The organism is Streptomyces albofaciens JCM 4342 (assembly GCF_008634025.1).
Taxonomy (GTDB): domain Bacteria; phylum Actinomycetota; class Actinomycetes; order Streptomycetales; family Streptomycetaceae; genus Streptomyces; species Streptomyces albofaciens.
In genome coordinates this window covers 2,937,345-2,993,925 of the sequence record NZ_PDCM01000001.1, presented here as the reverse complement: position 1 = coordinate 2,993,925, position 56,581 = coordinate 2,937,345, and the positions used below count along the sequence as shown (strand labels likewise).

Genomic DNA, 56,581 nt, shown 5'->3' with positions numbered 1-56,581 from the left:
CGCTGCGGGCGGCGGCCCTCCTCGGCGTCGCCGACCACCTGGCCGACGGCCCCCGCACCGCCGGGGAACTCGCCGCCGCCACCGGCGCCGACGCCGGGTACCTGCGCCGCGTCCTGCGCCTGCTGGCGACGCGCGAGGTCTTCCGCGAGGACGCCGCCACAGGCGCGTTCCACCTCACCCCCGCGGCCGACCCGCTGCGCTCCGACGCCCCGTCCTCCATGCGAGACGCCGTGATCATGCTCACCGACGACCCGTTCTGGCGTCCGGCCGGCCGCCTCGCCGACACCGTCCGGTCCGGCCGCACCGTCTTCGACGAGATCTTCGGCGTGCCCTACTTCGCCCACCTGGAGCGCGTACCGGAAGCGGGCGGCGTCTTCGACACCGGCATGGCCGGCCTCGCCGAGAGCGAGAACGACCCCATCGCCGCCGCGTACGACTTCCCCGCCACCGGTACGGTCGTGGACGTCGGCGGCGGACGCGGCGGCCTGCTGCGCCAGGTCCTACGGCGCAACCCCGGCCTGACCGGCGTCCTCTACGACCAGGAATCCGTCCTCCGCCACCACACCCTGGACCTCCCCGACCTCACCGGCCGCTGGCAGACCGCCGCCGGGGACTTCTTCACCGCCGTGCCGCCCGGCGCCGACGTCTACCTCCTCAAGCGCATCCTGCACGACTGGAACGACGCCGACTGCCTCCGCATCCTCCGCGCCTGCCGCACCGCCATGACCCGCCCCGGCAGCCGCCTCCTGGCCATCGACGCGGTCCTCCCCCCGGGCAACTCCCCGCACCCCGGCAAAACGATGGACGTCCTGATGATGACCTCCCTCAACGGCCGCGAACGCGACGAACCCGCCTTCCACCAGCTCCTCACCGAAGCGGGCCTGAAACCGGGCCGGACGATCCCGACGGAGTCGACGCTGTCGGTCGTGGAGGCGGTGGCGGGGTGACGGAGGGCGGGGACGGTGGGGGGGTGACGAAGGGATGACGGCGGGCGCTTCGGGGCAGCCGTCAGGACGCCCTCCGGAAGTCGATCCCCAGCGCCGAGTCCGCGGACACCGGTACGTGGAGGCCGTCCCGCGCCCCGTCACCGTCGACCACCAGCTCGATGGTCGCGCCCTTTCCCGGCCCCGTGCCCACCTCGACCTGAATGTACTGTTCCGCCAGGGAGTTCGTCGCTCTCCGCAGCGTCCACGTGCCCTCGCCGCTGAAGGTGTCGACCGGGTCGTAGCCACTGTGGTCGCTCGGCATTTCCGTCGCGGTCGCCGAACCGTCCGCACGCAACGCCACCCGCGCGCCGTGCGGCCCTGCCCAGGTACCGACGACATCGCCGGGCTTCGCCCTTCCCGGCAGCCACCCGACGTACAGACTGATGTAGACCACGCCGGCCAGCATCAGCACGACGACCACCACCGAGGCCGCGATGGCCACCCGAGCCGCGATCTTCATCAGGCCGGCGCCTTCCCCGTGAACATGCCCATGTCCCGCTCTCTGCGCAAAATCGTACTCATCAGGAAAACCGGCACACGGCCGCCCCTGCCGGCCGGCCGCCCCCGCCCCCGGTCTCAGTGGCCAAGACACCGCATCCCACCTATTGACTGTCCCGACCATCGCGCGTGACAGTGCGGCTCGTGCACAGTGACGCGACATCAGCAGCCGATCCGGCGGAGCCGTTCCCGGTCGCAACGGTTTCGGGCCCGGGCGGGGACACCGCCGCCCCCGAACGCCTCCGCCGCGTGGCCGTGGCCTCGTTCATCGGGACGGCCATCGAGTTCTACGACTTCTACATCTATGGGACCGCCGCGGCTCTCGTTCTCAACCAGGCGTTCTTTCCGACCCTCGACCCGGTCAACGCGACCCTCGCGTCGTTCTCCACCTATGCGGTGGCGTTCGCGGCGCGGCCTCTCGGGTCGGTGGTGTTCGGGCACTTCGGGGATCGGGTGGGGCGGAAGTCCGTGCTGGTGGCCTCGTTGCTGCTGATGGGGCTGTCGACCGCGTTGGTGGGGCTGTTGCCGGGGTACGGGACGCTGGGCGTATGGGCGCCGCTGCTGCTGGTCCTGCTGCGGTTCCTCCAGGGGATCGGGCTCGGTGGCGAGTGGGGCGGGGCCGCGCTGCTGGCGGTGGAGCACGCGCCGAAGCGGCGGCGCGGGCTGTACGCGGCGTTCCCGCAGCTGGGGCCGTCGGTGGGGTTCTTCGCGGCGACGGGTGTGTTCTGGCTGCTGTCGGCGGTGCTGGAGGACGGCGCGTTCCGGTCGTGGGGATGGCGGGTGCCGTTCCTGCTGTCGTTCCTGCTGGTGGCGGTGGGGCTGTTCGTACGGCTGAAGATCAGCGAGACGCCGGTCTTCGCGAAGGTGATGGATGCGCGGGAGGCGAGCAAAGTGCCCGCGCTGGAGGTGCTGCGGCGGTATCCGCGGGAGCTGCTGCTCGGGGCGGGCGGCATGGTCGTGGCGTACGGGCTCTTCTACACGGCGACCACGTACTGCCTGGCGTACGCCACCGGCACGCTCGGCGTCCCGCGCGACACCATGCTCGCGCTCTCGCTGGTCGCCTGTCTGTTCCTGGCGGCCGGCACCTGGCTCGCCGCCACCCGCTCGGACGGCGCGGGGCGGCGCAAGCTGGTGCTGGCCGGGACGGCCGCCTCGGCCGTCTGGGGGCTCATCCTCTTTCCGCTGCTGGACACCGGCCGGCCGGTGCTGATCGCGGTGGCGATCGGCGGTGCGCTGTTCTGCATGGGTGTGGTGTACGGGCCGATGGGCGCGTACCTGCCGGAGCTGTTCGGCACCACTGTGCGGTATTCGGGCGCCTCGCTGGCGTACAACCTGGGCGGGGTGCTGGGCGGCGCGGTCTCGCCGCTGGTGTCGACCCGCCTGCAGGCGGCCTTCGGGTCGGGCTCCGTGGGGTGGTATGTGACGGCCATGGCGGTGGTGTCGCTGGTGTGCGTACTGGGGCTGCCGGAGACGCGGGAGCGGGAGTTGCCGGGCTGAGGGGCCGCGCCCGGTCACGGGCCCCGGCTTTCGGCCCCGCGCCTCGGCACGGCGCGTCAATCGGCCCCACCTGACGTATGGCCGGATCCGCCCCTTCGCAGGACGATGCGCTGCACAACGCGGCGCGGCCCGGAATTCCGGCCCGGCAGCGTGGCCCGGCGCGCCGCTCAGGGGGACGTCATGATGGGTGGTTCGGGCAGCTCCGGCGCGGCGGCCGGGGGCATCGGTGTGGAGCCGTACTGGGAGCTGACGTTCGACGCCGACGGCGATCCGGACGCCGGGCAGCGGGACCGGCTGCTGGCCGGGGCCGCGCGGCAAGGCCTCACCGACCTGCTGGTCTTCGCGCACGGCTGGAACAACGACCGGTCGATGGCCACACGCCTGTACGGGCGGTTCTTCGCGCCGTTCCCCGCGATGGCGGGGGCGGGGGTGCGCCTCGGGTACGCCGGGGTGATCTGGCCGGCGATGCGGTTCACGGACGAGCCGATCCCGGACTTCGACCCGGTGGCGGCCGGCGCGCCCGCCGCGCCGGCCGGTCCGCCGCTGCTGGAGGACGCGACGCTGCGCGCCCTGGCGCGGTGCTTCCCCGGCCGGGACCTGACGCTGCGGCGCGTCCAGGAACTGCTCGCCGGGCGGCCCGCGGCACGGTCCGCCTTCGACGAGTACGCGCGCCTCGTACGCGACCTGGTGTCCGTACGCGCGAACAGCCCGGCGGAACGGCTGGCCGAGGACATGGGCACCGGCACGCCCGCGATGCTCACCGACGACCCGCTCGGGGTGTGCGAGATCTTCACGGCGGCGCTGGAGAAGTGCGGGCAGCAGGAGCTGTTCGGGGACGGCCTGAAGCGGCTGTGGAACGGGGCGAGGGAGTTCCTGCGGCAGTCGAGCTATTACGGGATGAAGCGGCGGTCGGGCGTGGTGGGCCAGCTGGGGCTGGGCCCGGTGCTCGGCGCGCTGGTGCGGGTCGTGCCGGGCCTGCGCGTCCATCTGGTCGGGCACAGCTTCGGCGCCCGGCTGGTGTCGTACGCGCTGCGCGGCATGCCCCCCGGCGCCACCGGGGTGAAGTCAGTGACCCTGCTGCAAGGCGCCTTCTCGCACTACGCCTTCGCCGCCCGGCTGCCGCACGACCCGGACCACGGCGGGGCGCTGCGAGGGGTGCAGCAGCGGGTGGACGGGCCGATGGTGGCCTGCTACTCGCGGCACGACTCGGCGCTGAGCATGCTCTATCCGCTGGCCTCCAAGCTCTCCGGCGACTCGGCGAGCTTCCTGGGCCTGTTCGACCGCTGGGGCGCGATCGGCCACGACGGCATCCAGGCGGTGGACGGTGCCCGGAACGCGCGGTTGGGCGGCGCGGTTCCGGACGCCGGCTGCGTGAGCATCGACGCGTCGCCGGTGGTCCGCACCGGCCCGCCGCCCGCGGGCGCGCACAGCGACATCTGCCACCGGGAGCTGGCCCGGGTGGTGCTGGGGGCGGGGCGGGTGGTCGAGCGGGGCGCCGGGAGCTAGGCCGCCGCCCCGGCGCGGGCACGGGCTCGTACGGGCTCGTACGGGGACGGGCCGTACGAATCCGGCTCGCACTGCTGAACGGGCCGTACGAAGCCCGTCCGCACACGACCGGCCGGATGCCGCCAAGTCCGGCGCCCCGCGGATCGATCGCCCCGCGTGTGGGTACCAGCAGTCACCGGTGCCCCTCGCATCGAGGGCGCCGGTATCGCGCCGCAGTCGGAAGGTGGGCAACCTTAACTTTCTCAAATCCCCACAGATGTACGGTGGATGACGCACACGAGGCGCGCCGGGCGCCGCGGGGGCATCGGGAGCGAGGGCCGCGACCGGTGCGGCGCGAGTGCCGCCACCAGACACCCGCAAGACAGTTCGATGGATCCGGTGGGCGGTCCGCTACGTCCATTCTCTGTCCAGTCGGGTCCTCCCCACGGAGGTGGGATGAATTGGCCGGTTTCAGAGCTCTCGCAGAACAGGTGCGCAACCCCCGTCTCGTCGCCACCCAGCGGCGTACGGCCCTGCGCAAGTGCCTCGAACGCTTCGCCCCGTACGGGCATCGCGCGACCTGGCACCATCTGTGCACCAGGGCGGGCATCGCGACCGAGGACCGCGAACCCGACCCGGCGCGGCTGGTGGCCGCGCTGGAGGAACTGGAGGAGGCCCGCGCCGTCTGGCTCGGGTACGAGCAGGAGTTCGCGGCCCGCAGGCGCCGCGAGAAGCACGACGGCATCCGGCAGCCCAGCGCGCTCGACGACTGGCACCGGCGCACCTGGGGCGGCTGTGACATCGTGCCGTGCGAAGCGCCCCACCGGCATCCCGCGGCGCCGCTGCCCGCGGTGCTGCGCAGCATGATCCGCGCGATGGAGGCGGGCACGCCGCGGGCGGACTGCCCGGTCTGCGAAACGCGGCGGTTCGTCTGGCGCACGGATCTCGAACGCTTCCCGATGGCGGGACCGGTGTGCCAGGAGTGCGGGATCGTGGCGCCGCTTTCGGTGCTGACCAGGGAGACGCTGGCGCAGGCGCGGCAGTCGTCCCGCGAGCGGCGGCTGTTCGTGGCGGCCTGAGGGACGGCCGGGACGCGCGCCGCCGGGGCGGCGGGAGCGATCCGGGCGCGGCGCGGACGCGGTGCGGGCGTACTTCCCGGAAGTAGGTGAACGCTGTACGTTCCGCCTCATGCGTGCGTCCGGCCGTACCCGTACCGTCGTCGCGCCGCCGGGCTGGAGCCGCCTGCTCGTGCCGCCCGCGGCGCTGTCGATCCACCTCGCCATCGGGCAGGCGTACGCGTGGAGCGTGTTCAAGCCGCCTCTGGAGGCCGCGCTGGGCCTGTCCGGGACGGCCTCCGCGCTCCCCTTCCAGCTGGCCATCGTCATGCTGGGGCTGTCCGCCGCGTTCGGCGGCACCCTCGTCGAACGCAACGGCCCCCGCTGGGCGATGGCCGTCTCGGCGGTCTGCTTCTCGTCGGGCTTCCTGGTGGCGGCGCTCGGTGCGGCCACCCGGCAGTACTGGCTGATCGTCCTCGGCTACGGACTGATCGGCGGCATCGGCCTGGGCATCGGCTACATCTCCCCCGTCTCCACGCTCATCAAGTGGTTCCCGGACCGTCCGGGCACGGCCACCGGCATCGCCATCATGGGCTTCGGCGGCGGCGCCCTGATCGCCTCGCCCTGGTCGGCCTGGCTGCTGGGCGCGCTGGGCACGGACCCGGCCGGGATCGCCCGCACCTTCCTGGTGATGGGGCTGGCGTACGCGGTCTTCATGACGCTCGGCGTACTGCTCGTACGGGTGCCGCCCGCCGAAGCGGGAGTCCGCGACGGTGCGGTTTCCGATGCGGAAGCCCCCGATGTTGAAGTCCCCGGTGCGGAAGCCCCCGACGCGGAAGTTCCCGTTGCGGAAGTCCCTGACGCCGGGGCCCCGGCCGCGGCCCGGCCGCCGGTCACCGCCGCGCGGGTGTCCGCCCGTAACGCCCTGCGCACCCCGCAGTTCTGGTGTCTGTGGGTGGTGCTGTGCACGAACGTCACGGCGGGCATCGGCATCCTGGAGAAGGCGGCGCCGATGGTCACCGACTTCTTCGCGCGCGGCCCGGCGCCGGTGAGCGCGTCGGCCGCCGCGGGCTTCGTCGGCCTGCTGTCGCTGGCCAACATGCTCGGCCGGATCGTCTGGTCGGCCACCTCCGACCTGGTCGGACGGAAGCACGTCTACCGCCTCTACCTGGGCGTGGGCGCGCTGATGTACCTGCTGATCGCACTGGCGGGCGACGCGTCCAAGCCCTTGTTCATCGGATGCGCCGCGGTGCTGCTCTCGTTCTACGGGGGCGGGTTCGCCACCGTGCCCGCCTATCTGAAGGACCTGTTCGGTGCGTACCAGGTGGGCGCGATCCACGGCCGGCTGCTCACCGCGTGGTCCACCGCGGGCGTCCTCGGGCCGCTGATCGTCAACGCCGTCGCCGACGCCCGCAGGTCCGCCGGGCACACCGGCCCCGAGCTGTACACGACCTCCTTCTTCCTCATGATCGGCCTGCTCGTCGCCGGGTTCGCCGCCAACGAGCTGGTGCGGCCCGTGCATCCCCGGTACCACGAACCACCGCCGGACGGGGCCCGGGCCGCCTCCCGCACCGCCCCGAAAGGAGCCGCCTCATGACCGCCCGCCGCACCGCCCTGCTCGTCGTGGCCTGGCTGTGGGTCGGCCTCCCGTTCGGGTACGGCCTTTACGAACTGGCCCTGAAGCTGAGACAACTCTTCACGGGCTGACCCAGCACCGCCGGTCCGCCCGGACCGGCCCCCACAGCGCACCGAAGGCGGACCCGCATGGCCGAACTGCACGATCTGACCGCCCTGGAACAGGCCGCCGGAGTACGGACCGGCGAACTGTCCCCCGTCGAGATCACCGAGCACTACCTCGCCCGCGCCGAGGACCTGGACAGCAGGCTCGGCGCGTATCTCACCCGTACCCCCGGCATCGCCCGCAAGCAGGCGGCCGCGGCGGAGGACGAGGCCACCGCGGCGCGCCGCGAGGGCCGGGAACTTCCGCCGCTGTTCGGGGTCCCGGTGCCGGTCAAGGACCTGACCCAGGTCGCCGGGGTGCGCTGCACGATGGGCTCGCGGGCGTTCGCCGACCTGGTGCCGGAGCGGGACGACCATGTCGTCACCAAGCTGCGCCGGGCGGGCACGATCCTGCTCGGCAAGACCAACACCCCCGAATTCGGCCTGCCCTGCTACACGGAGAACCTCCTCGCGCCGCCCGCCCGCACCCCCTGGGACCTGGAGCGTACGGCGGGCGGTTCGAGCGGCGGGGCCGCCGCGGCGGTGGCCGGCGGGCTGGCTCCCGTGGCGCACGGCAGCGACGGCGGCGGCTCGATCCGTATCCCCGCCGCGCTCTGCGGCCTGTACGGCATCAAGCCGAGCCGCGGCCTGATCAGCTCGGGACCGCTGCTCCACGACGTCTCCGGCCTGGGTACGGCGGGCCCGCTCGCCCGTACGGTCGCGGACGCCGCCGCGCTGCTGGACGCGATGGCCGGCCCGATGCCCGGCGACCCGTTCGCGGCGCCCGCACTGCCGCCCGGCGAGACGTACGCGGCCTGCGCCCTGCGCGACCCGGGGCGGCTGCGCGTGGGCTGGCTGACCGACGTGCCCTTCCCCGGCGTCGAGGTGCACCCGGACTGCCGGGCCGCCGTCACGGAGACGGCCGCGCTCCTCGCGGACCTCGGACACGAGGTCGACGCGCTGGCCCTGCCCGCCGACGACAGCTACCGCCTCGCCTTCACCCGCGTCTGGTCGGTGATCGCCGCCGGCCGCCCGGTGCCGCCGGAGCGCGAGGCGGAGCTGCTGCCGCTGACCCGCTATCTGCGCGGGCGCGGCGCGGAGATCCCGGGAGTCGAATACGCCCGCGCGCTGTACGCGTTCCGGATGCTGGGGCAGCTGATCGCCGACGGGGTGATGGCGCGGGACGGCGGGTTCGACGTGGTGCTGACGCCGACGGTCGCGACGCCGCCGCCGCGCGTGGGCGAGCTGCGCAACGACGCGGACCCGAAGGCCGAGTTCGCCGCGGTCGGCGCCTTCACCCCGTTCACGCCGCTCTACAACGCCACCGGCCAGCCCGCGGTGAGCGTGCCGCTGCACTGGAACGCGGCCGGTCTGCCGATCGGCGTCATGCTGGGCGGGCGGTACGGGGAGGACGCGACGCTGGTCGCGCTCTCGGCGCAGTTGGAGCGGGCCCGGCCGTGGGCGCACCGCAAGCCGGAGGTCTGGTAAGGCTCGGCCGGCCACCCGAGCCGGAAGTTCGGTGAGGCGCAGCCGTCCGCCCGAGCCGGAGGCAGGGTGAGCCCTAGCAGTCCGCGCCGCACTCGTCCGACGCGTCGGTACCGGTGCCGGTGCGGGTAGCGGTACCGGGCGCGGCCGCGCCCGTCCGGGCCGGCCCGCCGCCCCGGTCCACGCGCAGCCGCCGCGCGCCCGGCCCCTGCGCGCCGAGTTCGTCGTAGGGGTTGGACAGCGCGCACTTCTGGAGGGAGAGGCAGCCGCAGCCGATGCAGTCGGTCAGCCGGTCGCGCAGCTCGACGAGCTGGCTGATGCGCTCGTCCAGCTCGCCGCGCCAGACCTCGGAGAGCCGGGCCCAGTCCTCCCGGTTGGGGGTGCGCCCGTCGGGCAGTTCGGCGAGCGCGTCGCGGATCACCGCGAGCGGGATGCCGACCCGCTGGGCGGCGCGTACGAAGGCGACCCGGCGCAGCGCGTCACGGGTGTAGCGGCGCTGGTTGCCGGCCGTACGGGTGCTGCTGATCAGCCCCTTGGACTCGTAGAAGTGCAGGGCGGACACCGCCGCGCCGCTCCGCGCGGAAAGCTGGCCGACGGTGAGTTCGTGGACCTTGAAAGGAAGCTGGGGCACGGCACAACCCTATCCGTGGGCACGCGCGGTGGGCTGCGGGGATGTGCCGTGGGCGAGGCCGCGCACGGCGCTCCGTCACAGGAGGAAGCGGCTGAGCGTCTCGGCCACGCACACCGGCTTGTCGCCGCCCTCGCGTTCGACCGTCACCGCCGTCGCGAGCTGCACGCCGCCGGTCACCTCCGTCACGTCCGCGATCCGGGCGGTGGCCCGCAGCCGCGAGCCGACCGGGACGGGAGCGGGGAAGCGGACCTTGTTGACGCCGTAGTTGATGCCCATCTTGACGTTGTCGACGCGCAGCAGCTGCGGTACGAGCGCGGGCAGCAGCGCCAGCGTCAGATAGCCGTGCGCGATCGTGGCGCCGAACGGCCCGGCCGCGGCCCGCTCGGGGTCGACGTGGATCCACTGGTGGTCGCCGGTGGCGTCCGCGAACAGGTCGATCCGCTTCTGGTCGATCTCCAGCCAGTCGCTGGTGCCGAGGTCCTCGCCGACCGCGTTCCGCAGCTCGTCGAGCGAGCCGAACACCCGGGGCTGTGCCATGTCCGTATGCCTCCTCAGGCCGCGCGGGCGGGCGCGGACCGTGCCGTCGTCGACCAAGCGCTTGCTCAGCATGCTCAGCGGCCCCGGGAGCTGTCAATGCCCGGCCGGCGCCCGGCCGGACGGGTTCACGGACGCCGCGCGCCCACCATGCGCAGCACGAGATCGGCGTACAGATCGCCCACCTCCTCGGGCGTACGGGCGCCCTCCGCGGAGAACCAGCGGGCCACGTCCACGCACAGCGACAGCACCGCGAGGGTGGTGCCCGGCACGTCGCCGACGGTGAACTCCCCCGCGTCCGCGCCGTCCTGGAGGATGCCGCGCAGCGAGCGGTCGGTACGGCGCCGCAGGTCGGCGATCTCGGTGTAGTGCTCCTCGCTGAGCGCCTGGAGTTCGTACTGGATGACCCGGGCGGTGGTGTGGTGCCGCGCGTGCCAGCACGCGAAGGCGCGGACGGCGGCGCGGAGCCGCTCGGTGGGGCCGCCCTCGACGGCGGCCGCCTCCTCCATGATCCGCAGGGCCTTCTCGTGGCCGACGCCGCTGATCCGGTAGAGCAGCTCTTCCTTGGTCCTGTAGTGGATGTAGAGCGCGGCGGGGCTCATGCCGGCGCGGCCCGCGATGTCGCGGGTGGTGGTGGCGTGGTAGCCGCGCTCGGCGAATGCCTGGACGGCGGCACGGACCAGGCGGCGGGCCGCCTCCGGGGACACGTCGGCCCAGTCCTCCGCCGGGCCGTCCGCCCGCTCCGCCTCCGTGACCATCGCGCACCCCGATCCTCGGTCCGCCACGGACTCTCCGCGACGGACCGAACACCTTACCGCGCCGGTGAGCAAGCGCTTAGGGCCGCGTGGTGCGGCACGTCCGCCCCGGGAAGCCCGGACCCGGCCGCCTCAGTACGCCGACCTGTCCGTCCCAGAACGCCCGGCCCGGCCGTCTCAGAACGCCGACACCCCCGTCAGCGCCCGCCCGATGACCAGCTTCTGTATCTGGCTGGTGCCCTCGTACAGCGTCATCACCCGGGCGTCCCGCAGCAGCTTGCCGACCGGGTACTCGTCGATGTAGCCGTAGCCGCCGAAGACCTGGAGCGCGTTGTTCGCGGCGCGCACCGCCGCCTCGGACGCGAACAGCTTCGCCTTGGACGCCTCGGTGGCGAACGGCTCACCGCGGTCGATCAGGTCGGCGACCCGCCAGGTCAGCAGGCGCGCGGCGTCCACGTCCACGGCGATGTCGCTGATCAGCTCCTGTACGAGCTGATGGTGGGCGATGGTCCGGCCGAACTGCTCGCGCTCGGTGGCGTACCCGACGGCGGCGTCCAGGGCCGCCCGGGCGATGCCGACACAGCCCGCGGCGACCGACATCCGGCCCTTGGCCAGGGCCGACATCGCGACGGAGAACCCCTTGCCCTCCGGGGCCAGCATCGCGTCGGCGGGCACCCGCACGTCCTGGAGCACCAGCTCGGCGGTGGCCTGGCCGCGCAGCCCCAGCTTGCCGTGGATCTCCCGGCGCTCCAGGCCGGGCGTGTCCGCGGGGACGAGGAAGGCGCTGACGCCCTTGTGCCCCGGCGCGTCGCCGGTGCGCGCGAAGAGCAGCACCACGTCGGCCCAGGTGCCGTTGGTGATGAACATCTTGCTGCCGTTGATCACGTACGAGCCGTCACCGTCCCGTACGGCGCGGGTCGCCAGGCTGCCCGCGTCCGAGCCGGTGCCGGGCTCGGTGAGGCCGAAGCAGCCGACGGCCTCGCCGGAGGTGAGCGGGGGCAGCCAGCGCCGCTTCTGGTCCTCGTCGCCCCAGGCCGCGATGGTCTTGGCGACCAGGCCCAGCGATACGGAGACGATGCCGCGCACCGCGGAGTCGCCGCGGCCCAGTTCCTCGGTCACCAGCGCGTAGGCGAGGTGATCGCCGCCCGAGCCGCCGTACTCCTCGGGGACGGTCAGGCCGAGGAAGCCCAGCTCGCCCAGCTTCTTCACCACGGCCCGGTCGACCCGCTCGGCGCGGTCCCAGGCGGCGGCGTGCGGCACGATCTCGCGGTCGACGAAGTCCTCGGCGAGCTGCCGGACGGCAGCCTGCTCCTCGCTCAGCTCCAGGTTCATGAAGGCCCCTCGCGGCGGAGGACGGCCGCCGGGCCGCCCGGTGCAGCCGTCCGCCCCCTTAACTACCACTGCTAGTTTTCGGGCGGCGGCCTCTACTATGTGCGGCATGGCCCGACCCCGCAAGCCCCTCCTGAGCCGGGAGCGCATCGTCACCACGGCGCTCGCGCTCATCGACGCGGAGGGCCTGACGGCACTGTCCACCCGGCGGCTCGCCGCCGAGCTGGGCGTCAGCGGGCCGTCCCTGTACAACCACTTCACGACCAAGGACGAGATCCTGGACGCGGTCGCCGACACGGTGATCTCCGAGGTGGACGTGTCGGCCTTCGGCGCGGGCGCCGACTGGCGGACCGGGCTGCTGGCCTGGGCCCGCTCCTACCGCGCGGCCCTCGCCGCGCACCCGAACATCGTGCCCTTCCTCGCCCAGGGCCCCGGCCGCCGCCCGGCCGGCCTGAAGATGGCCGACGCGGCGTTCGGCGGCATGGTGGAGGCCGGCTGGCCGCCCGCCCAGGCCACCAGGATCTGCGCCATGGTCCGCTACTTCGTCGCGGGCTCCGCGCTGGCCTCCTTCGCGCGCGGCTTCGTGGCCGACCCGAGCGCGTACGACCCGGCCGACTACCCGCACCTGGGCCAGGCGCACCTGCTGGCGGAGCACCAGCAGCGGGTCGACGAGGGGGCGTTCGAGACGGGACTGCTGGCGCTGGTCGACGGGCTGGCGCTGCGGCACCCGGACACGGCCCCGTCACAGAAGTAGCTGTAAGGTGCATCCGCCCGGGTGGTCCCGGTGCGGAGCGCGTACGGCCCGACGGCGTGCTCCGGCTGCCTGAGGGGAGACGACGTGCGAGACCCGATCGCCACGCTGAGGGACCGGACCGCCTCCTGGACCCGGCGCGCCTCAGCTCGGCCCCCTTGGACAGGGCGCCCCTGGATACGGCTTCTTCGCCACGTCCTGCGCGGCCAGGCCCAGGTCGACTTCCTGCCGAGCGCGGTCACCGGCGCGTTCTTCTCGGTCGCGCTGTTCGCCGCGGGCTGGGCGTACGGCCTGTACGGGCTCCTGGGCACCGCGACGGGCACCGCCACGGCCCACCTGCTCGGCGTGGCCCGCGACCGGATCGCCGCGGGCCTGGAAGGCTTCAACGCGTGCCTGGTGGCGGTCGGCGCGGCCGTCTTCCTCGGCCCCGGGCACCCGTCCACGGCCCTGCTCGCGGCGGGCGGCAGCGTGGTGGTCACGGTCGTCACCGCCGCCGTCGCCCGCGTACTGGACACCTGGCAACTGCCGACGCTCACCCTCCCGTTCTGCCTGGTGGCGACCGCGCTGACGACCGCCGCACCGGGTTTCGCACGCGTCTGGCACGGGGCCGGGCCCACCGCGGCACTCCCCCGGCCCGCCGGATCACCCACCGGCCCGGCCTTCACCGACCTGTGGCACGGCCTCCTCGCCAACGTGGCCCAGATCTTCTTCATGCCGCAGTGGTACGTCGGCGCGCTCTTCCTCGCCGGCGTCTTCGCCGCGAGCCGCACGGCGGGCGTGATGGCGGTCGTCGGCAGCGCGACCGGCACCGCCACCGCGTGGGCACTCGGCGCACCGGCAGCACAGCTCGCCTCCGGCGCGGCGGGCTACAACGCGGTGCTGGTCGCGATGGCGCTGTGCGGCGTCTTCCTGCCCGCCGGCCGCCGGACCGCGGCGTACGCGGTGGCCGGGGCGGCGGCCGCGACCGTCCTGACCCCGGCACTGACCGCCCTCACCGCCCCTTCCGGAGGCCACGCCTTCACCTGGCCGTTCGTCCTGACCACCCTCGTCTTCCTAGTGGCGGCGCGGGCCTTCCCGCGCCTGGAGGCCGGTTCGCCGTAAGCGGCGGCCGACCTGCCGAACTGGCGCGGACCCGGTCCGGCTGACGATGCCGTCCGCAACCGTTCCGTCGACGGCAGGTTCGCGGCGGTGCTCCCGTTGCGGCGAGGTGACCCATCGGCGGTTCTGTGCGCCACCCACCCGTCAACTGCCGTACGAGTCGGATCAGTTCGGGAAAAAACGCGCCGTGATCACACCGTCGCGACCGGCCCCCATGAGCGCCACCTTCATCACAGCGGCAGCACCGGAACCCAACGATCCGGCGAAAAGGTGCACTGATGGCGGATCAATCCCATCTCATCCCCACTTGACTGCTAACTGGCGAGTCGTTAATAGTTCACCCCTATCCACCATGTACATGCTCGGATCGTCCGTGCGGTGGGACTAGAGGGGCTCCTGCACACCGGAATGATCACGAACAATGTCGCCTCCGCGCGTACGCGGCAGGTCATCACGCGTGCGACCGTCACAGCCACCGCCTCGGCCGCCGTCACCGGCATGGCCGCGCCGGCCGCCGCCGTACCGCCGGGCGCGGTGGCGCTGCCGGCCGGTGCCGGCACCCGTGACGAGCGCCCGGTCGCCGTGGACGCGATGCGGCGGGTCCGCACCCCCTCGCGCGCTGACCACCCCCGATGAACGCATCCACGTCACTGACTGAGGAAGTAGGGAACCCCACGATGTCTCGGAGCATCCGAGCCGCGCTGGCCGTCGCCGGCAGCATCGCCGCGCTGGCCGGCGGCGTGACCACCGCCCACGCCGACCAGGCCACGCCCCGCGCCGCCGCCGCGTCCACCAGCGTGCAGTTGCAGCTCGCGCTCACCGGCAAGTGCCTCACCATCAACAAGGGCAGCTTCGCCAACGGCGCCAACGCGGTGCAGCAGACCTGCGCCGACGACCTGGACAACCAGGTCTTCGAGCTGGTGCCCACCGGGGAAGGCGCCTTCGAGGTGCGGGCCCGCCACAGCGGCAAGTGCCTCGAAGTGGAGAACAGCGGCAAGCAGGCCGGTGCCAACGTCCAGCAGTGGTGGTGCACCGGAAACCCCCAGATGCAGTGGGAGCTGAACATGGTCGACATGGCCAAGGAGCTCTACGAGCTGCGTCCCACGCACGTCGCCGACCGCTGCCTGGACATCGACCACGCCAAGACCGACAACGGCGCGAACGCACAGAGCTGGTACTGCAACGGGACCGACGCCCAGCTGTGGCGCCTCCTGCCGGTCAAGGCCTGAGGACTCCGTCCGGCATCACCCGGAACGCGCGGAACCGGCCCCCGGTGACCGGCTCCGCGCGGCCGGGCAGAGCGCAATGCCCGAATGTTGCGGGCACCGACAACTATCAGAGGAGACGAAACCCACGATGTCCCGGAGCATCCGAGCCGCGCTGGCCGTCGCCGGCAGCATCGCCGCGCTGGCCGGCGGCGTGACCACCGCCCACGCCGACCAGGCCGCGCCCCGCGCCGCCGCCCCCGCCGCGGGAACGGTCGTACAGCTGAAGGTGGCGCACAGCGGCAAGTGCCTGGACCTCGACCACGGAAAGAAGGACAACGGCGCGGAGGTCCGGCAGTACACCTGCAACGCGACCGTCGACCAGAAGTGGCGTGCGGTTCCCGTCGAGGACTCCGCTTTCGAGCTGCGGGCCGTGGCCAGCAACAAGTGCCTTGAGGTCGAGAACAGCGGCAAGCAGGCCGGAGCCCGCGTCCAGCAGTGGGCGTGCAGCGGCAGCCCCAACATGCGCTGGCGGTTCTTCCTCGTCGACCCGGTGAAGCACCTCTACCAGCTGCGCCCCCTGCACGTCGAGAACGAGAAGCGGTGCCTGGACATCAAGGGCGCCGCGAAGGGCGACGGCGCCAAGGCCCAGCAGTGGTACTGCAACCAGACCGAGGCCCAGCTCTGGCAGTTCCTGCCGGTCGCGTGACCTCGCGGCCCCGCTGCGCGAAGGGCGGCGGACGGGACCTCGTGAGCCTTCGAAGGCCATAGCCGCCAAAGGGCAGTGCCGCGCAAACGGCACTGCCCTTCCTCCGTGTCTCCTGTCGATCCGCAGGACCGTGCGCAGGGGGTCCGTGCCGGGCGCGGGGACAGGACGGGACACGGTGCCGGTCTCCGGACGCGGTGCCGGTCTCCGGCCGCCACCCTGGCACGGCGGGCCCGCCGGCTCAGAAGACGACCAGGGCGCGGCCTCCCCTGCCCTCGCGCATCGCCTGGAAGGCGGCGGGAATGCCGTCGAGGGAGATGCGGTCGGTGACCATGCCGGACAGGTCGAGCGCGCCGCTGCGTACGTGTCCGGCGATGCGCGGCAGGTCGGCGGCGGGGTCGCTGTTGCCGTAGACGCAGCCGGAGAGGGTGCGGCCGAAGTAGAAGAGTTCCAGCGCGGAGAACGTGACCTGCTGGTCCTGGCCGCCGATGCCGACGACCGTGGTGCGGCCGCCGCGCCGGGTGGACGACCAGGCCGTACGGATGGTCTCCGCGCGGCCTACGCACTCGATCGCCACGTCCGCGCCGTGCCCGCCGGTGAGGTGGCGGATGCGTTTGGCGGTGTCGTCGGAGGCGGTCAGGAACTCGGTGGCGCCCGCGGCGCGGGCCAGTTCTTCCTTCGCCGGGGAGACGTCGACGGCCACGATCGGGCCCGCGCCCGCGATCCGTGCGGCCTGGAGGGTGGCCAGGCCCACGCCGCCCGCGCCGAACACCGCCACCGACTCCCCGGCCCGTACCCGCGCGCTGTGCTGCACGGCGCCCCACCCGGTCAGCACGGCGCAGCCCAGCAGCGCCGCGTCGGTGAGCGGGATGCCGGTCGGCAGCGGCAGCGCCGCGTGGGCCGGTACGACCGTCTCCTCGGCGAAGACGGCGGTGCCCAGGCCCGGGTAGAGGTCGGTGCCGTCGGCCGCCAGCCTGGCGTACGGGGTGCCGGCCGCTGTCCCGGCGTCGGCGCACAGCCAGGGTTCGCCCAGCCCGCAGAAGTGGCAGTCGCCGCAGGACGGCGCCCAGTTCAGGACGACCCGGTCGCCCGGCTTGTGGGTGTCGACGCCCGCGCCGACGGCGGTGACGGTGCCCGCGCCCTCGTGTCCGAGGACGGCGGGGACGGGCTGCCGCAGCGTTCCGTCGGACAGGGACAGGTCGGAGTGGCAGACGCCGGCCGCCGCGAGCCGGACGCGCACCTGCCCGGGCCCGGGACCGGGCAATTCGATCTCGGCGACCTCCAAGGGGGCGCCCACGGCGGTCAGTACGGCGGCACGGGTCATGCGGATGCGGCTCCCTCTTCTCCCGGCCCACCCTTTCTGCGGGGCGGCGCCGGGACGGTTACGGACGGGCGTCCACAGGCAGTTGCCTGCGGACAGGCGTCTGCGGACAGGCGCCGAGCGTGGCGCTCAGAGCTGAAGCGACTTGGTCTGGAGGTATTCGCTCAGGCCGTGCGGGCCCAGTTCCCGGCCGATGCCGGACTGCTTGTAACCGCCGAACGGCGCGAGCGGGTTGAAGCGCCCGCCGTTGATGTCGACCTGGCCGGTGTCCAGGCGCCGCGCGAAGGCGACCGCCTCGTCCTCGTCACCGGCCCAGACCGCGCCCGCCAGGCCGTAGACCGTGCCGTTGGCGATGCGTACGGCCTCGTCCTCGTCCCCGTACGGCAGCATGGCGACGACCGGGCCGAAGATCTCCTCCTGCGCGATGACCATGCCGGGTGTGACGTCGGCGAAGAGCGTCGGGCGGACGTAGTAGCCGCGGTCGCGCCCTTCGGGGGCTTCCGGGCCGCCCGCGACGGCCCGGGCGCCCTCCTCGATGCCGCGCTCGATGTAGCCGCGCACGCGGTCGCGCTGGGCGGCACCGGCGACCGGACCGAGGCGGGTGGCACCGTCCAGCGGGTCGCCGGGTACGTACGTGGCGAGGGCCGCGGCGGCCAGTTCCACGGCTTCGTCGTACCGGTCGGCGGGCACCAGTACGCGGGTCCAGGCGCTGCACGTCTGGCCGGAGTTGGCCATGACGTTGGCGATGCCGACGCCCACCGCCTTGGCCAGGTCGGCGCTGGGCAGCACCACGTTGGCGGACTTGCCGCCGAGTTCGAGGGCGCAGCGCTTGACGGCGGCACCGGCGATGGCGCCGATCTTCCGGCCGACTGCGGTCGATCCGGTGAAGGAGACCAGGTCCACGTCCGGGTGCTCGGCCAGCGCCTGGCCCGCGACCGGGCCCAGGCCGGTGACCATGTTGAAGACGCCGGCCGGCACGCCGGCCGCGTGCACGCACTCGGCGAAGAGCCGGGCGGTCAGCGGGGTGTTCTCGGCGGGCTTGAGGACGATGGTGCAGCCCGCGGCCAGCGCCGGGGCGACCTTGGCGACGATCTGGTGGAGCGGGTAGTTCCAGGGGGTGATGGCACCGACGACGCCGACCGGTTCGTGCAGGACGGTGGAGGTGCCGATCTTCTCCTCGAAGGGGTGGCGGGCGGCCAGTTCGGCGTACGAGCCGCACACCGCGACCGGGACGGCGGCCTGTACCGCCTTGCTGAACGCGAGCGGCGCGCCCAGCTCGGCGGTGATCGTCCCGGCGAACTCCCCGGCGCGTCCGGCGAGCTGGTCGCGCAGCGTGGCCAGCCGGGCGGCGCGCTCGGCGGGCGCGGTGCGGGACCAGGCGGGCAGGGCGGCGCGGGCGGCCCGTACCGCCGCGTCCACGTCCTCGGCGGTGCCCGCCGGGACGGTGGCGATGACCCGCTCGTCGGCCGGGTTGACGTCCTCGATGGTGTCCGTCCCGGCGGCGGGCCGCCAGCGTCCGTCGATGTACATGGCGTCGTGCTGCTCCACGTTGTCGCCCTCCCGTGCCGCCTGCGGTCCCGTGAGCCCCGAAGGTACTCGCCCGCCCCAAACTAGCGGCGGTAGTTTTCCGCCGCCAGCCCCCTCCCCGGCCACCCTGCTCCGCGGTCTCCCCTGCGGACCACGGCGCGAACCCGCCTTGCGGCGGGCGCTGTCGCGGAGCGACGCTGCGCGCATGAGGTGCCGGACCCGGTACGCACACGCCCCCGCCACCCGGTACGCGGCGCCGCTCGCCTCCGTACTCGCCCTGTCGCTGACGACGGGATGCGACTCGGGCGGGGAAGCGGCGAAGGGCGGCGGGCCGCCCGGGACCGCCACGTCGCGGGCGACGGCGACCGGTACGGGCGGGTGCCGTCCGGCCGCGTCCCTCCACCCCTACCGCGGCGTCGGCGAACTCCGCGCCGAAGGCACCGGCGGCCTGCGGGTGTGGGGGCTGGTCTTCCAGGAGACCCGCGAGAGCGGGCCCGCGACGTTCACCACCCGCGACGATTACAAGATCGTCTGGCGGGTGACCGGCACGGGGCCGCTGCGCCTCACCCTCATCGGCCCGGACGGCCGCACCCGGCGCCCCGAGCGGCTCGAAGCGCACGGCGATTCCAGCTACCGACGCCCCGGCGACGAGTGGGGAAGCGGCCTGCGCTTCCCCACCCCCGGCTGCTGGCACATCCGCCTCACCCGCACCACCGGAACCGCCGACATCCCGGTGACCGCCGTCCGCTGACCGGCCGCCGCACACCTCGGGCGACAGCCGCGCACCTCGGGCGGCCACCGCGCGTCCCGGGCGGGCGCCGGCGCCTCAGGCGTACGCCCCCCGCATCGCCTCCGTCACCCGCACGAACTCCGACTCCCCGTGCCCGGCCGCGATCGCACAGTCCATCAGCGCCTTGAGCGCTTCGAGCACATCGCTGTTGACGCCGCGGTCCCGCGACGCCTCGACGATGTGCGCGATGCCCGCCGCCTCCATGACGATGTTGCCCTCCCCCGCGCCGTCGAGCCGGCCGCCGACGAGGTCGTCGGCCATGCCCTTCGCGATCGGCGGGAAGATGCCCGTGATCACGTCCAGGAACGGCGCCAGGGCCGGGGCGGTGACCCCCTCCTCCCCGGCCAGCGTGAAGGCGTGCGCGATGCCCGCCATGCCGGAGTAGAAGAAGCTGAGCATCGCCAGGTCGTACACCGCGGCGACGCCGTGGTCCGTGCCGAGGAAGGGCGCCTCGCCGCCCAGCGCCTTCAGCGTCTCCTCGTACGTGTCGAAGGCCCGCCGCGAGCCGCTGTAGAGGACCGTGGCGCCGGGTGTGCCGATGACCGGCGTCGGCACCATGATCGCCCCGTCGAGGTAGTCGATACCGTGTCCGGCGGCCCACTCGGCGGCGCGCCGGGCGCGCTCCGGGGTGTCGGAGGTCAGGTTGACCAGCACCCGCCCGGCCAGGTCGGCGCCGACCGGCTCCAGGATGCGGTGGCTGGCCTCGTAATCGACGACGCAGACGACGGTCAGCGGGCCGGCGGTGACCGCCTCGGCGACGCTCCCGGCCCGTACGGCGCCGCGGGCGACCAGCTCGTCGGCCTTGTGCTCCGAGCGGTTCCACACGGTCGTGGGGTGTCCGGCCTTGAGGAAGGCGCCGGCCAGCGCCCGGCCCATCGCGCCGAGGCCGAGCACGGTCACCGGGGTCTTGCCCGCGGCGTCGGCGGCCGGGGTGGCGGGGGTGGTCGAGGTGGTCTTCATGGGTGCCGCTCCAACGGTTCGGCGGGCCGGCCCGGTGCCGGGCCCGTGTGCTGTCACCACCCTGCCGAGCAGCGCTTATGGATCACTTCGGGTTTGCTTCGGGTCCGCTTCGGGGACTCCCGGAAGGGCCTCCGGTGCTCAGCACCGGGCCGTCAGCAACGGCTGGAAGTAGCCGCTGTCCGCCGGTTCGTGCCACGCGAGGCGTTCGAACCCCGCGGCCGTGACGAAGCCGCTGACCTGCTCCCTGGTCAGGGCCCACGAGGTGGTCCGCCGGCTGCGCACCTCCCAGGTGCCGCCGCGCGGCAGCAGCTGGATCAGGTCGAAGTCGTAGTGCTCGCCGTCCTCGTGCCACTCCCACAGTTGCAGCGTGACCGCCCGGCCGCCGTCCGGCAGACGCGTGACGCGGGCGGGCAGCGCCTCGGGGCGCTCGCGGCGGGCGTCCTCGTACGCGCGCATGCCGAGCAGGAGCTGACCGCCGGGCCGCAGGACCCGCCGCATTTCGGCGAGGGCCGGGCGCACGTCGTCGGGCGTGGTCAGGTGGGCCAGGGAGTTGTCGGCGCACACCACCGCGTCGAACCGGGCGTCGTGGAAGGGCAGCCGGCGCATGTCGGCGGCGGCCGCCGGCAGGCGCAGGCCGCGGGCGGCGGCCTCGGCGACGGCGCGGGCCGCCGCGACCGGGCTCAGGTCGGTTCCCATGACGGCGTGCCCGGCCGCCGCCAGGCCGATCGCCTGGGTGCCGATGCCGCAGGCGCAGTCGAGGACGGTGTGCGGCCGGTCCCCGAGCGCGTCCCGTACCTGGGCGTCGAGGGCGCGGCCCTGCTGGGTCACCGCGGCCGGCCAGTCCGGGTACAGCAGGTCGTAGGTCGCGGCGAGTTGGTCGAAGAACCGGGCTAGCGACGGGTCCGCCATGGAGGCACCGTAGTACGGCGGATTCCGGCTTTCACCGGGAGGCGCGCGTTCCGCCGTCGGGGCCGGGGCGGGGAGACTCGCCGAGCGCGGGCCGGGGCCGTGCGGCCGAGGACGGTGCCGCCGCGTCGCCGCCGCCCCTTTTCGGGGGCGCCGCCCCGCCTCCCTTCCCCGCCGGCCGGACCGCCGTCGCCGCCGAGGCCAGCAGCAGTACGGCCAGCATCGCGAACGGCGCGGCGGTGCCGGCCAGTCCGGCCAGCAGGCCCGCCGTGGCGGGGGCCGCGACCTGGCCGAGGCGGTTGCCGGTCAGGCGCAGCGCCAGCGCCGTGCTGCGCGCGGCTTCCGGGGCGGCCTGGACGACCGTGGTCATGGACAGCGGCTGGCCGACGCCGAGGCAGAAGCCGAGGACGGTGAGCATCGACGCGAGCGCCCAGACCGGTGCGGGCAACGCCAGTGCGGCGCAGAGGAGTCCGGCCAGCGCGCAGCTGCCGGCCATCAGGGCGGTGCGGCCGAGCAGGCGGATCATCGGCGTCATGACCAGCCGGCAGGCGATGGTGGCCGCCGCGCGCAGGCTGAGCAGCACCCCGACCGTGGTGGGTGCGATGCCCCGGTCCTCCCCGATCACGGGCAGGTAGGCGGTGAGGATGTCGGTCGCGGAGAGCACCGCCAGGCTCATGAAGATGCCGGCCGCGACGCCCCGGGTGCGCAGGATGGCCCGTACGGAGGCAGGGGGTGACGCTTCCGTACGGTCGCGGGCGGGCCGCGCGGCTCCGGGGGTCGCCGCGCGGTGCTCCAGCCGCCACAGCGACCCGTACGAGACGGCGGCCAGGCCCCCGGCGACCAGGAGCGCGGTGGTACTGGTGGACGCCGTCGCACCGTCGCGTCCGGAGACCACCAGCCCGGCGGCGGCCGGGCCGATGAGCTGGCCGAGGGAGGCGCCGATGGTGAAGTGACCGAAGTTGCGGTCGCGTTCGTCGGGGGCGCTGCGGCGCGCGACGATGGACTGGGCGCCGATGACGAAGCAGAGGTGGCCCAGGCCCATCACCCCGCTCCAGGCGGCCATCGCCGGGAGCGAGCCCGCCACACCGCTCAGCGCGCAGCCGCCGGTGATCAGGGCGACGCCCAGGACGAGCAGCGGCGCGCAGCGGCCGTGGTCGGTGCGGCGGCCGAGCGGTACGGCCACCAGCAGCGGCAGCAGCGCGTACACCGCCGTGATCACGCCGATGGCCCGTTCGTCGGCGCCCAGCGCCAGCGCCCGGTAGGAGACGGCGGGCCGGGCCATGCTCACCGCCGACTGGGCGCAGGCGAAGGTGAGGACCAGGCGCAGCAGCCAGCCCCGGCCGGGCGTCACGGTGCCCACCGGTCAGATGATCCCGTACAGCAGGCCGGCCGCGAGCACCACCAGGGAGGTCAGCGCCGCCCACTTCACGGTGAACCGGGTGTGGTCGCCGAACTCCACCTTCGCCATGCCGACCAGCACGTAGACGGCGGGGACGAGCGGGCTGGACATGTGCAGCGCCTGGCCGACGAGGGAGGCGCGGGCGATCTCCAGGGCACCCACGCCGTGGGCGGCGCCCGCCTCGGCGAGGATCGGCACGATGCCGAAGTAGAAGCCGTCGTTGGACATGAAGTACGTGAGCGGGATGCTCAGGACGCCGGTGACGATGCCCATGTGCGGGCCGAGCCCGTCCGGGATGCCGTCGACCAGCCAGCGGGCCATGTGCTCGACCATGCCGGTGCCGGTCAGCACGCCGGTGAAGACGGCGGCGGCGAAGACCATGCCGGAGACGTTCAGGACGTTCTCGGCGTGCGCGGCGATGCGGGCCTTCTGGTCGGCCATGTGCGGGAAGTTGACGGTCAGCGCGAGGGCGGCGCCCAGGAGGAAGAGCACCGGGATGGGCAGCGTCTGGAGGACGAGCAGGACCAGCAGCGCGACGGTGAGGGCGGCGTTGAACCAGTAGAGCCCGGGGCGCAGCGTCGGCCGGTGCGGGTCCAGGCCCTGGAAGTCGTCGGCGGGGGCGGGCTCGGCGGGGGTGGCGCCGGTTCCGGTCCCGCCGCCCGCCGTCGGGCCGCGGCCCTTGCCCGTACGCGTCGACACCGTACGGAACACGGTCGTCCGCATCCGGGCCCCGAAGCCCCCGCCCGCCCCGGCGAGCACCGGCTCCTCCGCCCGCTCCGTCGCGGTTTCGGCCCCGGCCCCGGCCAGCGTGAGCAGTCCCAGCCGCTTGCGCTCGCGGCGCCCGAGGACGTACGCGAGCAGGAAGACCGCGACCAGGCCGGTGGCCAGCGCCGGGACCATGGGGACGAAGATGTCGCCGGCGTCCAGTTTGAGGGCGGTGGCGGCGCGGGCGGTCGGGCCGCCCCAGGGCACGGTGTTCATCACGCCGTTGGCGGTGGCGGCGACGCCCGTCATGACCACCAGGCTCATCTTCAGGCGGCGGTAGAGCGGGTAGAGCGCGGACACCGTGATCATGAAGGTGGTGGAGCCGTCGCCGTCGAGGGAGACGATCGCGGCGAGCAGCGCGGTGCCGACCACGATGCGGACCGGGTCGGCCTTGCAGAACCGCAGGATGGCCCGGACGACCGGGTCGAAGAGCCCTACGTCGATCATCACCCCGAAGTAGATGATGGCGAACATGAGCATCGCGGCGGTGGGCGCCAGATCGCCCACGCCCTTGAGGACGTATGCGCCGAGGTGCGCCCCCTTGCCCACCAGGACGCAGAACAGCGCCGGGACCAGGATGAGCGCTGCCATCGGCGACATCTTCTTCATCATGATCAGCACCAGGAAGGTGGCGATCATGACGAATCCGAGGATTGTCAGCATGGGGGTACCTCACGTTCGCCCTTGAACACGCCCGGGACGGCGGTGAAGCGACGGTAGGTGGCCGAAACTTTCGTTAACAAGGTCTTGACGTGTGAGCAATACGAGCAAAACACGGGGCTGCGGAAGCGGCGTACGGCCAGGCCGCGGCGCCGCGCGCGGGGCCGGGCCCCTCCGCCGCGCGCGCCGCACATGGCCGAGAGTTTCCGTTGACGGGCCGGGGCCGCAATCCTAAGGTCCTCCATAGGATTGCTGGATTCCTCGATCGGCGGGAGCGCGCGATGACAGGCACGGGCAGCGAGCGGGCGAGAAAGACGGCCGAGGGGCTCGCGTACTCCTCGGGCTTCGGCAACGAACACAGCTCGGAGGCGGTCACCGGCGCCCTGCCGGTGGGCCGCAACTCCCCCCAGCGCGCACCCCTGGGGCTGTACGCGGAGCAGCTGAGCGGTTCGGCCTTCACCGAGCCGCGCGCCCGCAACCGCCGGACGTGGCTCTACCGCATCCGCCCGTCCGCCGCCCACCCGCCGTTCGAGCGGGCGGACAACGGCGCCCTCCGGGGCGCGCCCTTCACCGAGACGGCGCCCGACCCCAACCGGCTGCGCTGGAACCCGCTGCCCGCGCCCGAGGCGCCCACCGACTTCCTCGCCGGACTGTGGACGCTGGGCGGCAACGGCGACGCCGGCCGGCGCACCGGCATGGCCATCCACCTCTACCACGCCAACGCCTCCATGGAACGGCGGGTGTTCAGCGACGCGGACGGCGAGCTGCTGATCGTCCCCGAGCACGGCGGCCTGCTGATCCGCACCGAACTGGGCCTGCTGCGCGCCGAACCCGGGCACGTCGCGCTCATCCCGCGCGGCGTCCGCTTCCGCGTCGAACTGCTCGACGCCACCGCCCGCGGCTACGTCTGCGAGAACTACGGGCAGCCCTTCCAGCTCCCCGACCTCGGCCCGATCGGCGCCAACGGCCTGGCGAACGCGCGGGACTTCCTGGCGCCGACCGCCGCGTACGAGGACGAGGAAGGCCCCTGCGAGGTCGTCAACAAGTTCTGCGGCAACCTCTGGAAGGCGACCTACGGCCACTCGCCGCTGGACGTCGTGGCCTGGCACGGCAACCACGTCCCGTACGTCTACGACCTGCGGCGCTTCAACGTCATCGGCTCGATCAGCTACGACCACCCGGACCCGTCGGTCTTCACCGTGCTGACCTCGCCGTCCGACACCCCGGGCCTGGCGGGCGTGGACTTCGTGGTCTTCGCGCCGCGCTGGCTGGTCGGCGAGGACACCTTCCGGCCGCCGTACTTCCACCGGAACGTGATGAGCGAGTACATGGGCCTGGTCGAGGGCGCCTACGACGCCAAGGCGGAGGGCTTCGTCCCGGGCGGCGGCTCGCTGCACAACATGATGTCCGCGCACGGCCCGGACCGGGAGACCTTCGACCGGGCGAGCGCGGCCGAGCTCAAGCCGCAGAAGATCGACGACGGGCTGGCCTTCATGTTCGAGACCCGCTGGCCGGTCACCCTCACCGGGCAGGCCGCGGGCGCCGACCACCTGCAGAGCGGCTACGACCGGGTATGGCAAGGTCTTGAGCGCCACTTCCGTCCCTGAGAGCCGGTGCCCCGGCACCGGCTCCGGCGGCACACCGCCCGGCCTCTGATACGGAGTCGCCTTGACCACCTTCGCCCCCGACTCGCTGGACCTGAACCGCAAGCTGCCGCTGTGGTACCAGGTCTCGCAGTCGCTGCGCGCGTCCATACTCGGCCGCTCCCCCGGCGCCCCGCTGCGCCTGCCGACCGAGGACGCGCTCGCCGCCCATTACGGCGTGAGCGTGCTGACCATGCGCCAGGCGCTCAAGGAACTGGAGACGGAGGGGCTGATCACGCGGCACCGCAGGCGCGGGACGTTCATCGAGCCGAGCGCGCGGCGCGGGTCGCCCGTGCGGCTGCTCGGCTCGGTGGACGCGATCGTGGCCCAGCAGTCCGGTATGCGCACCGAACTGCTGGGCCACGGGACGGACGCCGTACCGGCCGAGCTGGCGGAGTACTTCCCGGACCTGGCGGAGGTCGCCACGTACCGCAGACTGCGCAGCGACGAGAAGACCGGCGAGCCGACCAACCACGCGGTCAACTTCCTCCACCCGGACGTCGCCGCCCGCGTGGACCTCGCGGACCTGGAGCGCTGGCCGATGACGAAGGTGCTGCGGGACGCGGTGGGCGTGGCCATCAGCCGCATCACCGACACGGTCGAGGCCCGGCTGGCGGACCCGGAGACCGCCCGGCTGCTCCAGGTCCCGCTGCTCAGTCCGATCCTGCACTACACGGGCATCACCTACGACCAGGACGGACGGGTGGTGGACGTGGCCCGCATCCACTACCGGGGGGACCGTTTCTCCTTCACGGTGACGCTGGACGCGCACTGAGCCGGGCCCCCGGCGGGGCGCTCACGGGGCGCGCCGCCCGCCGATGCCCCACCCCGCCGAGGAGGCCGTGGACGGGACGGGCAAAGATGTGCGACATGTCACCTGTCAATCGTCGCACTGTCCTCACCGCCGCCCTCGGCGCGGCGGCCGTCAGCAGCACTCCCCTCGTGACGGGCCTGGGGGCCGCCAAGGCCCATGCCACGTCCAAGGGGGACAAGTACAAGACCAACACCTTGATGTACAAGGATCTCTCCGGTCAGGAGGGCATCCAGTACGCGCGCCGGTACAGACGGCACGAGCTGTTCGACAACGAGCGGGGCGGGAGACCCCCGTACCACCGCACGACGGTCATGGCCCTGCACGGCGGCGCCATCGAGAAGGGCACCTCCGAACTGTGCCTGGGCATAGCCGGCTACCACCCCGGCACCCTGGAGCCGCTGTTCCCGGGCGAGCCGGTGTACGACTACTGGATGTTCGAGGGGCTGCGGCTGCCCAGCATGAACCTGGGCAGCAACCGCGAACTGCACGTCACCGCGAAGAACTGCGACGACCACGTCGCGATCGCCATGGCGACCTCCAGCCTCAACGTCCTGAGCCTGCACGGCTGCAAGGCCGAACAGGCCGGTGTGCGCAGCGGCCAGGACCCCAAGGTGGTCGTCGTCGGCGGTCTGAACGCCGCCTTCAAGAAGCTGCTGCACGAAGAGCTGGGCGCCGCCGGCTTCAAGACGGTGGACGGCGACGACTTCCCGGACCTGGCCGGCGTCGACCCCGACAACCCCTGCAACCGCACCGTGCTCCGCAAGGGCGGCCAGCTGGAACTGACCACCGAGCTGCGCGAGTCCTTCTTCGGCACGGACACGCTGGCCGGGCGCGCCGACAGCACCAAGCCGGAGTTCAAGGCCTTCGCCGGCGCCTGCCGCAAGGCGATCGCCCGACTGGAGACCGGCGCCGACCAGGTCATTCTCTGAGCGACACACTGAGCGGACGCACCGGGCCCCAGGGAAGGCCGGGCCCGGTGCGGTCGTCGCCCTCGCCACCGTGAGCGCCGGGCGGCCTTGCCGCGGGGACGCCCCTCAGATCCGTTCCAGGCTGCGCCCCGTACTGCGCGGCCCCAGCAGCGCCACGTCCAGGCACAGCAGCAGCATCAGCGCGGCCGAACCGATGAAGACGGCGCCCGGCCCCAGCCCGTCCAGCACGGTCAGCGCGACGAACGGCAGGATCACCGAGGTGAGCCGGGACAGCGAGTAGGCGATCCCGATGGCGCTGCTGCGCAGGCCGGTCGGGAAGAGCTCGGTCTGGTAGACGTGGAAGGCGTTGGAGAAGACGTTGCTGCACACGGTCAGCGCGAAGCCGGCGCTCACGATCAGCCAGCCCGCGGAGGCGAAGCCGAAGGCCAGGCCGCACGCCGCCATGCCCAGCGCGGAGGCGATGATCAGTGTCTTGCGCTCGATCCGGTCGATGAGCGGCACGGACAGCGCCGAGCCCAGCGGATAGCCGCAGAAGCTGAGGGCCGCGTAGCTCAGCGACGTGGTGACGGTGTGGCCCTTGGCGGTCAGCACGACCGGCGCCAGCGAGCCGAACCCGTAGTAGCCGACGGTCTGGAGGACCTGGAAGATCCACCACATGACCGTGCGGCGCCGGTGGTCACCGCGGAACATCTCGCCCAGCGGGACACGGCGCTGCGGCACCTCCGCCGCCACCGCGACCGACGGCAGCGTCTCCCCGGTCTCCCGCGCGACCCGCTCCTCGATGTCCGTGACGATCTTCGCCGCCTCCTCCTCCCGGCCGTGTACGGCCAGCCAGCGCGGCGACTCCGGCAGCCGGGCGCGCATGAGCTGGATGAACGCCGCGCCCAGCGCGCCCGCCACCAGCAGCCAGCGCCAGCCCTCGACACCGAACAGCTCGCGGGTGGCCACCAGGCGGGCGCCCACGAAGGCGGCCACGGGCACGCCGCAGAAGCCGAAGGTGTAGGCCCAGGCGATGTACCGGCCGCGTACGGCGCGCGGCAGGAACTCGGCGAGGTAGGTGTCCACCAGCACCAGTTCGGCGCCCAGGCCGAGCCCGGCCAGGAAGCGCAGCGCGATCAGCCACTCCGCGTTCGGCGCGAAGGCGCCCAGCAGCGAACACAGCGAGTACGCGCCCAGATTGACCAGGAACATCCGGCGCCGCCCGAACCGGTCCGCGAGCACCGACAGCACCGTGGCGCCCACGAACATCCCGAGGAACCCGGCGGCGATCACCCAGGACTTGGCGGTGTGGTCCAGGTGCCACCGCTCGGCGAGCACCGCGGCCAGCACCCCGCCGAGGAAGATCTCGTAGAGGTCGAAGAAGGCGCCGACGCCGACGGTCAGGGTCAGCCGGCGGTGCCAGCGCGACGGCGGCAGCCGGTCCAGCCGGGCCCCGGCCCGCACCCCGGTGAGCTGCGTTGCGGTCATGGCGCTTCCTCCCGGCGGACGGCGGCGGCATGGGCGTGCGGTGACGGCACGGCCGTACGGCCAGGACCGTACCCGTCGGTGATCACTCGGGAAAGCCCCCCTCCGGCCGCCGCCGTTACGATGCCCCCAGGCAACCGAGCGCACCGAAGGTCCAGGGAGGGCGACCGCGTGACGGTGACACAGGCCACGGGGAGCGGCGGCGGCAGGCTCGCGGCCGCGCCCCGGCTCGATGACCTGATGCCCTGGTCGGTGGCGCCGCTGCGGCTCGGCCGCGGCTGGGTGATGGCCCCGGACGCCGCCTCCCTGCGGGCCCGCTGGGCGGCGCTGCACGAGGCCGGTGACGACGCGGCGCGCGAGCGGCTGTTCCGGCCCAGCCGCGCCCGTACGCTGCGCACCGCCGTGCCCCAGCTCCCCGGCCAGGCCACGCCCACCGGCCGCCTCGCGCACGGCGGCGGCCCGTGCCCCGACCCGGTGCGGGTGCTGCACGGCCCGTACGACCGGCAGTGGCTGCTGCCCGACCACCGGCTGATCGACGGCGCCCGCCCCGAGCTGTGGCGGGTGGCGGACGGGCGTCAGGTGTTCGTGGTGGAGCTGGGGCACGTGCCGCAGACGGCGGGGCCGGCGCTGGTGGCCTCCGCGCTGCTGCCGGACGGCAGGTCGCCCGCCGGGCGGCCCGGCCGCATCCGCCCGCTCTACCGGCGGCCCGGCGGCAGCGAGCCCAACCTCGCCCCCGGCCTGACGGAGCTGCTCGCCCGCCGCCTGGACCGGCCGGTCGGCGCCGCCGAGGTGCTCGCCTGGACGGTGGCGAGCGCCCGGCCCACCCCGTCCGGCGCGGTCGTGCCGTTGACCGCCGACGCCGGAGTATGGGAGGACGGCGTCGCGCTGGGCGAGCGGATGCTGTGGCTCCAGACGAGGGGCGCGCGGGGTGACGGGACGGCGTACGGGGCGCGCGCCGGCGACCGTCCCCGGATGCCCGGCGGACGGCGTCCCTACGTACGCGCCCCGCTTCCCGCCCACGGGCTGCCCGGCGGCGTCGACTACCTGCCGGACGAGGAGGCGCTGCTCCTCGGCCCCGGCCGGATCTCCCCCGTGCCTCCCGTGGCCTGGGAGTTCGAGGCAGGCGGGGTACGCGTGCTGGAGGCGTGGTGCGAGCGCCGGACCGCGCCGGCGGCCGCCCCGGAGGGACTGGAGGCGGTACGGCCCGCCGTCTGGCCCCAGGAGTGGACCACCGAACTGCTGGAGCTGATCACGGTGCTGTCGCTGCTGGGCGAAGTGCGCCCGGCGCAGGAGGCGTTGCACCGGCGCACGGCGGACGGGCCGCGCATCGAGGCGTCCGGGCTGCGGGCGGCGGGGGTGCTGCCGCCGCCCGCCGCGGCCCGCCGCCCGGCCTCCGTCCTGGATCATCACGAGGAGGGCCCGGAGGGGCAGTTCGCCCTGTTGTGACCCGCCCCGCCGTGCCCCCCGCCGTGTTCCGCCCCGCCGTGACGCGGCCGTACGGCTCCGCGCGTTGCCCGGCGTACGGCGGCGGGTAGGTGCTCCGACCATGGAACACACGCCCATGGACCATCCGACCGCGGACCATCCGACCGCGGATCACCCGACCGTGGCCCACCCGGCCGTGGACCGCACTGTGCAGCCGCCGCCCCTGGAGGGCATCACCGTCGTCGGCGTCGAGCAGGCCGTGGCCGCGCCGTTCGCCACCCGGCAGCTCGCCGACCTCGGCGCCCGGGTGATCAAGGTGGAGCGGCCGGACGGCGGCGACTTCGCGCGTGCCTACGACACCTCGGTACGCGGTCTGGCCTCGCACTTCGTCTGGGCCAACCGCGGCAAGGAGTCGCTGGCGCTGGACCTCAAGGACCCGCGCGGGCGCGCGCTGCTGGAGCAACTGCTCCGCACCGCGGACGTGTTCGTGCAGAACCTCGCGCAGGGCGCGGCCGCGCGGCTCGGGCTGGACGCGGCGTCGCTGTGCGCCCGCCACCCGCGCCTGGTCGCCGTGGACATCTCCGGGTACGGCGCCGACGGCCCGTACGCGCACAAGCGGGCCTACGACATGCTCGTCCAGTGCGAGGCCGGGCTGGTCTCGCTGACCGGGACGCCGGACGAACCGGCGAAAGCCGGGTTTCCGGCGGCGGACATCGCGGCGGCGATGTACGCCTTCTCCGGGGTGCTGGCCGCGCTGCTGCGCCGCGGCACGACCGGCCGCGGCGGCCCGGTGGAGATCGCGATGCTGGACGCGCTGGCCGAGTGGCTGGGGCACCCGCTCTACTTCGGGATGTACGGGGGCACGCCTCCCGCGCGCACGGGTGTCGCGCACGCCGTCATCGCGCCGTACAACGCCTACCCGACGGCGGACGGGCAGCCGGTGCTGCTGTCCGTGCAGAACGACCGGGAGTGGGGGCGGCTGGCGCGGCAGGTGCTGGAGCGGCCCGGACTGGCCGACGATCCGGCGTTCGCGACGAATGCGGCGCGAAATCGCAACCGGGACAAGACGGACCGGGTGGTGGGTGAGGCACTGGCCGGGATGCCGGTCGAGGAGGCCGTACGGCGGCTGGAGGAGGCGGGGATCGCCTGTGCGCGGCTGAACGGGGTGGCGGAGCTGGCCGGGCATCCGCAGCTCGCGGCGCGCGACCGCTGGCGGGAGGTGGGGTCACCGGTGGGGCCGCTGCGTGCGCTGCTGCCGCCGATCACCCTGCCCGGGAGTGCCGGGCCCGAACCGGGGAATGTCCCGGCCCTGGGCGAGCACACCGACGCGCTGCTGAGCGCTCTGGGTCTGACGAGCGAGCGGATCGCAGCGCTGCGCCGGGACGGTGTGATCGCCTGAGGGGCCGGGACCGGTGGCCGTGGTTCAGCTGTGACCGCCGAACAGCGACCGGCGCAGCCTGCGCAGCGGGGCGAACAGCGACACCCTGGCGCCGCGGCTCGTCCTCGTGCGCGCGTGGTCACGAGCGGTGAGCTCCTGCATCAACGACGTCGCACCCTCCGACTCGCGCTGCGGGACGGCGGGTCCGCCCAGCACCGCGAGGTGGCGGTCGAGCCGCGCGCTGGACGCGCCGCTTCCGCAACTGATCGCAGGCACTCGTGGCCTGCTGCGCATTGTTATCTGTTCCATGACACTCCCCACCCGTACGAGGGCACCCGGCCCCGGGCAGGGTAACCCTATCTCTCTCCCGTGGCACGCGCGCGGCCCCCTCACCAGGATTCACCTCCCGCGCACCGACGTTGACGACACCTTGTGGATCACTGTCGGCCGAGGGCGAGTTGGATGAGTACCGAGGTCGTGGGCCTGTCGGAGCCGCCGGACGGCTCCAGGGTGACCGCCAGCCGGTCCGCCGGGCCGGTGCCGCCGTGCCGAAGATCACGTACGACGGCGGGGCCCGCGGTGCGGGTCCGCGGGTCGTAGGGCAGCACACCGGCCGAGCGGGCCGTGCCGAGCCCGTCGCGCAGGCGCCACAGCTGGTACGCGTGCCCGGCGGGCGGCAGGGGCAGTCCGGCCGCGTTCACCACGGCCTGGTCCATCTCGGCCGATTCGACCGCGCTCAGCGAACGCCCGCCGATCGGGCGGCCGGAGACGGCCAGCGCGTCCGGCGCGGCCAGCACCGCGTTCACGGACCGCGTCACGGCGCGCTGCCGGTCCAGTTCGCTGTCCGTACGGATCAGCTGCCAGGCGAGCAGGGCGCTGACGAGCAGGCTCAGCGCGGCGACCGCCCCGGCGAGGCGGGTGCCGTACCGGGCGGGCGGCCGCGGGCCCCGCGCGCGGGCGGGACGCGTGTCCTCGGACGCGGGCACCGGCTCGGCGGGCCGCGGGACCGCGTCCTCCTGCGGGGTGGCCAGCGCGGCGGTCAGGACGCGTGCGCGCAGACCGGCAGGGGCCGGGCGGGCCGCGGCGCGGGCCAGCCAGGTGGCGTCCTCCGAAAGGACGCGTAGTTGCGCCGCGCAGTCCGCGCAGTGGCGCAAGTGGCGTTCGAAGCGGCTCCGTTCGCGCGGGCCGAGGGCGTCCAGGGCGTACGGGGCGGCCAGGGTGTGGACGCCCCGCCGCCCGGCGCGCAGCGCGTCACGGAGGGCCGCGGACGGCCGGCGGCGGCTCATCCGGCGGCCGCCAGGCAGTCGCGCAGCCGGGCCAGCCCGTCGCGCAGCCGGGACTTGACCGTGCCGAGCGGTACGGCCAGCCGACGGGCCACCTCGCGGTGGGTGTACCCGTCGTAGTACGCGAGGGTGACCGACTGCCGCTGCAACGCGGTGAGCCGTTCCAGGCACCGGCGCACCCACTCGCGCTCGAAGGTCCCCTCGACCTGCTCGGCCACCTCGTCGAAGGCGGTCACCACGGACCGGCGCGCGGCCCGCTCCTCGCGCTCGCTCGCCGCCCGCGCCGACCGCACCCGGTCCACCGCCCGGCGGTGGGCGAGGGTGAGGATCCAGGACAGGCCGCTGCCGCGCCCGGGGTCGTAGCGGTGGGCCCGCCGCCAGACCTCCAGCAGCACCTCCTGTGTCACCTCCTCGGCCTGCGCGCTGTCCCGCAGCACCCGCCGGGCCATGCCGAAGACCGGCGCCGACACCAGGTCGTACAGCTCCTCGAAGGCGCCGTGGTCGCCGCGCGCGACCAGCGGCAGCAGCACCTCGGCACCGCGCCCGGCGGCCGTTTCGGACTCCACGCGCCCTCACCCCGCTCCCGTGACGACCGGTCATTGTCCCGCCGTGAGGGGTTCGGGGCGAGACGCGCGGCGGACCGGTCCGGGCGGCGTCCGGATTCCGCGGACACCGGACCCATCCGTACGGAACGGGGCCACGAATAGCCGCCACAGCACGGTGCGGCCACCGCACCGCCGACCCGGCCGGCACCGCCCGGCACGCCCGAGAAGGACCGACGCGATGACCGCCAGCACCGAAGCCACCGGAAACCGGAAGACCAGGAAAGGCAGGCGCACCCACCGGACCGTCGCCGTGCTGGCGTGCGGCTCGCTGGCCGCGGCGGGCGTCGCCGGCACGGCCGCGGGCCCGCTCGCGACCCGCTCGGCGCAGGCCTCCAGCCACCGGGAGGCGCCGCAGATCTCGGGGCAGCCGGAGTACGACACCACGGACGTGTACGCCTTCCAGAGCCCCGACAAGCCGGACACCACGACGCTGACGGTGAACTGGTGGCCCTTCGCGGAGCCCGCGGGCGGCCCGAACTTCTACAAGTTCGCCACCGACGCCCAGTACGACGTGCACGTGGACAGCGACGGGGACGGGCAGGGCGACCTGGTCTACCGGTGGACGTTCAAGGACCACTACCGCAGCGGTGACACGTTCCTCTACAACACCGGCCAGGTCACGTCCCTCGACGACAAGGACCTGAACTACTACCAGACGTACGACATCGACCTGCTGCGGCTGAAGGACCAGAAGGTGGTCTCCAGCACGAAGATCGCCGACGATCTGACCGCCGCGCCGTCCAACGTCGGCAAGGCGTCGATGCCCGACTACCAGAAGCTGCGCGACCAGGCGGTACGGCCGGTCGCGGGCGGCGGCACGTCCTTCGCGGGCCAGGCGGACGACCCGTTCTTCCTGGACCTGCGCGCCTTCGACCTGCTGTACGGCGGCGACCTCTCCGAGGTGGGCCGCGATACCCTCAAGGGCTACAACGTGCAGTCGGTGGCCCTCCAGGTGCCGACGAGCGAGCTGCGGCAGTCGGCGAAGCAGCCGGTGATCGGCGTCTGGTCCACCACCCAGCGCAAGAACGCCTCCGGCGGCTGGTCGCAGGTGTCGCGGCTGGGCAACCCGCTGGTCAACGAGCTGGTCGTGCCGGTCAAGGACAAGGACCGCTTCAACGCGTCCGCGCCGTGGAACGACGCGCAGTTCCTCAAGTACGTCACCGACCCCGAGCTGGCCCGGCTGATCGAGAAGATCTACGGGATGAAGGCGCCGGCGCTGCCCCGCAAGGACCTGATCGCGGTGTTCCTGACCGGCGTGGCCAAGCTCAACCAGCCGCCGAACGTCCGCCCCGCCGAAGCCCTGCGGCTGAACACCGCCATTCCGCCCACCGCGCAGCCCAAGCGCCTGGGCGTCCTGGACGGCGACAACGCGGGCTACCCGAACGGCAGGCGGCTCGCCGACGACGTCGTGGACATCTCCCTCCAGGTGGTGGAGGGCGAGCTGGTCGGGCAGAAGAACGACCTGGGCGACGCGGTCGACGCCAACGACCAGCCGTTCGGCAAGACCTTCCCGTACCTGGCGCTGCCCGCCCCGGGCTCCCGGGGCCCACTGGCCAAGAAGAGCGGCGGCAGTACGAACGGGAGCGGCCAGGGGGCGGTGGACCGGTCGGCCGGACTGCGGACCGGGCTGCGCCCGCAGGACGAGGCGACCGGGGACGGCGGCGACACCCTGCTGATCGCCTCCGCCTCGGCGGGCGCCGTCGGGCTGGCGCTGGTCGGCACCGGACTGCTCTGGCTGCGCGCCAACCGGCGCGCGAGGGCGGGACGTTGATGTTTCCCCGACTGCCCGGGAGCGTACGCGGCACACTCGCCGGCGCCGTCGTGACCGTACTCCTCGCGTGCGCGGTCACCGTCGGCGGGATCGCCCTGGGCGGAGACGGTGGCCGGGCGCGCGCCCCGGTGCCCGCGCCACCGTCGTCCGACGTCCCCGTGGGCCGCGGCGCGGCGGCCGGCCTGTCCGGCACCGTCAGCGCCCTCCAGGTGCGGCTGCGCGAGCGGCCCGGGGACTGGCTCGGCTGGGCCCGGCTGGGCGCCGCCTACGTCGAGCAGGCCCGTACGACCGGCGACCCGACCCGCTATCCGCAGGCCGGGCGTGCCGTCGCCCGCTCGCTGGCGCTGCGCCCGCGCCAGAACGACGCGGGGCTCGCGGCGCGGGCCGCGCTCGCCGCGGCGCGGCACGACTTCCGGGCCGCGCTGCGGGACGCGGACGCCGCGCTCGCGGTCAACCCGTACGGGGAGCGGGCGCTGGCGGTCCGCGTGGACGCGCTGGTGGAGCTCGGGCGGTACACCGAGGCGCTGGCGGCGGCGCGGCACGCCGACGCGGTGCGCCCGGGCGTTCCGTCCTTCACCCGGCTCGCGTACGTACGGGAACTGCTCGGCGACGCCGACGGCGCCCGCAAGGCGCTGGAACCGGCGCTGCGGTCCGCCACCCGGCCCGACGACATCGCGTACGTCGCCACCGCCCTCGGCAACTTGGCGCGCGGTCAGGGACAGTACGCGGCAGCCTTCCGGCACTATGCGCTGGCGCTGCGCGCCGTGCCCGGCCACCTTCCGGCCCTGGAAGGCCGGGCGCGCACCTACATCGGGCGCGGCGAACTGGGCACCGCGGCCCGCGAACTGCACGAGGTCGCACGCCGCTATCCGCTGCCGGGACCCCTGGCCGCGCTCGGCGAGGTCCACGAAGCGCGCGGCCAACGGGCCGCCGCCCGGCAGCAGTACGCCCTGGCCGGGGCCTGGGGCGACCTCGCGCGCGCCAACGGCGTGGCCGTGGACCTGGACACCGCCCTGGTCGAGGCCGACCACGGCGACCGGCACGCCGCCTTGCGCGCCGCCCGCGCCGAGTGGTCCCGCCGTCAGACCGTGCACACGGCCGACGCCCTCGCCTGGGCCCTGCACCGCACCGGCCAGGACCGGGAGGCCCTGCCCTACGCGCAACGCGCCGCCGCGCCCGGCTTCCGCGACGCGACGTTCCTCTACCACCGCGGCACGATCGAGCGCGCGCTCGGCCGGACCGCCGAGGCGCGCCGCGACCTGTCCGCCGCCCTGCGCCTGGACCGTGGCTTCTCGCCCACGGGGGCGGCCGCGGCCCGGTCCGCGCTGGACGCGCTGGGAGTGGGACGGTGAAGCGGCGCGCGACCGCCCTCCTGGTCACGGCACTCGCCGCCGTGCTCCTGCTGATCGCCCCGGCGGGCGCCGCACACGCGCACCCGCTCGGCAACTTCACCGTCAGCCAGTACGACGGCTTGGTCGTCCGGCCCGGCGAACTGCGCGTCGACCACGTCGAGGACCTCGCCGAGATCCCGGCCGCCCAGCAGCAGGACCGCATCGACCGGAACGGGGACGGAACCACGGGCCGGGCCGAGCTGACGGCCTGGGCACGGGAACGGTGCGCCACCGCCGCGCGCGGCAGCGGGCTGACCGTCGGCGGGCGGCGGGAACGGCTGCGGTCCGCGAGCGCCACCGCGGCCGCCCGGCCCGGCCAGGCCGGACTGCCGACCCTGCGCCTGGAGTGCCGGCTGACCGCACGCCTGCCGTCGGACGGGCGGGCCGCCCTGCGCTTCCGCGCGGCGGAGGGGGACGGCGCGCCCGGCTGGCGGGAGATCACCGCCCGGGGCGACCACACCCGGCTCACCGCGTCCGACGCCCCCACGGCATCGGTGTCCCGACGGCTGACCGCCTACCCCCGGGACGTACTGGCCTCGCCGCCCGCCCGGCGCTCGGCGGCCGTCCGCGCCGTACCGGGCGGGCCCGCGCTCTCCGAGGCGGCCGGACGCCCGCCCGCCGCTTCCGGCCCGCTCCGCGGCGCGGACCGCTGGACGCAGGCCCTGACCGGGCTCGTCGCCCGGCACGACCTGACCCCCGCCTTCGCGGCGCTCGCGCTCGCCACCGCCCTGCTGCTCGGCGCGCTGCACGCCCTCGCACCGGGCCACGGCAAGACGATGATGGCCGCGGCAGCGGCGGCGGGCGGCCGGAGTTCGCGGCGGGACGTCCTGGCCCTGGGCCTGTCGGTGACCGTGACGCACACCCTGGGCGTCTTCGCGCTCGGGACGCTGATCGCGGCGGGTTCGGCCGCCGCGCCCTCGGTGGTGGCCTGGCTCGGCGTGGCCAGCGGGGCCCTGGTGGCGGGGGCGGGAGCGGTGCTCCTGCGGCGGGCGCTACGAATGCGCCGGTACGGGCACGGGCACTCACACGGCCACGAGCACGGGCACGGGCATGGCCACGGGCACGGCCATGAGCACCGTCATCGAGACTCCCACGAGCACCACCGCCATCACCGACACCCCCACCACCCCGCCCGCCCCGGCCTCCGCGGCACGGTCCTGCTCGGGTTCGCGGGCGGGCTGGTGCCGAGTCCCTCCGCCGTGGTGGTGCTGGTCGGTGCCGCCGCGCTCGGCCAGGCGTGGTTCGGCTTCCTGCTGGTCGTCGCGTACGGCGCGGGGCTGGCCGGGACCCTGGCCGCGGCCGGGCTGCTCGCGGTCCGGCTGACCCTGCGGTTCGGGGAACGGCTGGTCACGGGGCGCGGGACCGGCGCGCGGCTGCTGTCCGCCGCGCACCGCCTGGCGCCCGTCGGCACCGCCGCCGTCGTCCTGCTGCTCGGCTGCGGATTGCTGCTCAAGGGGGCGGCAACCACGCTGGGTTGAGGTACGTTTCCACCGAATCGCTCTACTGCGAGGGGGGCTCGTCCATGAGCGAGGATCCTGGCGGCGAGGGAACCGGCGGCCCGCGGGACGGCGGGGAGGGCGGGGACGGCGGACGGCTGCTGGCGGGGCGCTACCGGCTGGGCACCGAGCTGGGCCGGGGCGGGATGGGCGTGGTGTGGCGGGCCCGGGACGAGCTGCTGGCCCGCGAGGTCGCCGTCAAGGAGGTCCGGGCGCCCCGCGAACTGACGGAGGGCGAACAGGCGTTGCTGTACGCGCGGCTGGAGCGGGAGGGCCGGGCGGCGGCCCGTATCGCGCACCGCAACGTGGTGACCGTCTACGACGTGGTGTCCGAGGAAGGCCGCCCGTGGATCGTCATGGAGCTGGTGCGCGGCCTGTCGCTGGCCGAGACGCTGGACGCGGACGGGCCGCTGACGCCGGCCCGGGCCGCCGGCATCGGATCGCAGGTGCTGGCCGCGCTGCGGGTCGCGCACACCGCGGGTGTGCTGCACCGCGATGTGAAGCCGGGCAACGTCCTGCTGGGCAACGACGGCCGGGTGGTGCTCACCGACTTCGGCATCGCGCGGGTGACGGGCTCCTCCACCCTGACGCTGACCGGCGAACTGGTCGGCTCGCCCGAATTCCTGGCGCCGGAGCGGGCGTTGGGCGAGCAGGCGGGCCCGGAGTCGGACCTGTGGTCGCTGGGCGTGACGCTGTACGCGGCCGTGGAGGGCCATTCGCCGTTCCGCCAGGACACGCCGCTGACCACGCTGCGCGCGGTGGTCGACGAGCAGTTGCCGCCGCCCCGCCGCGCGGGCCCGCTAGCGCCCGTACTGGAAGGGCTGCTGCGCAAGGACCCGCGGGAGCGGCTGGACGGGGCCGAGGCGCAGCGGATGCTGGACGAGATCGCCGCGGGCGGCGGCGCGACGCCCACCGTGGTGGTTCCGCCGCCGAGTTACGTGCCGACGGTCGCCGCCGGTCACGCTGTCCCAGGGTACGGCCCGCCGACGCCGGTGCCGGGCCCGGAGACGACCGCGGGAGGGCCGTCCGCGGACACCGCGGCCGAGGCCGAGCGGAAGCGGCGGCGGTCGGTCCGGCTGCTGCTGGCCGGCGCGCTGATCGCGGCGCTGGCGGCGGGCGGCGTGGCGTACGCGCTGCTGGCGGACGACGGCTCCCGGGGGCCCACGCCGGGCAGCACCTCGGGGGGCGGCGGCGGTTCCGGGGGCGGTACCGGCGACGGCGGGGGCGGCGGCACGGGCGGTGGCGGGGGCGGCGGCACGCCGGGGCGGACATCGCCCGGCAGTACGCCGTCCGCGTCCACTTCGCCGGGCGGTACGGATCCCGGCCGTACCTACCCCAACAGCACGCCTCCCCACCGTACGTACCCGCGGACCACTCCGCCCCGCTCGACCGCCCGCCCCCCGACCACCTCACCGCCCACGACCAGCGCGCCGACCTCCTCCGCCCCGACGACCGCACCGACCACGTCCGGGAGCGGCGCCACGAACGGCGGGGCCACCGGCGCGACGGGGGACGGCGGTACGCACACCTACGGCGAAGTCCCGCCCGGGGGCGGGACTTCGTCAGGGGCGGGGCAGGCGCGGGATCAGGTGGCGGAGTTCAGGACGGGCAAGTAACCCTTGGACTGTCCGTTGGCCGTGGGGTGGTAGGAGTTCTCCACGGGGAAGGTGACGCTGTGCAGCCAGGGGGCGCCGGAGCACAGCTCGTGCCCGGCGAAGGTCGTGTTGACGTCGCCGAAGGTGAAGCCGTGGTCGGCGGCGCGCTTGGCGGTGACGGTGTTGATGTCGTCCGCGGCGGCGTTTATGGCCGCCCGGGACTTCTCCGAGAGGCCGACGGAACAGCTGCCGCCCAGCTTGTAGAAGCGCGGGTAGCCCAGGACGACGACCTCGGCGGCGGGGGCCCGGCTGTCGATGGCGTCGTAGACCTGGTCGAGCTGGCCGGGCAGCGTCTGCTGGATGTAGGCGCGCGCCTTGGCGATCCGGGCCAGGCACGCGCTCTCGCCCTGGAGGGCGCAGGTGGTCATGGTGTCGGCGAAGCCCGCGTCGTTGCCGCCGATGGTGATGCTGACCAGGTCGGTGCCGGAGTTGACCGGGGTCAGCTGCTTGGCCAGCACGTCTCCCGTGCGGGCGCCCGAGCAGGCGGTGAAGTTGAACCTCGTGCCGGTGTGCGAGGCGGCCCACAGGGCCGGGTAGGACCTGGTGCTGCGCTTGCAGGAGCCGCTGCTGCTGTCGTAGCTGCCCGCGCCGACCCCCGAGGAGTAGGAGTCACCGAGGGCCACGTAGTCGGTGGCCTGGATTCGCGGCGCGGACACGGCGGCGCTCGCGCCGGAGAGCGCGAGCGCCGAGGTGACGAGGAGCGCGGACGCCGCCGCCGCGCATCGGGACAGTCTCATGGAACCTCCCTGAGCAGGATCTCTGCCATTCCTGATGTAGCAGGACCCCTCCGTTTCGGGAAGTCTTGTCACCCGTTCTCACGATCACGGGTGACTCCGATGGCGGTGTCGTGACATCACCGTGACGATGACATGACAGCCATCGGAGGCCGTGTCACCTGCCGGATCGCCGACCGCGGTGATCGAGCCAGGCCCCGACGGTGGAAAGTCGCCCCTCTCCGGGAACATCGGCGTCCGTGGCGCCCGGGACGCCGCCCGGACCGTCCGGCAAGCGCCCGAAGGTCGCTTTCGGGCCGCCCCCGGAGCTGTCCTGAACGGACGATTCCGCGCCCCAACCACGCGCTGTACATGGCCCGTTCACGCCTTCTTCGCGTCTTGACGGGCCCGCGCCCGCTGCGCGACATTGAAGCCCGGCATCAGGCGCTTATGGGGGGCAAAGCTGCCAATGCAGACCAAGACCATCAACGGCAACGCGCCGGACGGCGGCAGACCGGACCGCGACGAGCCGGTGCCCGGCGGCCCGGAGGACAGCGGGCCGGGGGGCCCGGGAACCGGCCTGCCAGGACGGTGGCGCGCGGACTCGGTGCCCGTACTGGCCGGTGCCGCGGTGGCGGTCGGCGGCGTGGGCGCCTTCCTGGCGCTCGCCGACCTCGCCTCGCCGGTGCGCGCTCCGTGCACCCTCTTCTTCCTGGTGCTGGCGCCGGCCGCGGCGCTCGCCGCCGCACTCGGCCGGCTGGACCCGCTCAGCCGGACCGTCGTCGCGGGCGCCGGGGCGGTCGCCCTGGACCTGCTCGTCGCGCAGGCGATGCTCGCCCTGCACCTGTGGTCGGCGCGGGGCGGAGTGGTGGCCGTCGCCGTGCTCAGCGGCGGCATGTTCCTAGCGGTCAGCGTGCGGCGCCGGAGGTCCGGCGCCCGTGGACGGGGAAGTCGGACGAACTGACGTGGACATCAGCGTGTACCGCCCGGGTGAGCTCAGCGGCACCGAACGGGCGGCGTGGAGCACCATGCAGTCCCAGGCGCACCTGCTGGGCACGCCCCAGCTGGCGAATCCTTTTCTCGCACCCGAGTTCGCGCTCGCCGTCGGCCGCTGCCGGCGCGGGGTGCGGATCGCGGTGATCCGGGAGGACGGTGAACCGGCCGCCTTCCTGCCCTTCCAGCGCTCGCCGCTGGGCGTCGGGCGGGCGATCGGGCTGGGGGTGTCGGACGCCCAGGGGCTGGTGCACCGCCCCGGGTTCCAGTGGGACTCCCGCGAACTGCTCCACGCCTGCGGCCTGTCGGTGCTGGAGTTCGACCACCTGGTGGAGGGCCAGAAACCCTTCGAATCGGCGCCGATGCGCAGCTTCGCCTCCCCCGTCATCGACGTGGACCAGGGGTATGCGGCCTACCTGGCGTGGCTGCTCGAAAACTCGCCGAAGTTCTCCCGGCGGACCCTGTCCAAGGAGCGCAAGCTGGGGCGGGACGTCGGCCCGGTGCGGTACGTGCACGACGAGCGGGACCCGGCGGTGCTGCGCCGGCTGCTCGGCTGGAAGTCGGCGCAGTACCGCAGGACGGGACGGAGCGACCGCTTCGCCCACCCGTGGATCGTCCAGCTCGTCGACCAGCTCTTCCACACCCGCACCGCGTCCTTCGCCGGGCTGCTGTCGGTCCTCTACGCGGGCGACCGGCCGGTCGCCGCGCACTTCGGCATCCGTTCCGAGCGGGTGCTCTCCTGCTGGTTCCCGGCATACGACCCGGCGTACGCGAAGTTCTCGCCCGGCCTGGTGCTGCATCTGCGCATGGCGGAGGGAGCGGCGGCGCGCGGGCTGGCCTATATCGACCTGGGGCGCGGCAACAAGGAATACAAGGACTGTCTGAAGACCCGGGAACTTTCGGTGTCCGAAGGGTGGGTGTCCCGGCCTCACCCGGTCGCACTGTGGCAGCGCGCACACCGGGTACCGGTGCGCGCATTGCGCAACACGGTGGTGTCCCGGCCGGAATTGTTCGCACCAGCTGATCGACTTCTCAAACGGATGGGCCGAATCCGGTCGGGAGGTTGAGGAGGACACCGCTCCGTATTCGCCAATGACGCAAAAGGGGAGGCGAAGCCGAGGTATTGCCATAGAGTCCGGGTCATCAATACCGTCGTACACCACCCGCACCGGCCCGTCGTACGAGGCGGCTCAAGGGGAGGGCTCAAGCGCCGCCACAGGGGCCCGGGGCGGGGCGCGGTAGGGGGGTGCCGTGTCCGATCTTCACATGACGAAAACCGCGTCGATCATCGGAGCACGAGCCGCGCGGCCGGAAACACACAAGCCAGCTCGCCCTGTTCTCCCGGCGACGAGATCCATGCCGTCCTGAGCGGGGTGTGAACCCCCCTTTCGAACCGGATACCCATCCGGGCCGCCCGGGGGTGGGCGGCCCACCGGACGAGAGGGAAACAGACTCATGAGTTCATTCCTTCGCGCCGCGGAAACGGATCAGAAGCCGTTGCCGGTGCGCACCGAGGGGCAATACCGTCCCGTTTCCTCGCATCTGGCCATAGCTCCGCCGGTCAGCGTCGTGATACCCGCGATGAACGAGGCGGAGAATCTTCCGTATGTCTTCAAGACACTTCCGGAGTGGATACACGAAGTCGTCCTGGTGGACGGGAATTCCACCGACGACACGGTGGCGGTGGCCCGTGAACTGCGGCCGGACGTCAAGGTCGTCGAACAGCGCGGCAAGGGCAAAGGGGATGCCCTCATCAGCGGATTCGCGGCCTGCACGGGCGACATCATCGTGATGGTCGACGCGGACGGCTCGGCGGACGGCGCCGAGATCGTCAGCTATGTCTCCGCGCTGGTGGGGGGCGCGGACTTCGCCAAGGGCTCGCGGTTCGCCAACGGCGGCGGCACCGACGACATGACGCCGGTGCGCAAGCTGGGCAACCGGGTGCTGACCACCGTGGTCAACGCCAAGTTCGGCGCCCGCTACACGGACCTGTGCTACGGCTACAACGCCTTCTGGCGGCACTGCCTGGACCAGATCGCCCTGGACTGCAACGGGTTCGAGGTCGAGACGCTGATGAACATCCGCGTGGTCAAGGCCGGTCTGAAGGTCCAGGAGATCCCCAGCCACGAGTACAACCGCATCCACGGCGTGAGCAACCTGCGCGCCGTGCGGGACGGGTTCCGGGTGCTGAAGGTGATACTGCGCGAGCGCAGCACCCGCCACAAGCGTCCCGCCCGCCCGGCGGTGATCACGGGAGAGGCGTCTTGAGCGTCCGCGTCTCCGTGGTGATCTGCGCGTACACCGAGGACCGCTGGGGCGACATCCTCGCCGCGGCGGCCTCGGTGCACGAGCAGTCCCTGCCGGCACACGAGACGCTGCTCGTGGTCGACCACAATCCGGTGCTCCAGGAGCGGCTGAGCGCCCATTTCGCGTCATCCGGCCGCGGCGGCCCGGTGCGTGTCCTGGCCAACGCCGGGCCGCGCGGCCTGTCCGCCGGGCGCAACACCGGCATCGCCGAGGCCACCGGGGAGGTGATCGCCTTCCTGGACGACGACGCGGTGGCCGAACGCGACTGGCTGCTGCGCTTCGCCGAGCGCTACGCCGACCCGCGGGTGCTGGCGGTCGGCGGCCGGACCGAGCCGGTGTGGGCCTCGGGGCGCCGGCCGTCCTGGTTCCCCGAGGAGTTCGACTGGGTGGTGGGCTGTGCGTACCGGGGGCTGTTCCCCGGAGAGGACGGCCCCGACGGCCCGCACACGGTTCGCGTGCGCAACGTCCTGGGCGGCAACGCCTCCTTCCGGCGGGAGGCGTTCGAGATCGCCGGCGGGTTCGCCACCGGCATCGGCCGGGACGCCGGGAAGCGGCCGCTGGGCTGCGAGGAGACGGAGCTGTGCATCCGGCTGGCCCGCGCGGTGCCGGACGCGGTGCTGCTGGTCGACGACCGGGCGGTGATCCACCACCGGGTGCCGGAGGGCCGGGAGCGCTTCGCCTACTTCCGGTCCCGTACGTACGCGGAGGGCTTGTCCAAAGCGCTGGTGACGCGGAGCGTGGGCGCGCGGGACGGGCTGTCGGCGGAGCGCCGCTACACGACCCGCGTGCTTCCGGCAGGAGTGGCGCGCGGCCTGCGGGACGCGCTGCTGCGGCGGCCCGGCGGCGCCGGCCGGGCGGCGGCGATCGTGGCGGGGGTGGCCTCCACCGCGTACGGCTACGCGCTCGGCAGCGTACGGGCGCGCCGCGACCGGCGGACGGTGGGCGGCGGCTTCGTGGTGGTGCCCGTACCGGACGGGACGGACGGGACGGACAGTACAGACGGGACGGGCGGTACGGTCCGCAGACCCGCGCACCCGCCCGGACCGGCCGAGTTGCCGGCCTCCGCGGCTCCCCCGGCGGACGGCGGGTACCCGCCCTCGGCACACGAGGGGGTGGTGGCGTGACCGGGCCGTGCGTCGTACCGATCCTGATGTACCACGCGGTGGCCCACGCGCCCGCGCGGGCCGCACTCGACCTGTCCGTCACACCGGAGGCGTTCGCCGAGCAGATGGAGGTGCTGGACGACGGCGGATACACCCCGCTGACGACCGCCGAACTGGCGGCGGCGTGGCGAAGCGGCGGCCCGCTGCCCGAGCGGCCGGTGCTGATCACCTTCGACGACGGCTACGAGGGCGTGCACCGGTACTCCCTGCCCGCGCTGGCCGCACACGGCTTCGCGGCCACCCTCTTCGTCTCCACGGGCTGGCTGCGCGGCCCGTACGACACCGGGGGCGGCCTGGACACCATGCTCGACTGGGACCAGACCCGCCGACTGGCCGCCTCCGGCGTCGAGATCGGCGGGCACAGCCACACCCACCCGCAGCTGGACCAGCTCTCCGACGACCGTCTGTGGCGCGAGATCACACGCTGCAAGCAGATCGTCGCCGACGAACTGGGCGCGCCGCCGGTGTCGTTCGCGTACCCGTACGGCTACTCCAGCCGCCGGGTGCGGCGCGCGGTGCGCGGCGCGGGCTTCCGGCAGTCGCTGGCGGTGGGCAACGCCCTGGCGGGCCGCTGCCAGGGCCCGTACGCGCTCGCGCGGCTGACGGTACGGCGCAGCACCGGCACGGAGGAGTTCGCACGGATGGTGGCGGGCCGGGGCGTCGGGCTGATGTTCGCCCGGGACCGGGCGGCAACCAAGGGATACGCCGCGGTCCGCAGGACCCGTCAGGCGGTCAAGGCAGTGGGGAAGGTGCGCGGAAGCCGTGTCTGACACGACCACCCGGACCGAGGAGCGTACGGACCGGAACCCGGCCGGCGGCGGGCGCAAGCGCCTGTTCGGCGGCCGGGGCCCGGGCGGCGGGGGCGGCGGGGGCGGCGGCAGCCCGCTGTTCCGCAACGCCTACGCGCTGATGCTGAACACCGGCATCTCCGGGCTCCTGGGCCTGGGGTTCTGGCTGGTCGCGGCCCGGTACTACACCGAGTCCGCGGTCGGCCAGGGTTCGGCGGCCATCGCCGCGATGAAGCTGCTGGCGGGGCTGACCTCGCTGACGCTGACCGGCGCGCTGGCCCGCTACATCCCCGTCGCGGGACGCACCACGGGGCGGCTGGTCCGGCGTACGTACCTGGGCAGTTCGCTGACCGTCGCGCTGGCCGCGGCGGTCTTCCTGCTGACCCTGGACTTCTGGGGGCCGTCGTACAGATTCCTGCACGGGCCCGTCCACGGGATCGGGTTCATCGTCGCCGTGGTCGCCTGGTCCCTGCTGACCCTCCAGGACGGGGTGCTGACCGGGCTGCGCAGCGCGCTGTGGGTGCCGGTCGGCAACCTGGTCTTCTCGACGGTCAAGCTGGCGCTGCTGGTGGTGTTCGCGGCGTCCATTCCGACGGCGGGCGTGTTCGTCTCGTGGGTCGCGGCCATCGCGATGTCCGTGCTGCCGCTGGGGTGGCTGGTCTTCCGGCGGCTGGTGCCCCGGCACGTGAAGGCCACCGAACGGACCGCCCGGCCGCCGTCGCTGCGCGAGATGGGCCGTTTCCTGGCCGGCGACTACACCGGCTCGCTGTTCTCGCTGGCCGTCGTCTACCTGGTGCCGGTGCTGGTCGCCTCGCAGGTCAGCTCGGCCGACAACGCGTACTTCTACATCACCACCACCATCGGCGGCACGGTCAACCTGCTGGCGATCAACATGGGCGCCTCGCTGACCGTGGAGGGCTCGCACGACCCGGCGCGGCTGGCCGAGAACACCCGGGCCGCGCTGCGCCGGATGGCCCGGATCATGATCCCGGTCTGTCTCTTCCTCTTCGTCTGCGCGCCGTACATCCTCGCCGTCTTCGGCAAGGGGTACGCGGACGCCGCCACGCCGCTGCTGCGCTGGTTCGCGGTGGGCGCCGCGCTGCGCGTGGTGATGGAGGTCTACTTCGCGGTGCTGCGGGCGCAGAGCCGTACGTCCGGACTGGCGTACATGCAGGGCCTGCTGTGCGTCCTGGTCCTGGGCCTGACGGTGCTGCTGCTGCCGCGGATGGGGCTGACCGGGGCGGGCGTCGCGGAGATCTCCAGCCTGACGGTGATCGTCTCGATCGCCTCCGTCAAGCTGTACCGCGTCCTCAAGGGCCGCCCCGCCGCCCCGCTGACGCGGGCTCCGGCGGACGGGCTCGCGCCCGACGGCGACCTGGCCGACCTGGCCGTCAACGGCGACCTCGGGGACGCGCGGGCGCCCGGCGCCACCGCCCCGCCGCCGGAGCCCGGCCGGGCGCGGGAGGCGGCGGCCGGCGGGGACGGGGCGGTGCCGCACCGGCCCGGCTGGGCGCAGCGGGCGCTGCGCGACGTGGACACGATGCCGCTCGGGCTGCACGTGGACTTCGACCACATGGAGCGCAGGCCGGACGTACGGCCCGCGCCGTCGTGGGCGCAGCGGGACGGCGACGGGGCCGCGGAACCGGCGGTCCCCGCGAAGGTGTTCCGGGCCGAGCCGGTGCCGGAGCGGGTCGCCGAACCGCAGGCGGACGGGCCCCCGCCGGACCGCTCCGGCCCCGCCCCGGACACCGCCGACGCCCCCTCGGCGCCCCTCAAGGCGCGGCTCGCGGCGGCCGTTCCTCGCAAGGCCCGGCTCGCGGCGGCCGTCCCCTTCGGGCCGCGGCTCGCCGCCCGGCTGGGCGGGCGCCCCGACATCGGCATCTGGGCGCTGCTGGGCGCCGCGCTCGCGCTCTTCTGGCTGCCGCTGCGCGGCATGGGCGACGCCGACCTGGACCGGATGGGCGGGCTCGGCCTGATCAGTGTGCTGCCCGCGGCGACGCTGCTGGGCGCCGTCCTGCTCGTGCTGGCCTTCGCGTCGGCGCTGTGGCTGTCCCGGCCGCGGCGCGTCCTGCTGGCGGCCGTCCTGGTCCTGACCGTGGTGGCCCTGCACGCGCTGCCCGCCGTCCTGGAGGCCGAACCGCGGTTCCCGACCGCCTGGCAGCACCTGGGATTCCTGGACTACATCGACCGGACCGGCTCCGCGGTGCCGGACCTGGACGCGCGCTGGAGCTGGCCGGGCTTCTTCGCGGCGGCCCAGTTCGTCGCCGAGGCGTGCGGCGTCACGGACTACACCGAGGTGCTGCGCTGGTGGCCGCTGACCATCCAGTTGCTGTACCTGGCCCCGGTGTGCCTGCTGGTGAAGTCCGTACGGGCGGGCTGGCGGGCGAAGTGGAGCGCGGTGTGGCTGTTCGCGCTGTGCGGCTGGGTCGGTCAGGACTACTTCTCGCCGCAGGGCTTCACGTACCTGCTCTATCTGGTCTTCGCCGCGATCCTGCTGGTGTGGTTCCGCGATCCGCGGGTGCTGCGCGGCAAGCGCTGGCCCGGCGAGGCGGAGGTCGCGCCGGCCGGGCGGGGGCAGCGGGTGGCGCTGCTGGCCGTGCTGGGCCTGCTGTTCCTGGCGTCCGTGGCGGGCCACCAGCTCACACCGTTCGTGATGCTCGGCGTGCTGACGTTCCTGGTCCTGGTCCGGCGTACGTCCCTGTACGGGCTGCCGCTGCTGTTCGGCGTGGTGGTCGTGGTGTGGGTCGGGTACCTCGCCGAACCGTACTGGTCCGGCCACTTCGACGAGCTGTTCGGCGGGGTGGGCGGCATCGGCGGAAACGTCTCGTCCTCGGTCGCCGGCCGGATCGGCGACGGCGACGGCACCCACAAGCTGGTGCTGTACGCGCGGGTGGCGCTGGCCGGCGGGGTGCTGGCACTGGCCTGCTGGGGCGTGCTGCGGCGACGCGCGGCGGGCTTCTCCGAACGCTCGCTGCTGGTGCTGACCTTCGTGCCGTTCCTCGCCTTCGGCATGCAGTCCTACGGCGGCGAGATGGCGCTGCGGGTGTTCATGTTCGCGCTGCCCGGCGCCTGCGTCCTCGGCGCGCTGGCGCTGTTCCCGCGCGCCGCGGGCACCCGCCGCGGCCTGGGCCCGTTCGCCGCGCTGCTGACGGGCGTGGTGCTGATCACCGGGTTCCTGGTGGCCCGCTGGGGCAACGAGCCGTTCGAGCGCGTCCGGCCGGGCGAGGTGGCCGCGATGGACTACGTCTACGGGCACGACCGGCCCACCGTACGGCTGCTGTGGCCGACCAACGACACGGTCAACGACGTCACCCCGGCCATGCCGTGGGGCGCGAAGGACATGGAACGGGTGCAGTACAAGCCCGTGCTCGCCCCGCGCGACCCGGTCCTGACCGACTCGGTCGTCGACGCGCTGCGCGAGGCCGGGCCGCACTCGTACTTCATGGTCAACCGCGCCCAGTCGGAGTCGCTGCGCCTGGGCTCGGGCTACGCGGCCAGCTGGGAGCAGCGGCTGCGCACGGCCCTGGACCAGCGCCCCGAGCTGCGCCGCGTCATGAGCAACAAGGACGCGGCGCTGTACGAGCTCAAGCAGCAGCAGCCCTGGCCGGTGGACGAGCCGGCCCCCGGGCCGGTCGGCCCGCGCATCACCTGGACGACGTGGTCGGTCGTCGGCGCGCTCGCGGCCGGAGCCCTGATCGTGCTGCTCGCGGCGCGCGAGGTGGTGCGGGTCGCGCTGCCGCCGAGCGTGCGCAAGCTCCGCTGGCTGCAGAGTTCGTTCTGGTTCACGCTGCCGCTGCTGTTCGTCTTCCTGGTGGCCCTCGTGCAGCGGTTCGTGACGCTGTCGTGAGCGGGCGCCCGGCGACGGCCGGGCGCCTCCTCCTCAGGACCGCTTCTCCCAGCGGATCTCGTACGGGTCCAGGGTCAGGCTCCGCCCGTCCACCGTCGTGCGGACGGGACGGTCGAGGGTGTTGACCACCATGAGGGTCCGGCGGTCGGCCAGGACGCGGAGGTTCGCGCGATCCCCCGCGGCCACGTCCACCGGCACGAAGGACGTACCGGGCGGGAAGGCGCGGGAGAAGCGGGACAGCAGGTCCATCATGGGCAGTTCACCGCCGCCGTCCCGCAGCTGGGTGCTGCGCCACAGGCAGCCGGGGCAGTCGGCGCCCTCGTTCTGCGGGTTCCAGTAGAAGCCGCTGGTGGCGCCGCCCTCGGTCATGGAGATCAGCGCGCTCGCCTGGGTGGCGGTGCGGCGCGGCTCGCTCCAGCCGTTGCGGTCGTCGTTGCGGTCCGCGACCTCGACGTACCACTCCGCCCACCACAGCGGCAGCCCGGTCGTCTCCCGCAGCCAGCGGCCCACATCGGCGAACTTGCGGGTGGCGGCGAACGCGTCCGGCACGTACTGGTCGTCCTTGGTGTAGCTGGAGCCGTCCACGACGACGAAGTCGGCGCCCGCCTTGTGCTCGTTCCAGTACTCGACGGCGTCGACGGTGCGCTGGTCGAGGCTGCCCCAGGGGCCCTTCACGTCGGAGGCGTACGAGTCGTCGCCGGGCGGGTGGCTGTCCATGACCGTGTACGGGCCGCCGACCAGGTTGTTCTTGTCGATCTTCTTCAGTTCCTTGTAGACGAGGTTGTACAGGCGGGTGTAGCCCTCGTGGTCCCAGCGGTTGCGGGCCTCGTCGTAGAAGCCCTTGAGCTCGTTCCAGACGATGAAGTGGCGGATGTCCGGATAGCGGCGGGCGATGGTGCCGGCCAGTTCGGCGAAGTCCGCGTAGTGCTCCGGGTCCGGCGCCTTCTCCAGCGCGCCCCAGTCCGTCTCGCCGGCCTTGCCGCCCTTCATCCAGTCCGGGGCGCAGCACAGCGTCAGGACGGGCGTGCCGCCGGTCCGGCGGATCAGGTCGACGCGGCTGTCCAGCTCCGTGAAGTCGTACTTCCCCGGGCTCGGTTCGGGGTTCTGCGCGCCCCAGCCCATGATGTGCTGGTTCTGCGGCATCGGCTCGGCGGAGAGCAGTCTGGACGCGCTGTGCGTGGCGGCGGCGTCGCCGCGGTCCGCGCTGTACTCGGTGTGCGTGAACCCCCAGCCCACCTGGGCGGCGGGCGAGGCGCCGGAACCGGCGCCGCTGCTCCCGCTCTCCGGCGGGAAGCCGCACATCGCCAGGGCCATGGCCAGCGCCGCCACCCCGACCGCGAGCAGTGCGGTGGCCCGGGACCGGTTGCGCGTCCGGCGGCCCCGCCCGGACCTCCCGGCCGCCGGCACGTCCGGCGGGCGCCCCGCGGTGTCCGTGCCGCCGTACCGTTCCCCACCGTGGCGTTCCCCATGACGTCCCACGACGGGCCAGCCTAGCCAGCTTCGGGGGCCGTCCGGCCGGTTTCGGGCTAAGTGCCGGTGACCGTTCCCCGGGCCGTCCGGCCCCGGGGAAAGTCCCGGGCGACAAGGGAAAATCCGTGTACGCCGTGCCCCGTGGTGCCGGATCATGGTGGGCATGTGTGCCGACCACGTCCGACCGTCCGCCGCCGAGGAGTCCCTCCCGATCCGCTTGACCATGGACGACAGCGATTCGCCGTCCGATGTCGTCGACGCCCTGTTCCTGGGGCGGTTCGCCAGCGGCGAGCAGCCGTACGCGCGCAGCCGTTCGGTGGACCGGGTCAAGGCCGGCCTGACGCTGCTGCCGCCCGGCGCCAAGGTGCTGCGCTCCGCGCGCGACGAGGACCGCAGCGCGACCCTGGCCGAGGGCGACGGCTTCACGCTGCTGGTGTCGCGGTGGAACCGCGGCGCGGACGTGACCGTCACGGCCACCTCCGACGAGCTGGCCCTGAAGGTGCTGGGCCAGTCGGCCGACGGCGCGGAGGACGAGCCGGAGCCGCAGCCGGAGGACGTGTCGATGGGGTTCTGGTACCTCTCCCCGCGCCGCGGCCCGTACCGCACGACCCGGCAGATCTCCGCCGGTACGTGGGAGGAGATCCGCCCCAACTACACCGCCCCGGTGGCCGAGGCGCTGGACCGGCTGATGGGGGTGGCGCCGGAGGAGATCGCCGGGCGGCTGCTGTTGCTGCACGGCCCGCCCGGTACGGGCAAGACCTCCGCGCTGCGCACCCTCGCCCGCTCCTGGCGCGACTGGTGCCAGGTCGACTGCGTACTGGACCCGGAGCGCCTGTTCAACGACATCGGCTATCTGATGGACATCGCCATCGGCGAGGACGACGCGGCGGGCAAGGGGCGCTGGCGGCTGCTCCTGCTGGAGGACTGCGACGAACTGATCCGCGGCGAGGCCCGGCACACGGCGGGACAGGCGCTGTCCCGGCTGCTGAACCTGACGGACGGGCTGCTGGGCCAGGGCCGCAACGTCCTCGTCGGCGTGACGACCAACGAGGACCTGGAGCGGATGCACCCGGCCGTGGTGCGCCCCGGCCGCTGCCTGGCCCGCATCGAGGTGGGCCCGCTCAGCCGCCCGGAGGCGGTGCGCTGGCTCGGCAGGGAGGAGGGCATCGGCCGCGACGGCGCCTCCCTCGCGGAGCTGTACGCACTGCGCCGCGGCATCGGCCCCGCGTCGGTGCCGTCCCAGGACCCGGGTGCGGATGCGGGGTTGTATCTGTAGGCGTACGGCCGGTCTACGCGTACAGCTCCCGCAGCCGTACCGAAAGGCACGTCACGCAGCCCTCCAGCTTCTCGAACTCCCCGATGTCCACCACCACCGGCTCGTAGCCGAGGCCGGCGAACAGCTCGGCGCTGCGGGGCGCGCTCGCGCTCATCAGCAGCCGTCCGCCGCCGAGCAGGACGACGTGGGCCCCGGCCTCCTCCGGCACCGCGCGGAAGCGGGGGAAGAGGGCGGGGTCGTCGACCAGCGGCGGGTAACCGATGACGGTGCCGTCGGGCAGGGCGGTGACCGCGGACTTCAGGTGCAGCACCTTGCCGACCGGCACGGCCGTCACCCGGGCCCCCAACGGCTCGAAGGCGGCGCGGAGTTGGCGCACCCCCTCGGCGTTGGTGCGGCCGCCGCGCCCGACGTACACCGTGTCGCCCACCTTCAGGACGTCACCGCCGTCGAGCGTGCCGGGCGCGCGGATACGGCCCAGCGGACAGCCCAGCGCGGCCGCCGCCTCCTCGGCGGCGGCCACCTCCGGGCGGCGGGATCCGGCCCCGGGCCGGGCCAGCAGCGCCACGTTGCGGAAGACGACCATGGTGTCCTCGACGAACACCGCGTCGGGGCAGTCGTCCGCGGGCGCCACCTCCGTGGTCCGCCAGCCGTGCGCGCGCAGCGCGCCGACGTAATCCTCCCACTGGAGCAGCGCGCGGTCCGGGTCCACCGGCCGCCGCTCGATGTGCGTCGTCAGCCCCTCGGCGAGGCGCGGCCCGGGGCGGCGTATGAGCGCCTCCTTGCTGGTCACACCGTGCCCTCGGGGTAGTGCTGCCGGTCCTCGGACAGCTCCTTGACGAGGCAGAAGGGGTGACCCGCGGGGTCGGCGTAGACCCGGAAGCCGTGCGGCTTGGCGTCATGGCTGGTGTCCAGCAGGGTGCCGCCCGCTTCCAGCACCCGCCGGTGCGCGGCCTCCAGGTCGTCCACGCCGAGGTCGAGGTGGGACTGCTGGGGGTACGCCGGGTCCGGCCAGCGGGGCGGGCGGTGGTCGGAGACGCGCTGGAAGGCCAGGAGCGATCCGGTGGCGGTGTGCAGGGTGACCCAGTCGCCGTTGGTGGTCCAGCGGGAGTCGGGGCGGTTGATCTCGCCGCCGAGGAGTTCCGCGTAGAAGCGGGCGAGGCGCAGCGGGTCGGGACAGTCCAGGGCGGTGCACTGGACGCGGGCGAGTGCGGTCATACGTCCTCTCCGTAGGTGGCGCGCAAGGCTTCCATGACGGCCGCGCGGGCGGCGGCGTGGTCCAGGCCGAGGCGGCGGGCGCGCCGGGCGTAGGAGGCGGCGGCAGCGGCCGCCTCCTTGTCGGCCGCCTCGCCGGCCGCGGCGATGAAGGTGCCGTTGCGTCCCCGCGTCTCGATCACGCCGTCGGTCTCCAGGGCGCGGTACGCCTTGGCGACGGTGTTGGCGGCCAGCCCGAGCTGTTCGGCGAGGCCGCGTACGGTGGGCAGTTTGCGGCCGACCGGCAGTCCGCCGTCGCGGGCCTGGCCGGCGATCTGGGAACGGACCTGTTCGAACGGCGCCTCCGCCGCGTCCGGGTCGATGGTCAGCCGCAGGGGCGGCGCTTGCTGGACGGCCACGGTGGCGCTCCTGGTACGGGGGTTGCATGGGACGCAGGGGGTGGGTCGCACCCATTGTGCGTCAGCGGTGCCCGCCGTGTCCGCAGGGCGACCCATGTCGTGCGGCGGCAACGGCGGTCCGCCCGGCCCCGCCGGAGCGCGTGTGCGGTACACGGGTCCGGGGCGATATTCGGAGGCGCCGTGCGGCCGGCGGGCGTACCGTCCCGCTGGTGACCATCACCGTGCGTCCGTTCCGTCCCGCCGATGCCCGGGACGTCTGCGAGCTCCGGCGTCGTGTGCTGCCCTACGAGATCTCCACCCCGCAGTCGGTCGCCTGGGAGGTCGCCGAGGCACCGGCCGGGCGGAAGCTGCGGGTGTTCGTCGCCGAGGCGGGCGGCCGCGTCGTCGGCGTGGCGAAGGCCTCGGTCCGGCATGACAGCAGCACGCCCGGGCAGGGCGTCGTCGTGCCGCTGGTGGACCCCGGGCACCGGGGGCGCGGCACGGGCAGCGCCCTGCTCGCCGCCGCGGAGGAGCACCTGGCCGGTCTGGGCGCCACCCATCTCCACGCCTACCCCCAGGACGACCCGCGCTCGATGTCGTTCGCCGAACGCCGCGGCTACCGCCACCTGCGCACGGCCCGTTACCTCCGCCTCGACCTGGCCCGCGCCGCCCTGCCGCCGCTGCCCGCGAGCCTCCCGCCCGGCACGGAGCTGCGCACCGCCGCCGACTTCGGTGCCGACCCCCGGCCGCTGTACGAGGCGGACGCCGAGGTGATGCCCGACGAGCCCGACGTGCTGAGCGTGGACGCGATGACGTACGAGGACTGGATCGTGCACACCTGGGAACGCCCGGACATCGACCTGGACCTGACGACGGTGGTGACGGTCGGCGGCGAGATCGCGTCGTTCTGCCTGGCCGGTACGGACGGCCGGGACCGCTACGGCTCGGCGATGACCGGCACCCGCCGCCCCCACCGGGGCAGGGGCCTGGCCAAGCTCGCCAAGACCGCCTCCCTGCACCGGGCCCGCGACGCCGGGTGCACCGAGGCCTTCACCGGCAACGACGCGGAGAACGGCCCGATGCTCGCCATCAACACCGCGTTCGGCTACCGGCCCTTCGGCGTGGAGTGGCACAGCGTCAGGGACCTGACGGGCGCCGGATCGCCCACGTAATGGAAGCCCGGCGGCGGGTGCATCAGGAAGTCGTGGTGCGAGATGTTCCACGCGTACGCGCCGGCCAGGGCGAAGGCGATGCGGTCGCCCGCGCGCAGGTGGGCGACGGGGGCCCGGCGGGCCAGGACGTCCTTCGGGGTGCACAGCTGGCCCGCGAGCGTGACCTCCTGGTGGTGGGCGCCCGGGCGGGGCCAGGGGCGGGCCCATTCCTCGACGGGGAGCACGACGAAGGGGTGGTCGTGGCCCTTGGCCGCCGGGGTGCGCAGGTGGTGGGTGCCGCCGCGCAGGACGGCGAACGCCTCGCCGTGGCTGTGCTTGACGTCCAGCACCTCGGTCACGTACCAGCCGCAGTACGCGGTCAGCGCCCGGCCCGGTTCGATGCGCAGCGTGAACTCGGGGTAGCGGTCGGCCAGTCCGGCGAGGGCGGTGCCGTACTCCGTCCAGTCGAAGCGGGCCTGCGGGCGTCCGTAGTCGACCGCCATGCCGCCGCCGAGGCCGATCTCGCACAGGGAGTGGCCGTGCCGGGCGGCGAAGTGCCGGGCCCAGTCGGTGATCCGGGCGGCGATGGCCAGTTGTGCGGGTGCGTCGAGGCCGCTGGCCAGGTGGGCGTGGATGCCGCGCAGCCGCAGCGGGCCGTCGCAGAGCAGCGGCAGGCAGTGCTCGGCGCGCGCGGGGTCGAGGCCGAACGGTGTGGCCCGGCCGCCCATCGCGAGGGCCGCGCCGGCCGTGGCCCCGGCGCCCAGCGGCAGGTTGACGCGCAGCAGGACGTCCGCCTCCCGCCCGGCTTCGCGGGCGAGGGCGGAGAGCATCCGCAGTTCGTGCTCGCTCTCCAGGTGGAAGCGCTCGACACCCAGGTCCAGGGCCGCGCGCAGTTCCGCCTCCGTCTTGCCCGGCCCGCCGAACGCCAGCGGCAGCGCGGGCTCCGCCGCGCGCACGTGCGCGGCCTCGCCCCCGGAGGAGACCTCGAAGCCGTCGATGTGCGGGGCGAGCGTCCGCAGCAGGCGCGGGTCCGGGTTGGCCTTGGCCGCGTAGTACAGCTCCACGCGGGGCGGCAGGGCGGCCCGTACGGACGCGGCGTGGGCGGCGAGGTCGGCCAGGTCGTAGACGTAGGCGGGCAGCGGGCCGTCGAGCGTGCCGCCGGGGCCCGGATGCCCGGCCGTGAGGGCGTCCACCTGGCGCGCGGCCAGTTCCGTGATCATGAGGTGCTCCGGGGGCGGGTACGGGTGACCATGGGCGCAGGGGGGCCGCCGTCCGGGGCGCCGGGCCCGACCGGTGAGGTGATGCGGACGTATCCCGCCTCCCGGTCCGCCGCGCGGCCCCACCGCGTCAGCAGGTTGGCCTTGGCGG

Annotated in this window: 52 protein-coding genes (2 of these 52 only partly in view); 30 read left to right on the top strand and 22 right to left on the bottom strand. The window is 74.0% G+C overall.

What is annotated here, in order from left to right; all coding sequences use genetic code 11:
• A protein-coding gene (locus CP973_RS13440) for a methyltransferase (RefSeq protein ID WP_150240487.1) crosses the window boundary here: on the top strand, positions 1-947 show its 3' portion. Its footprint begins 70 nt before the window's first position; the window shows 947 of its 1,017 coding nt (coding positions 71-1,017); the start codon falls outside the window, past its left edge; the stop codon is at positions 945-947.
• A gap of 61 nt (positions 948-1,008) precedes the next feature.
• Here CP973_RS13440 and CP973_RS13435 read toward each other — a convergent pair whose 3' ends face one another.
• Entirely contained in the window at positions 1,009-1,446 is a 438-nt protein-coding gene (locus CP973_RS13435; RefSeq protein ID WP_150240485.1) for a hypothetical protein, read from the bottom strand.
• Positions 1,447-1,628: 182 nt separating this feature from the next.
• Between CP973_RS13435 and CP973_RS13430 the strand changes: the two genes are divergently transcribed.
• The 6 genes from CP973_RS13430 (at position 1,629) to CP973_RS13410 (ending at position 8,728) form a co-directional block, all read left to right on the top strand.
• Positions 1,629-2,981, top strand: a complete 1,353-nt coding sequence (locus tag CP973_RS13430) for an MFS transporter (RefSeq protein WP_425281964.1) — start codon at positions 1,629-1,631, stop codon at positions 2,979-2,981.
• Between the two features lie 180 nt (positions 2,982-3,161).
• Positions 3,162-4,487, top strand: a complete 1,326-nt coding sequence (locus CP973_RS13425; RefSeq protein ID WP_150240483.1) for a serine-threonine protein kinase — start codon at positions 3,162-3,164, stop codon at positions 4,485-4,487.
• A gap of 440 nt (positions 4,488-4,927) precedes the next feature.
• Positions 4,928-5,545, top strand: a complete 618-nt coding sequence (locus CP973_RS13420) for a hypothetical protein (protein ID WP_150240481.1) — start codon at positions 4,928-4,930, stop codon at positions 5,543-5,545.
• A gap of 109 nt (positions 5,546-5,654) precedes the next feature.
• Positions 5,655-7,118: an OFA family MFS transporter gene (locus tag CP973_RS13415; protein ID WP_150240479.1), complete on the top strand. Its 1,464-nt coding sequence runs from the start codon at positions 5,655-5,657 to the stop codon at positions 7,116-7,118.
• Entirely contained in the window at positions 7,115-7,228 is a 114-nt protein-coding gene (locus CP973_RS41755; RefSeq protein WP_003982118.1) for an MFS transporter small subunit, read from the top strand. The genes CP973_RS13415 and CP973_RS41755 overlap by 4 nt, the downstream gene beginning before the upstream one ends.
• A gap of 57 nt (positions 7,229-7,285) precedes the next feature.
• Positions 7,286-8,728 carry an amidase gene (locus tag CP973_RS13410; protein WP_150240477.1) on the top strand — a complete coding sequence of 481 codons (1,443 nt, stop codon included), beginning with the start codon at positions 7,286-7,288 and terminating at the stop codon, positions 8,726-8,728.
• A 73-nt stretch (positions 8,729-8,801) separates the two neighbouring features.
• Here the strand turns inward: CP973_RS13410 and soxR are convergent, their stop codons facing one another.
• The 4 genes from soxR to CP973_RS13390 form a co-directional block, all read right to left on the bottom strand.
• The gene (gene soxR, locus CP973_RS13405) at positions 8,802-9,356 is read right to left on the bottom strand and encodes a redox-sensitive transcriptional activator SoxR (RefSeq protein WP_244409458.1); all 555 of its coding nucleotides are present in this window, start codon (positions 9,354-9,356) and stop codon (positions 8,802-8,804) included.
• Positions 9,357-9,431: 75 nt separating this feature from the next.
• Positions 9,432-9,893 carry a MaoC family dehydratase gene (locus tag CP973_RS13400; RefSeq protein ID WP_030640002.1) on the bottom strand — a complete coding sequence of 154 codons (462 nt, stop codon included), beginning with the start codon at positions 9,891-9,893 and terminating at the stop codon, positions 9,432-9,434.
• 125 nt (positions 9,894-10,018) lie between these two features.
• A complete protein-coding gene (locus CP973_RS13395; RefSeq protein ID WP_150240475.1) occupies positions 10,019-10,648 on the bottom strand; it encodes a TetR/AcrR family transcriptional regulator in 630 nt (209 codons plus the stop codon).
• A 174-nt stretch (positions 10,649-10,822) separates the two neighbouring features.
• Positions 10,823-11,977, bottom strand: coding sequence for an acyl-CoA dehydrogenase family protein (locus CP973_RS13390; RefSeq protein ID WP_150240473.1), 1,155 nt, complete (start codon positions 11,975-11,977; stop codon positions 10,823-10,825).
• Positions 11,978-12,083: 106 nt separating this feature from the next.
• Between CP973_RS13390 and CP973_RS13385 the strand changes: the two genes are divergently transcribed.
• The 5 genes from CP973_RS13385 to CP973_RS13365 all read left to right on the top strand — a co-directional run bounded on the left by CP973_RS13385 (position 12,084) and on the right by CP973_RS13365 (position 15,737).
• Complete coding sequence (locus tag CP973_RS13385; RefSeq protein WP_150240471.1) at positions 12,084-12,728, top strand: TetR/AcrR family transcriptional regulator; 645 nt, start codon at positions 12,084-12,086, stop codon at positions 12,726-12,728.
• A gap of 84 nt (positions 12,729-12,812) precedes the next feature.
• Positions 12,813-13,826 carry an urea transporter gene (locus tag CP973_RS13380; RefSeq protein ID WP_150240470.1) on the top strand — a complete coding sequence of 338 codons (1,014 nt, stop codon included), beginning with the start codon at positions 12,813-12,815 and terminating at the stop codon, positions 13,824-13,826.
• A 375-nt stretch (positions 13,827-14,201) separates the two neighbouring features.
• Positions 14,202-14,459 carry a hypothetical protein gene (locus CP973_RS13375; protein ID WP_150240468.1) on the top strand — a complete coding sequence of 86 codons (258 nt, stop codon included), beginning with the start codon at positions 14,202-14,204 and terminating at the stop codon, positions 14,457-14,459.
• A gap of 41 nt (positions 14,460-14,500) precedes the next feature.
• Entirely contained in the window at positions 14,501-15,052 is a 552-nt protein-coding gene (locus tag CP973_RS13370; protein WP_167538326.1) for an RICIN domain-containing protein, read from the top strand.
• A 127-nt stretch (positions 15,053-15,179) separates the two neighbouring features.
• Positions 15,180-15,737, top strand: a complete 558-nt coding sequence (locus tag CP973_RS13365; protein ID WP_167538325.1) for an RICIN domain-containing protein — start codon at positions 15,180-15,182, stop codon at positions 15,735-15,737.
• 238 nt (positions 15,738-15,975) lie between these two features.
• Here the strand turns inward: CP973_RS13365 and CP973_RS13360 are convergent, their stop codons facing one another.
• A complete protein-coding gene (locus CP973_RS13360; RefSeq protein WP_150240462.1) occupies positions 15,976-17,058 on the bottom strand; it encodes a Zn-dependent alcohol dehydrogenase in 1,083 nt (360 codons plus the stop codon).
• A gap of 126 nt (positions 17,059-17,184) precedes the next feature.
• Positions 17,185-18,585 carry an aldehyde dehydrogenase family protein gene (locus tag CP973_RS13355; protein WP_425282000.1) on the bottom strand — a complete coding sequence of 467 codons (1,401 nt, stop codon included), beginning with the start codon at positions 18,583-18,585 and terminating at the stop codon, positions 17,185-17,187.
• Between the two features lie 202 nt (positions 18,586-18,787).
• Between CP973_RS13355 and CP973_RS13350 the strand changes: the two genes are divergently transcribed.
• The gene (locus tag CP973_RS13350) at positions 18,788-19,333 is read left to right on the top strand and encodes a hypothetical protein (protein ID WP_150240459.1); all 546 of its coding nucleotides are present in this window, start codon (positions 18,788-18,790) and stop codon (positions 19,331-19,333) included.
• Between the two features lie 75 nt (positions 19,334-19,408).
• Here the strand turns inward: CP973_RS13350 and CP973_RS13345 are convergent, their stop codons facing one another.
• The 4 genes from CP973_RS13345 to CP973_RS13330 all read right to left on the bottom strand — a co-directional run bounded on the left by CP973_RS13345 (position 19,409) and on the right by CP973_RS13330 (position 24,065).
• Complete coding sequence (locus tag CP973_RS13345; protein ID WP_150240457.1) at positions 19,409-20,332, bottom strand: NAD(P)-dependent oxidoreductase; 924 nt, start codon at positions 20,330-20,332, stop codon at positions 19,409-19,411.
• 138 nt (positions 20,333-20,470) lie between these two features.
• Positions 20,471-21,241: a class I SAM-dependent methyltransferase gene (locus CP973_RS13340; protein WP_150240455.1), complete on the bottom strand. Its 771-nt coding sequence runs from the start codon at positions 21,239-21,241 to the stop codon at positions 20,471-20,473.
• Between the two features lie 31 nt (positions 21,242-21,272).
• Positions 21,273-22,598 carry an MFS transporter gene (locus tag CP973_RS13335; protein ID WP_167538324.1) on the bottom strand — a complete coding sequence of 442 codons (1,326 nt, stop codon included), beginning with the start codon at positions 22,596-22,598 and terminating at the stop codon, positions 21,273-21,275.
• Between the two features lie 3 nt (positions 22,599-22,601).
• Positions 22,602-24,065: a CitMHS family transporter gene (locus CP973_RS13330; protein WP_150240453.1), complete on the bottom strand. Its 1,464-nt coding sequence runs from the start codon at positions 24,063-24,065 to the stop codon at positions 22,602-22,604.
• A gap of 278 nt (positions 24,066-24,343) precedes the next feature.
• Between CP973_RS13330 and hmgA the strand changes: the two genes are divergently transcribed.
• From hmgA to CP973_RS13315, 3 genes are all read left to right on the top strand, one after another.
• Entirely contained in the window at positions 24,344-25,669 is a 1,326-nt protein-coding gene (gene hmgA / locus CP973_RS13325) for a homogentisate 1,2-dioxygenase (RefSeq protein WP_150240451.1), read from the top strand.
• A gap of 61 nt (positions 25,670-25,730) precedes the next feature.
• On the top strand, positions 25,731-26,480 hold the full coding sequence (locus CP973_RS13320; RefSeq protein WP_150240449.1) for a GntR family transcriptional regulator: 750 nt from the start codon (positions 25,731-25,733) through the stop codon (positions 26,478-26,480).
• Positions 26,481-26,575: 95 nt separating this feature from the next.
• Entirely contained in the window at positions 26,576-27,448 is an 873-nt protein-coding gene (locus tag CP973_RS13315; RefSeq protein WP_150240447.1) for a poly-gamma-glutamate hydrolase family protein, read from the top strand.
• Between the two features lie 105 nt (positions 27,449-27,553).
• Here the strand turns inward: CP973_RS13315 and CP973_RS13310 are convergent, their stop codons facing one another.
• Positions 27,554-28,915 (bottom strand): MFS transporter, encoded by a 1,362-nt coding sequence (locus CP973_RS13310; RefSeq protein ID WP_150240445.1) that lies wholly within the window; start codon positions 28,913-28,915, stop codon positions 27,554-27,556.
• A 174-nt stretch (positions 28,916-29,089) separates the two neighbouring features.
• On the opposite strand from CP973_RS13310, the gene CP973_RS13305 reads away from it, so the two are divergent.
• Together CP973_RS13305 and CP973_RS13300 are read left to right on the top strand one after the other, a co-directional pair.
• The gene (locus CP973_RS13305; RefSeq protein WP_150243533.1) at positions 29,090-30,358 is read left to right on the top strand and encodes a type ISP restriction/modification enzyme; all 1,269 of its coding nucleotides are present in this window, start codon (positions 29,090-29,092) and stop codon (positions 30,356-30,358) included.
• Between the two features lie 100 nt (positions 30,359-30,458).
• Positions 30,459-31,736 (top strand): CaiB/BaiF CoA transferase family protein, encoded by a 1,278-nt coding sequence (locus CP973_RS13300; RefSeq protein ID WP_244409455.1) that lies wholly within the window; start codon positions 30,459-30,461, stop codon positions 31,734-31,736.
• Between the two features lie 24 nt (positions 31,737-31,760).
• Here the strand turns inward: CP973_RS13300 and CP973_RS13295 are convergent, their stop codons facing one another.
• The 3 genes from CP973_RS13295 to sigK all read right to left on the bottom strand — a co-directional run bounded on the left by CP973_RS13295 (position 31,761) and on the right by sigK (position 33,564).
• Positions 31,761-32,024 (bottom strand): hypothetical protein, encoded by a 264-nt coding sequence (locus tag CP973_RS13295; RefSeq protein WP_030370963.1) that lies wholly within the window; start codon positions 32,022-32,024, stop codon positions 31,761-31,763.
• A 128-nt stretch (positions 32,025-32,152) separates the two neighbouring features.
• Positions 32,153-33,001 carry an anti-sigma factor gene (locus CP973_RS13290; protein ID WP_150240443.1) on the bottom strand — a complete coding sequence of 283 codons (849 nt, stop codon included), beginning with the start codon at positions 32,999-33,001 and terminating at the stop codon, positions 32,153-32,155.
• Positions 32,998-33,564, bottom strand: a complete 567-nt coding sequence (gene sigK / locus CP973_RS13285; protein WP_150240441.1) for an ECF RNA polymerase sigma factor SigK — start codon at positions 33,562-33,564, stop codon at positions 32,998-33,000. Before sigK ends, CP973_RS13290 begins: the two co-directional genes overlap by 4 nt.
• Before the next feature lie 217 nt (positions 33,565-33,781).
• Between sigK and CP973_RS13280 the strand changes: the two genes are divergently transcribed.
• From CP973_RS13280 to CP973_RS13265, 4 genes are read left to right on the top strand one after another with little or no spacing between them, the layout of a single operon-like run.
• The gene (locus tag CP973_RS13280) at positions 33,782-35,374 is read left to right on the top strand and encodes a DUF4331 domain-containing protein (RefSeq protein ID WP_150240439.1); all 1,593 of its coding nucleotides are present in this window, start codon (positions 33,782-33,784) and stop codon (positions 35,372-35,374) included.
• A gap of 50 nt (positions 35,375-35,424) precedes the next feature.
• Positions 35,425-36,726: a tetratricopeptide repeat protein gene (locus CP973_RS13275; protein ID WP_425281963.1), complete on the top strand. Its 1,302-nt coding sequence runs from the start codon at positions 35,425-35,427 to the stop codon at positions 36,724-36,726.
• Positions 36,723-38,243, top strand: coding sequence for a nickel transporter (locus tag CP973_RS13270; RefSeq protein WP_244409453.1), 1,521 nt, complete (start codon positions 36,723-36,725; stop codon positions 38,241-38,243). The genes CP973_RS13275 and CP973_RS13270 overlap by 4 nt, the downstream gene beginning before the upstream one ends.
• 44 nt (positions 38,244-38,287) lie before the next feature.
• On the top strand, positions 38,288-39,877 hold the full coding sequence (locus tag CP973_RS13265; RefSeq protein WP_150240436.1) for a serine/threonine-protein kinase: 1,590 nt from the start codon (positions 38,288-38,290) through the stop codon (positions 39,875-39,877).
• Here CP973_RS13265 and CP973_RS13260 read toward each other — a convergent pair.
• Positions 39,847-40,653, bottom strand: coding sequence for an SGNH/GDSL hydrolase family protein (locus CP973_RS13260; protein WP_150240434.1), 807 nt, complete (start codon positions 40,651-40,653; stop codon positions 39,847-39,849). The two genes, CP973_RS13265 and CP973_RS13260, sit on opposite strands and share 31 nt — an antisense overlap.
• Positions 40,654-41,098: 445 nt before the next feature.
• Here CP973_RS13260 and CP973_RS13255 point away from each other — a divergent pair, with 445 nt between their 5' ends.
• The 6 genes from CP973_RS13255 (at position 41,099) to CP973_RS13230 (ending at position 49,727) form a co-directional block, all read left to right on the top strand.
• On the top strand, positions 41,099-41,593 hold the full coding sequence (locus CP973_RS13255; RefSeq protein ID WP_244409451.1) for a hypothetical protein: 495 nt from the start codon (positions 41,099-41,101) through the stop codon (positions 41,591-41,593).
• Position 41,594: 1 nt separating this feature from the next.
• Positions 41,595-42,689, top strand: a complete 1,095-nt coding sequence (locus CP973_RS13250; protein ID WP_150240433.1) for a GNAT family N-acetyltransferase — start codon at positions 41,595-41,597, stop codon at positions 42,687-42,689.
• Between the two features lie 388 nt (positions 42,690-43,077).
• Entirely contained in the window at positions 43,078-43,890 is an 813-nt protein-coding gene (locus tag CP973_RS13245) for a glycosyltransferase family 2 protein (protein ID WP_150240431.1), read from the top strand.
• The gene (locus tag CP973_RS13240) at positions 43,887-45,053 is read left to right on the top strand and encodes a glycosyltransferase family 2 protein (protein WP_244409449.1); all 1,167 of its coding nucleotides are present in this window, start codon (positions 43,887-43,889) and stop codon (positions 45,051-45,053) included. The genes CP973_RS13245 and CP973_RS13240 overlap by 4 nt, the downstream gene beginning before the upstream one ends.
• 26 nt (positions 45,054-45,079) lie before the next feature.
• On the top strand, positions 45,080-45,862 hold the full coding sequence (locus tag CP973_RS13235; RefSeq protein ID WP_150243523.1) for a polysaccharide deacetylase family protein: 783 nt from the start codon (positions 45,080-45,082) through the stop codon (positions 45,860-45,862).
• The gene (locus CP973_RS13230) at positions 45,855-49,727 is read left to right on the top strand and encodes a lipopolysaccharide biosynthesis protein (RefSeq protein WP_425281962.1); all 3,873 of its coding nucleotides are present in this window, start codon (positions 45,855-45,857) and stop codon (positions 49,725-49,727) included. Before CP973_RS13235 ends, CP973_RS13230 begins: the two co-directional genes overlap by 8 nt.
• A gap of 33 nt (positions 49,728-49,760) precedes the next feature.
• On the opposite strand, the gene CP973_RS13225 is transcribed toward CP973_RS13230, so the two are convergent.
• The gene (locus CP973_RS13225) at positions 49,761-51,206 is read right to left on the bottom strand and encodes a GH39 family glycosyl hydrolase (protein ID WP_150240429.1); all 1,446 of its coding nucleotides are present in this window, start codon (positions 51,204-51,206) and stop codon (positions 49,761-49,763) included.
• Positions 51,207-51,360: 154 nt separating this feature from the next.
• Between CP973_RS13225 and CP973_RS13220 the strand changes: the two genes are divergently transcribed.
• Positions 51,361-52,473, top strand: a complete 1,113-nt coding sequence (locus tag CP973_RS13220) for a DUF5925 domain-containing protein (protein ID WP_150240427.1) — start codon at positions 51,361-51,363, stop codon at positions 52,471-52,473.
• 13 nt (positions 52,474-52,486) lie between these two features.
• Here CP973_RS13220 and ddaH read toward each other — a convergent pair whose 3' ends face one another.
• The 3 genes from ddaH to CP973_RS13205 are packed head-to-tail and all read right to left on the bottom strand — an operon-like array spanning position 52,487 to position 54,083.
• Positions 52,487-53,263, bottom strand: a complete 777-nt coding sequence (ddaH, locus tag CP973_RS13215) for a dimethylargininase (protein ID WP_150240426.1) — start codon at positions 53,261-53,263, stop codon at positions 52,487-52,489.
• Entirely contained in the window at positions 53,260-53,688 is a 429-nt protein-coding gene (locus tag CP973_RS13210; protein WP_150240423.1) for a VOC family protein, read from the bottom strand. Before CP973_RS13210 ends, ddaH begins: the two co-directional genes overlap by 4 nt.
• Positions 53,685-54,083, bottom strand: a complete 399-nt coding sequence (locus CP973_RS13205; protein ID WP_150240421.1) for a GntR family transcriptional regulator — start codon at positions 54,081-54,083, stop codon at positions 53,685-53,687. The genes CP973_RS13210 and CP973_RS13205 overlap by 4 nt, the downstream gene beginning before the upstream one ends.
• A 215-nt stretch (positions 54,084-54,298) precedes the next feature.
• On the opposite strand from CP973_RS13205, the gene CP973_RS13200 reads away from it, so the two are divergent.
• Positions 54,299-55,234 (top strand): GNAT family N-acetyltransferase, encoded by a 936-nt coding sequence (locus CP973_RS13200; protein ID WP_150243519.1) that lies wholly within the window; start codon positions 54,299-54,301, stop codon positions 55,232-55,234.
• On the opposite strand, the gene CP973_RS13195 is transcribed toward CP973_RS13200, so the two are convergent.
• Positions 55,168-56,433: a type III PLP-dependent enzyme gene (locus CP973_RS13195; RefSeq protein ID WP_150240419.1), complete on the bottom strand. Its 1,266-nt coding sequence runs from the start codon at positions 56,431-56,433 to the stop codon at positions 55,168-55,170. The genes CP973_RS13200 and CP973_RS13195 overlap by 67 nt on opposite strands.
• Positions 56,430-56,581, bottom strand: the 3' end of a protein-coding gene (locus CP973_RS13190; protein ID WP_150240418.1) for an IucA/IucC family protein. 1,603 nt of this gene lie beyond the right edge of the window; only the last 152 of its 1,755 coding nucleotides appear in the window; the start codon falls outside the window, past its right edge; it ends in the stop codon at positions 56,430-56,432. The genes CP973_RS13195 and CP973_RS13190 overlap by 4 nt, the downstream gene beginning before the upstream one ends.

Coding starts and splice junctions, on each gene's coding strand:
- CP973_RS13435 (WP_150240485.1), bottom strand. CDS start 1,446: ATGAAGATCGCGGCTCGGGTGGCCATCGCGGCCTCGGTGGTGGTCGTC.
- CP973_RS13425 (WP_150240483.1), top strand. CDS start 3,162: ATGATGGGTGGTTCGGGCAGCTCCGGCGCGGCGGCCGGGGGCATCGGT.
- CP973_RS13415 (WP_150240479.1), top strand. CDS start 5,655: ATGCGTGCGTCCGGCCGTACCCGTACCGTCGTCGCGCCGCCGGGCTGG.
- CP973_RS41755 (WP_003982118.1), top strand. CDS start 7,115: ATGACCGCCCGCCGCACCGCCCTGCTCGTCGTGGCCTGGCTGTGGGTC.
- CP973_RS13410 (WP_150240477.1), top strand. CDS start 7,286: ATGGCCGAACTGCACGATCTGACCGCCCTGGAACAGGCCGCCGGAGTA.
- CP973_RS13400 (WP_030640002.1), bottom strand. CDS start 9,893: ATGGCACAGCCCCGGGTGTTCGGCTCGCTCGACGAGCTGCGGAACGCG.
- CP973_RS13395 (WP_150240475.1), bottom strand. CDS start 10,648: ATGGTCACGGAGGCGGAGCGGGCGGACGGCCCGGCGGAGGACTGGGCC.
- CP973_RS13390 (WP_150240473.1), bottom strand. CDS start 11,977: ATGAACCTGGAGCTGAGCGAGGAGCAGGCTGCCGTCCGGCAGCTCGCC.
- CP973_RS13385 (WP_150240471.1), top strand. CDS start 12,084: ATGGCCCGACCCCGCAAGCCCCTCCTGAGCCGGGAGCGCATCGTCACC.
- CP973_RS13370 (WP_167538326.1), top strand. CDS start 14,501: ATGTCTCGGAGCATCCGAGCCGCGCTGGCCGTCGCCGGCAGCATCGCC.
- CP973_RS13365 (WP_167538325.1), top strand. CDS start 15,180: ATGTCCCGGAGCATCCGAGCCGCGCTGGCCGTCGCCGGCAGCATCGCC.
- CP973_RS13360 (WP_150240462.1), bottom strand. CDS start 17,058: ATGACCCGTGCCGCCGTACTGACCGCCGTGGGCGCCCCCTTGGAGGTC.
- CP973_RS13355 (WP_425282000.1), bottom strand. CDS start 18,585: ATGTACATCGACGGACGCTGGCGGCCCGCCGCCGGGACGGACACCATC.
- CP973_RS13350 (WP_150240459.1), top strand. CDS start 18,788: ATGAGGTGCCGGACCCGGTACGCACACGCCCCCGCCACCCGGTACGCG.
- CP973_RS13345 (WP_150240457.1), bottom strand. CDS start 20,332: ATGAAGACCACCTCGACCACCCCCGCCACCCCGGCCGCCGACGCCGCG.
- CP973_RS13340 (WP_150240455.1), bottom strand. CDS start 21,241: ATGGCGGACCCGTCGCTAGCCCGGTTCTTCGACCAACTCGCCGCGACC.
- CP973_RS13330 (WP_150240453.1), bottom strand. CDS start 24,065: ATGCTGACAATCCTCGGATTCGTCATGATCGCCACCTTCCTGGTGCTG.
- hmgA (WP_150240451.1), top strand. CDS start 24,344: ATGACAGGCACGGGCAGCGAGCGGGCGAGAAAGACGGCCGAGGGGCTC.
- CP973_RS13315 (WP_150240447.1), top strand. CDS start 26,576: ATGTCACCTGTCAATCGTCGCACTGTCCTCACCGCCGCCCTCGGCGCG.
- CP973_RS13310 (WP_150240445.1), bottom strand. CDS start 28,915: ATGACCGCAACGCAGCTCACCGGGGTGCGGGCCGGGGCCCGGCTGGAC.
- CP973_RS13300 (WP_244409455.1), top strand. CDS start 30,459: ATGGAACACACGCCCATGGACCATCCGACCGCGGACCATCCGACCGCG.
- CP973_RS13295 (WP_030370963.1), bottom strand. CDS start 32,024: ATGGAACAGATAACAATGCGCAGCAGGCCACGAGTGCCTGCGATCAGT.
- CP973_RS13290 (WP_150240443.1), bottom strand. CDS start 33,001: ATGAGCCGCCGCCGGCCGTCCGCGGCCCTCCGTGACGCGCTGCGCGCC.
- CP973_RS13280 (WP_150240439.1), top strand. CDS start 33,782: ATGACCGCCAGCACCGAAGCCACCGGAAACCGGAAGACCAGGAAAGGC.
- CP973_RS13265 (WP_150240436.1), top strand. CDS start 38,288: ATGAGCGAGGATCCTGGCGGCGAGGGAACCGGCGGCCCGCGGGACGGC.
- CP973_RS13260 (WP_150240434.1), bottom strand. CDS start 40,653: ATGAGACTGTCCCGATGCGCGGCGGCGGCGTCCGCGCTCCTCGTCACC.
- CP973_RS13255 (WP_244409451.1), top strand. CDS start 41,099: ATGCAGACCAAGACCATCAACGGCAACGCGCCGGACGGCGGCAGACCG.
- CP973_RS13245 (WP_150240431.1), top strand. CDS start 43,078: ATGAGTTCATTCCTTCGCGCCGCGGAAACGGATCAGAAGCCGTTGCCG.
- CP973_RS13235 (WP_150243523.1), top strand. CDS start 45,080: ATGTACCACGCGGTGGCCCACGCGCCCGCGCGGGCCGCACTCGACCTG.
- CP973_RS13220 (WP_150240427.1), top strand. CDS start 51,361: ATGTGTGCCGACCACGTCCGACCGTCCGCCGCCGAGGAGTCCCTCCCG.
- CP973_RS13210 (WP_150240423.1), bottom strand. CDS start 53,688: ATGACCGCACTCGCCCGCGTCCAGTGCACCGCCCTGGACTGTCCCGAC.
- CP973_RS13195 (WP_150240419.1), bottom strand. CDS start 56,433: ATGATCACGGAACTGGCCGCGCGCCAGGTGGACGCCCTCACGGCCGGG.